The sequence below is a fragment of the Cryptosporangium sp. NPDC051539 genome, assembly GCF_044454545.1.
In the GTDB taxonomy this organism is placed as follows: Bacteria; Actinomycetota; Actinomycetes; order Mycobacteriales; family Cryptosporangiaceae; genus Cryptosporangium.
On sequence record NZ_JBITDV010000004.1, the window covers coordinates 248,850 to 305,286 of the forward strand.

General features: G+C 71.8%; 56 protein-coding genes (1 of these 56 running past the window's edge). 28 read left to right on the top strand and 28 right to left on the bottom strand.

What is annotated here, in order from left to right; genetic code table 11:
- Positions 1–83 precede the first annotated feature (83 nt).
- Positions 84–842 (bottom strand): SDR family oxidoreductase, encoded by a 759-nt coding sequence (locus tag ACIBZJ_RS14785; RefSeq protein ID WP_395929555.1) that lies wholly within the window; start codon positions 840–842, stop codon positions 84–86.
- A 288-nt stretch (positions 843–1,130) separates the two neighbouring features.
- On the opposite strand from ACIBZJ_RS14785, the gene ACIBZJ_RS14790 reads away from it, so the two are divergent.
- Entirely contained in the window at positions 1,131–2,300 is a 1,170-nt protein-coding gene (locus ACIBZJ_RS14790; protein ID WP_395929557.1) for a xylose isomerase, read from the top strand.
- Here ACIBZJ_RS14790 and ACIBZJ_RS14795 read toward each other — a convergent pair.
- Together ACIBZJ_RS14795 and ACIBZJ_RS14800 are read right to left on the bottom strand one after the other, a co-directional pair.
- The gene (locus ACIBZJ_RS14795) at positions 2,297–3,868 is read right to left on the bottom strand and encodes a class I adenylate-forming enzyme family protein (RefSeq protein ID WP_395929559.1); all 1,572 of its coding nucleotides are present in this window, start codon (positions 3,866–3,868) and stop codon (positions 2,297–2,299) included. The genes ACIBZJ_RS14790 and ACIBZJ_RS14795 overlap by 4 nt on opposite strands.
- Before the next feature lie 69 nt (positions 3,869–3,937).
- Positions 3,938–4,333, bottom strand: a complete 396-nt coding sequence (locus ACIBZJ_RS14800; RefSeq protein ID WP_395929561.1) for a DUF3224 domain-containing protein — start codon at positions 4,331–4,333, stop codon at positions 3,938–3,940.
- A gap of 89 nt (positions 4,334–4,422) precedes the next feature.
- On the opposite strand from ACIBZJ_RS14800, the gene ACIBZJ_RS14805 reads away from it, so the two are divergent.
- Entirely contained in the window at positions 4,423–4,902 is a 480-nt protein-coding gene (locus ACIBZJ_RS14805; RefSeq protein ID WP_395929563.1) for a nucleoside deaminase, read from the top strand.
- Between the two features lie 81 nt (positions 4,903–4,983).
- Positions 4,984–5,376, top strand: coding sequence for a hypothetical protein (locus ACIBZJ_RS14810; protein ID WP_395929565.1), 393 nt, complete (start codon positions 4,984–4,986; stop codon positions 5,374–5,376).
- Here ACIBZJ_RS14810 and ACIBZJ_RS14815 read toward each other — a convergent pair.
- From ACIBZJ_RS14815 to ACIBZJ_RS14830, 4 genes are all read right to left on the bottom strand, one after another.
- Positions 5,373–6,338 (bottom strand): hypothetical protein, encoded by a 966-nt coding sequence (locus tag ACIBZJ_RS14815; RefSeq protein ID WP_395929567.1) that lies wholly within the window; start codon positions 6,336–6,338, stop codon positions 5,373–5,375. The genes ACIBZJ_RS14810 and ACIBZJ_RS14815 overlap by 4 nt on opposite strands.
- Positions 6,339–6,372: 34 nt before the next feature.
- Positions 6,373–6,990: a hypothetical protein gene (locus tag ACIBZJ_RS14820; protein WP_395929569.1), complete on the bottom strand. Its 618-nt coding sequence runs from the start codon at positions 6,988–6,990 to the stop codon at positions 6,373–6,375.
- A gap of 126 nt (positions 6,991–7,116) precedes the next feature.
- Positions 7,117–7,392, bottom strand: coding sequence for a hypothetical protein (locus ACIBZJ_RS14825; RefSeq protein WP_395929571.1), 276 nt, complete (start codon positions 7,390–7,392; stop codon positions 7,117–7,119).
- On the bottom strand, positions 7,389–7,532 hold the full coding sequence (locus ACIBZJ_RS14830; RefSeq protein WP_395929573.1) for a hypothetical protein: 144 nt from the start codon (positions 7,530–7,532) through the stop codon (positions 7,389–7,391). Before ACIBZJ_RS14830 ends, ACIBZJ_RS14825 begins: the two co-directional genes overlap by 4 nt.
- Between ACIBZJ_RS14830 and ACIBZJ_RS14835 the strand changes: the two genes are divergently transcribed.
- Together ACIBZJ_RS14835 and ACIBZJ_RS14840 are read left to right on the top strand one after the other, a co-directional pair.
- The gene (locus ACIBZJ_RS14835) at positions 7,500–7,625 is read left to right on the top strand and encodes a hypothetical protein (RefSeq protein ID WP_395930226.1); all 126 of its coding nucleotides are present in this window, start codon (positions 7,500–7,502) and stop codon (positions 7,623–7,625) included. The two genes, ACIBZJ_RS14830 and ACIBZJ_RS14835, sit on opposite strands and share 33 nt — an antisense overlap.
- A gap of 89 nt (positions 7,626–7,714) precedes the next feature.
- The gene (locus ACIBZJ_RS14840; RefSeq protein WP_395929575.1) at positions 7,715–9,334 is read left to right on the top strand and encodes a diguanylate cyclase domain-containing protein; all 1,620 of its coding nucleotides are present in this window, start codon (positions 7,715–7,717) and stop codon (positions 9,332–9,334) included.
- Here ACIBZJ_RS14840 and ACIBZJ_RS14845 read toward each other — a convergent pair.
- The 8 genes from ACIBZJ_RS14845 to ACIBZJ_RS14880 form a co-directional block, all read right to left on the bottom strand.
- Positions 9,229–9,741: a DM13 domain-containing protein gene (locus ACIBZJ_RS14845; protein ID WP_395929577.1), complete on the bottom strand. Its 513-nt coding sequence runs from the start codon at positions 9,739–9,741 to the stop codon at positions 9,229–9,231. The genes ACIBZJ_RS14840 and ACIBZJ_RS14845 overlap by 106 nt on opposite strands.
- 120 nt (positions 9,742–9,861) lie before the next feature.
- Positions 9,862–10,524, bottom strand: coding sequence for a 4'-phosphopantetheinyl transferase family protein (locus ACIBZJ_RS14850; protein ID WP_395929579.1), 663 nt, complete (start codon positions 10,522–10,524; stop codon positions 9,862–9,864).
- Positions 10,518–11,510 (bottom strand): expansin EXLX1 family cellulose-binding protein, encoded by a 993-nt coding sequence (locus tag ACIBZJ_RS14855; RefSeq protein WP_395929581.1) that lies wholly within the window; start codon positions 11,508–11,510, stop codon positions 10,518–10,520. Before ACIBZJ_RS14855 ends, ACIBZJ_RS14850 begins: the two co-directional genes overlap by 7 nt.
- A gap of 244 nt (positions 11,511–11,754) precedes the next feature.
- A complete protein-coding gene (locus ACIBZJ_RS14860; RefSeq protein ID WP_395929583.1) occupies positions 11,755–12,402 on the bottom strand; it encodes a histidine phosphatase family protein in 648 nt (215 codons plus the stop codon).
- The gene (locus ACIBZJ_RS14865; protein ID WP_395929585.1) at positions 12,402–13,463 is read right to left on the bottom strand and encodes a phosphotransferase family protein; all 1,062 of its coding nucleotides are present in this window, start codon (positions 13,461–13,463) and stop codon (positions 12,402–12,404) included. Before ACIBZJ_RS14865 ends, ACIBZJ_RS14860 begins: the two co-directional genes overlap by 1 nt.
- Positions 13,464–13,497: 34 nt before the next feature.
- Entirely contained in the window at positions 13,498–14,394 is an 897-nt protein-coding gene (locus tag ACIBZJ_RS14870; RefSeq protein WP_395929587.1) for a carbohydrate ABC transporter permease, read from the bottom strand.
- Complete coding sequence (locus tag ACIBZJ_RS14875) at positions 14,391–15,338, bottom strand: carbohydrate ABC transporter permease (protein WP_395930228.1); 948 nt, start codon at positions 15,336–15,338, stop codon at positions 14,391–14,393. The genes ACIBZJ_RS14870 and ACIBZJ_RS14875 overlap by 4 nt, the downstream gene beginning before the upstream one ends.
- Positions 15,296–16,684: an ABC transporter substrate-binding protein gene (locus ACIBZJ_RS14880; RefSeq protein WP_395929590.1), complete on the bottom strand. Its 1,389-nt coding sequence runs from the start codon at positions 16,682–16,684 to the stop codon at positions 15,296–15,298. The genes ACIBZJ_RS14875 and ACIBZJ_RS14880 overlap by 43 nt, the downstream gene beginning before the upstream one ends.
- A gap of 332 nt (positions 16,685–17,016) precedes the next feature.
- Here ACIBZJ_RS14880 and ACIBZJ_RS14885 point away from each other — a divergent pair, with 332 nt between their 5' ends.
- From ACIBZJ_RS14885 to ACIBZJ_RS14900, 4 genes are read left to right on the top strand one after another with little or no spacing between them, the layout of a single operon-like run.
- Positions 17,017–20,175, top strand: coding sequence for a nitrate- and nitrite sensing domain-containing protein (locus ACIBZJ_RS14885; protein WP_395929592.1), 3,159 nt, complete (start codon positions 17,017–17,019; stop codon positions 20,173–20,175).
- Positions 20,172–20,603, top strand: a complete 432-nt coding sequence (locus ACIBZJ_RS14890; protein WP_395929594.1) for a roadblock/LC7 domain-containing protein — start codon at positions 20,172–20,174, stop codon at positions 20,601–20,603. The genes ACIBZJ_RS14885 and ACIBZJ_RS14890 overlap by 4 nt, the downstream gene beginning before the upstream one ends.
- Positions 20,600–20,974 carry a DUF742 domain-containing protein gene (locus ACIBZJ_RS14895; RefSeq protein ID WP_395929596.1) on the top strand — a complete coding sequence of 125 codons (375 nt, stop codon included), beginning with the start codon at positions 20,600–20,602 and terminating at the stop codon, positions 20,972–20,974. Before ACIBZJ_RS14890 ends, ACIBZJ_RS14895 begins: the two co-directional genes overlap by 4 nt.
- Positions 20,955–21,548, top strand: coding sequence for a GTP-binding protein (locus ACIBZJ_RS14900; RefSeq protein ID WP_395929598.1), 594 nt, complete (start codon positions 20,955–20,957; stop codon positions 21,546–21,548). The genes ACIBZJ_RS14895 and ACIBZJ_RS14900 overlap by 20 nt, the downstream gene beginning before the upstream one ends.
- On the opposite strand, the gene ACIBZJ_RS14905 is transcribed toward ACIBZJ_RS14900, so the two are convergent.
- Positions 21,541–22,704 (bottom strand): geranylgeranyl reductase family protein, encoded by a 1,164-nt coding sequence (locus ACIBZJ_RS14905; RefSeq protein WP_395929600.1) that lies wholly within the window; start codon positions 22,702–22,704, stop codon positions 21,541–21,543. The genes ACIBZJ_RS14900 and ACIBZJ_RS14905 overlap by 8 nt on opposite strands.
- 202 nt (positions 22,705–22,906) lie before the next feature.
- Between ACIBZJ_RS14905 and ACIBZJ_RS14910 the strand changes: the two genes are divergently transcribed.
- Positions 22,907–23,230 (top strand): DUF3040 domain-containing protein, encoded by a 324-nt coding sequence (locus tag ACIBZJ_RS14910; RefSeq protein ID WP_395929602.1) that lies wholly within the window; start codon positions 22,907–22,909, stop codon positions 23,228–23,230.
- On the opposite strand, the gene ACIBZJ_RS14915 is transcribed toward ACIBZJ_RS14910, so the two are convergent.
- On the bottom strand, positions 23,224–24,276 hold the full coding sequence (locus ACIBZJ_RS14915) for a sugar ABC transporter substrate-binding protein (protein ID WP_395929604.1): 1,053 nt from the start codon (positions 24,274–24,276) through the stop codon (positions 23,224–23,226). The genes ACIBZJ_RS14910 and ACIBZJ_RS14915 overlap by 7 nt on opposite strands.
- Positions 24,277–24,358: 82 nt before the next feature.
- Between ACIBZJ_RS14915 and ACIBZJ_RS14920 the strand changes: the two genes are divergently transcribed.
- Both ACIBZJ_RS14920 and ACIBZJ_RS14925 read left to right on the top strand, forming a co-directional pair.
- A complete protein-coding gene (locus ACIBZJ_RS14920) occupies positions 24,359–25,609 on the top strand; it encodes a diguanylate cyclase domain-containing protein (protein WP_395929606.1) in 1,251 nt (416 codons plus the stop codon).
- A gap of 221 nt (positions 25,610–25,830) precedes the next feature.
- Entirely contained in the window at positions 25,831–26,844 is a 1,014-nt protein-coding gene (locus tag ACIBZJ_RS14925) for a coiled-coil domain-containing protein (protein ID WP_395929608.1), read from the top strand.
- A 45-nt stretch (positions 26,845–26,889) separates the two neighbouring features.
- Here the strand turns inward: ACIBZJ_RS14925 and ACIBZJ_RS14930 are convergent, their stop codons facing one another.
- The 5 genes from ACIBZJ_RS14930 to ACIBZJ_RS14950 form a co-directional block, all read right to left on the bottom strand.
- Positions 26,890–29,004: a putative bifunctional diguanylate cyclase/phosphodiesterase gene (locus tag ACIBZJ_RS14930; protein WP_395929609.1), complete on the bottom strand. Its 2,115-nt coding sequence runs from the start codon at positions 29,002–29,004 to the stop codon at positions 26,890–26,892.
- Positions 29,001–29,783 carry an SAM-dependent methyltransferase gene (locus ACIBZJ_RS14935; RefSeq protein ID WP_395929611.1) on the bottom strand — a complete coding sequence of 261 codons (783 nt, stop codon included), beginning with the start codon at positions 29,781–29,783 and terminating at the stop codon, positions 29,001–29,003. Before ACIBZJ_RS14935 ends, ACIBZJ_RS14930 begins: the two co-directional genes overlap by 4 nt.
- Positions 29,784–29,861: 78 nt before the next feature.
- Complete coding sequence (locus ACIBZJ_RS14940) at positions 29,862–31,037, bottom strand: glutamate--cysteine ligase (RefSeq protein ID WP_395929613.1); 1,176 nt, start codon at positions 31,035–31,037, stop codon at positions 29,862–29,864.
- Positions 31,034–32,710 (bottom strand): alpha-amylase family protein, encoded by a 1,677-nt coding sequence (locus ACIBZJ_RS14945; protein WP_395929615.1) that lies wholly within the window; start codon positions 32,708–32,710, stop codon positions 31,034–31,036. The genes ACIBZJ_RS14940 and ACIBZJ_RS14945 overlap by 4 nt, the downstream gene beginning before the upstream one ends.
- Positions 32,711–32,813: 103 nt before the next feature.
- Positions 32,814–34,022 carry an acyl-CoA dehydrogenase family protein gene (locus ACIBZJ_RS14950; RefSeq protein ID WP_395929617.1) on the bottom strand — a complete coding sequence of 403 codons (1,209 nt, stop codon included), beginning with the start codon at positions 34,020–34,022 and terminating at the stop codon, positions 32,814–32,816.
- Positions 34,023–34,155: 133 nt separating this feature from the next.
- Here ACIBZJ_RS14950 and ACIBZJ_RS14955 point away from each other — a divergent pair, with 133 nt between their 5' ends.
- Positions 34,156–34,758, top strand: coding sequence for a TetR/AcrR family transcriptional regulator (locus ACIBZJ_RS14955; RefSeq protein WP_395930230.1), 603 nt, complete (start codon positions 34,156–34,158; stop codon positions 34,756–34,758).
- On the opposite strand, the gene ACIBZJ_RS14960 is transcribed toward ACIBZJ_RS14955, so the two are convergent.
- Positions 34,730–36,109: a MaoC family dehydratase gene (locus ACIBZJ_RS14960; RefSeq protein WP_395929619.1), complete on the bottom strand. Its 1,380-nt coding sequence runs from the start codon at positions 36,107–36,109 to the stop codon at positions 34,730–34,732. The two genes, ACIBZJ_RS14955 and ACIBZJ_RS14960, sit on opposite strands and share 29 nt — an antisense overlap.
- Positions 36,109–37,521 carry a 3-oxoacyl-ACP reductase gene (locus ACIBZJ_RS14965; RefSeq protein WP_395929621.1) on the bottom strand — a complete coding sequence of 471 codons (1,413 nt, stop codon included), beginning with the start codon at positions 37,519–37,521 and terminating at the stop codon, positions 36,109–36,111. The genes ACIBZJ_RS14960 and ACIBZJ_RS14965 overlap by 1 nt, the downstream gene beginning before the upstream one ends.
- 26 nt (positions 37,522–37,547) lie before the next feature.
- On the opposite strand from ACIBZJ_RS14965, the gene ACIBZJ_RS14970 reads away from it, so the two are divergent.
- The 6 genes from ACIBZJ_RS14970 to alc all read left to right on the top strand — a co-directional run bounded on the left by ACIBZJ_RS14970 (position 37,548) and on the right by alc (position 45,158).
- Positions 37,548–38,855, top strand: coding sequence for an acetyl-CoA C-acetyltransferase (locus tag ACIBZJ_RS14970; RefSeq protein WP_395930232.1), 1,308 nt, complete (start codon positions 37,548–37,550; stop codon positions 38,853–38,855).
- Positions 38,856–39,316: 461 nt separating this feature from the next.
- Positions 39,317–39,862, top strand: coding sequence for a TetR/AcrR family transcriptional regulator (locus ACIBZJ_RS14975; RefSeq protein ID WP_395929623.1), 546 nt, complete (start codon positions 39,317–39,319; stop codon positions 39,860–39,862).
- 78 nt (positions 39,863–39,940) lie between these two features.
- Entirely contained in the window at positions 39,941–41,497 is a 1,557-nt protein-coding gene (aceB, locus tag ACIBZJ_RS14980; protein ID WP_395929625.1) for a malate synthase A, read from the top strand.
- Complete coding sequence (locus tag ACIBZJ_RS14985) at positions 41,498–42,754, top strand: DUF6986 family protein (protein WP_395929627.1); 1,257 nt, start codon at positions 41,498–41,500, stop codon at positions 42,752–42,754.
- 14 nt (positions 42,755–42,768) lie between these two features.
- Positions 42,769–44,094, top strand: a complete 1,326-nt coding sequence (gene allB, locus ACIBZJ_RS14990; protein ID WP_395930234.1) for an allantoinase AllB — start codon at positions 42,769–42,771, stop codon at positions 44,092–44,094.
- Entirely contained in the window at positions 44,091–45,158 is a 1,068-nt protein-coding gene (alc, locus tag ACIBZJ_RS14995) for an allantoicase (RefSeq protein ID WP_395929629.1), read from the top strand. The genes allB and alc overlap by 4 nt, the downstream gene beginning before the upstream one ends.
- Here alc and ACIBZJ_RS15000 read toward each other — a convergent pair.
- Complete coding sequence (locus ACIBZJ_RS15000; RefSeq protein WP_395929631.1) at positions 45,155–46,963, bottom strand: BTAD domain-containing putative transcriptional regulator; 1,809 nt, start codon at positions 46,961–46,963, stop codon at positions 45,155–45,157. The two genes, alc and ACIBZJ_RS15000, sit on opposite strands and share 4 nt — an antisense overlap.
- Positions 46,964–46,975: 12 nt before the next feature.
- Positions 46,976–47,248 carry a DUF4242 domain-containing protein gene (locus ACIBZJ_RS15005; protein ID WP_395929633.1) on the bottom strand — a complete coding sequence of 91 codons (273 nt, stop codon included), beginning with the start codon at positions 47,246–47,248 and terminating at the stop codon, positions 46,976–46,978.
- Between the two features lie 128 nt (positions 47,249–47,376).
- Here ACIBZJ_RS15005 and ACIBZJ_RS15010 point away from each other — a divergent pair, with 128 nt between their 5' ends.
- Entirely contained in the window at positions 47,377–47,862 is a 486-nt protein-coding gene (locus ACIBZJ_RS15010; protein ID WP_395929635.1) for a DinB family protein, read from the top strand.
- An 18-nt stretch (positions 47,863–47,880) separates the two neighbouring features.
- Positions 47,881–50,412, top strand: a complete 2,532-nt coding sequence (locus tag ACIBZJ_RS15015; RefSeq protein WP_395929637.1) for an ATP-binding protein — start codon at positions 47,881–47,883, stop codon at positions 50,410–50,412.
- Here the strand turns inward: ACIBZJ_RS15015 and ACIBZJ_RS15020 are convergent.
- Together ACIBZJ_RS15020 and ACIBZJ_RS15025 are read right to left on the bottom strand one after the other, a co-directional pair.
- A complete protein-coding gene (locus ACIBZJ_RS15020; protein WP_395929639.1) occupies positions 50,399–50,692 on the bottom strand; it encodes a hypothetical protein in 294 nt (97 codons plus the stop codon). The genes ACIBZJ_RS15015 and ACIBZJ_RS15020 overlap by 14 nt on opposite strands.
- A 146-nt stretch (positions 50,693–50,838) precedes the next feature.
- A complete protein-coding gene (locus ACIBZJ_RS15025) occupies positions 50,839–52,338 on the bottom strand; it encodes a helix-turn-helix domain-containing protein (protein ID WP_395929641.1) in 1,500 nt (499 codons plus the stop codon).
- 143 nt (positions 52,339–52,481) lie between these two features.
- Here ACIBZJ_RS15025 and uraD point away from each other — a divergent pair, with 143 nt between their 5' ends.
- The 7 genes from uraD to ACIBZJ_RS15060 form a co-directional block, all read left to right on the top strand.
- Positions 52,482–52,979 (top strand): 2-oxo-4-hydroxy-4-carboxy-5-ureidoimidazoline decarboxylase, encoded by a 498-nt coding sequence (gene uraD / locus ACIBZJ_RS15030; protein WP_395930236.1) that lies wholly within the window; start codon positions 52,482–52,484, stop codon positions 52,977–52,979.
- The gene (gene uraH, locus ACIBZJ_RS15035; RefSeq protein WP_395929643.1) at positions 52,976–53,287 is read left to right on the top strand and encodes a hydroxyisourate hydrolase; all 312 of its coding nucleotides are present in this window, start codon (positions 52,976–52,978) and stop codon (positions 53,285–53,287) included. Before uraD ends, uraH begins: the two co-directional genes overlap by 4 nt.
- A gap of 1 nt (position 53,288) precedes the next feature.
- The gene (pucL, locus tag ACIBZJ_RS15040) at positions 53,289–54,155 is read left to right on the top strand and encodes a factor-independent urate hydroxylase (RefSeq protein WP_395929645.1); all 867 of its coding nucleotides are present in this window, start codon (positions 53,289–53,291) and stop codon (positions 54,153–54,155) included.
- A complete protein-coding gene (locus ACIBZJ_RS15045) occupies positions 54,152–55,504 on the top strand; it encodes an 8-oxoguanine deaminase (protein ID WP_395929647.1) in 1,353 nt (450 codons plus the stop codon). Before pucL ends, ACIBZJ_RS15045 begins: the two co-directional genes overlap by 4 nt.
- 279 nt (positions 55,505–55,783) lie before the next feature.
- The gene (locus ACIBZJ_RS15050; RefSeq protein WP_395929649.1) at positions 55,784–56,086 is read left to right on the top strand and encodes an urease subunit gamma; all 303 of its coding nucleotides are present in this window, start codon (positions 55,784–55,786) and stop codon (positions 56,084–56,086) included.
- Entirely contained in the window at positions 56,083–56,409 is a 327-nt protein-coding gene (locus ACIBZJ_RS15055; protein ID WP_395929651.1) for an urease subunit beta, read from the top strand. Before ACIBZJ_RS15050 ends, ACIBZJ_RS15055 begins: the two co-directional genes overlap by 4 nt.
- Positions 56,406–56,437, top strand: partial view of an urease subunit alpha gene (locus ACIBZJ_RS15060; RefSeq protein WP_395929653.1) — the start only. 1,690 nt of this gene lie beyond the right edge of the window; 32 of the gene's 1,722 nt are visible here — the first part of the coding sequence; its start codon is at positions 56,406–56,408; its stop codon lies beyond the right edge, outside the window. Before ACIBZJ_RS15055 ends, ACIBZJ_RS15060 begins: the two co-directional genes overlap by 4 nt.

A 56,437-nucleotide genomic window follows, 5' to 3' on the forward strand; every position in this document is an offset into this window, starting at 1 on the left:
CGCGGAGCAAGCACGGGGGCGGGCGCTTTGGCGGGCGCCGCGTCGCCCGTAGGCACCGCGCCAGGCCCAATCACTTACCTAACTTAGGTAAACCGACGCAGCAGCGCCGTCGGAGCCACCCGGTACAGCGGGGCGATCAGCCGCCACGGCCGACCCGGCACGTACGCCGACGCGGGCTCGCGCTCGATCGCCCGCGCGAGCGCCCGGCACCCGGTCTCGGCGTCGACGATGAACGGCAGTCCTTCGGCCTTCTCGTTCAGCTCGGTGCGGATGTAGCCGGGCTGGATCGTGGTGACCCGGATCGGGGTGTCGGCGACGTCCATCCGAATACCCTCGGCCAGCGTCGACAGGCCCGCCTTGCTCGCCGCGTAGACGCCCGCGGCTCCGCGCCCTCCGCGCAGACCGGCGATCGACGAGATCGCGACGAGATGACCGGCGTTCTGTTCCCGGAACAGCTCCATCGCGGCCTCGCACTGGGCCAGCGCGGCGACGAAGTTCGTCTCGGCGGTCTCTTTGTTCGCGTCGAACCGGCCGGTGCCGATCGGCGCACCCCGGCCCGACCCGGCGTTGACCACGACCCGGTCGATCTGCCCCAGCCCGCTGGCGAACGACCGGAACGTACGGAACACCGCGGCGTGGTCGTTGACGTCGAGGCTGTGGATCGCGACCCGGACACCCGGGTAGGTCCCGACCAGCTCCTCACGGAGAGTCTCCAGGCGATCGAGCCGGCGGGCGCAGAGCGCGAGGTTGCGCCCGCGGGCGGCGAACTCGCGGGCCAGGCCGGCGCCGAGTCCGGAGCTGGCTCCGGTGATCAGGACGTTGGTGCGCACGGTGCGTGGCATCGGAGGCCTTCCGGACGTGCGGTGGCGGCGGTCTGACGATTCTGACTCCCGCCCCACCAACCCCAACAGGCGCCCTGGCATCGCCCAGGATCACGTTCCGCGCGAGATCCGTCACTGAACCTGGATCCGGAGAACTGGGATCCGATAGGGTGCTGCTCCCGGGTGCCGAAAGATCCTTTATTGACGCTTTGTAAAGGACGATTGATGACGTCGTGGTTAGGCGGCGCGCCGTTGAGTGACGGTGTGAGGCGAGGCGCCCGGACATGAAGACTTGTCGGGGGGCCAGGCATGAGTGACGGTCCACTCTCGTACTCGGCCGATCTGCATCCGGCCGAGAGCCTCTTCGACGTCGTTGAACAGCTCGATCGCTACTCCGAGCCGATCCGGCGGGCGGTCGGCACCGAGCGCCTGGGGCTCGGGCTACGGCTCCCCGCGAACGTCGCGTACAGCCTCGCGCGCGATCGCTCGGCGCGCCGCCGGCTCCGGGTGGAACTCGCCGCCCGGGGCCTGGAAGTCGTCACGTTGAACACGGGCAGTGACGAGCCACGCTGGAACGAACCCGCCCGGCTGCAGTACACGCTCGATTGCGCCGCGGTGCTGGCCGACCTGCTCCCCGACCGCGTCGCCTACGGCACGCTCGGCACGCTGCCGCTCGGCTGGCGCGCCCCGTGGACGCCCGCCGCCGACGCAGCCGCCGAGAGACTCCTGCGGACGCTGGCCGCGACGCTGCGCACGATCGACGCGGTCAACGGCCGGCCGGTCGTGCTGGCCGTCGAACCGGCACCGGGCTACGTGCTCGAGACCGTGCCGGACGCGGTGCACTGGCTGGCCGGTCGGGTCGATCCGCGATACGTCGGGCTCTGTGTCGACACGTCGGCGCTGGCGGTGTCGTTCCTCGACCCGGCGGCGGTGGTGTCGGCCGTCTACCGCGCCGGGCTGCGCGTCCAGAAGGTGCAGGCGGCCACCGCGGTGCAGGCGGACGACCCGCGCGACCCGGCGACGCGCCGCGCGCTGGCGAGCCTGACCGGGGAAGTACCGCAACAGGTACGCGAACTCCTTCCCGACGGGCAGACGCGCGGCGCCGACGATCTGCCGGATGCGCTGGCGCACCTTCCGGGCACCGGCCCGTGGCGGGTGAACCGCCACCTGCCGTTGCATACCCGGCCGGCAGCACCGCTGCGAGCGACGACTGCGGTGCTGCGGCAGACCGTCGACGCCGTGCTGGCCGCGACGGGCCCGGCCGACTTCCCTCAGGTCGAAGTCGACGTGTGCCCGAGGGCCGCGGGGCTGATCGATCAGGCGACGCTGGTCGCCGGGGTGGCGGCCGACATCGCCGGGGTCGCGGCGCTGCTCGACGAACTCGAACTCGACCCGGAGGAGACCGACGGTGGCCTGCGCCTCAGCGCGCAGAGCCTGGCCGGTCCGATGACCCGGGTCGGCAGCGCCTGGGTCGGCTAAACGCCCTTCCGCAGCGCCTTCCGGTCCAGCTTTCCCACCGACGTCAGGGGTACCGCGTCGACGATGCGGACGTCCCGGGGGTACTTCACCGCGGCCAGCCGGGTCTTCCCGTACGCGACGAGGTCCTCCGACGTGGCCGCCGAACCGGGCGTGAGCTGCACGAACGCCACGACTTCCTCGCCGTGCCGCGGGTCCGGCCGTCCGACGACCGCGCACAGCACCACGTCCGGATGCGTGAGCATCGCTTCCTCGACGTCCCGCGGGTAGACGTTGAACCCGTCGCGGATGATGAGGTCCTTGATCCGGTCGACGACGTAGAGGTGCCCGTCGGAGTCCCGGTGGCCGATGTCGCCGGTGTGGAACCAGCCGTCCCGCATCGCGTACGCGGTCTCCTCCGGCGAGTGCCAGTACCCGCCCATCAGCATCGGGCCGCGGGCGCAGATCTCGCCGTCTTCGCCCGGCTCGGCGTCCGACCCGTCCGGTCGCACGATCCGCAGCTCGACGTTCGGCATCGGCACTCCGACGCTGCCCGGTTTCTCGACGCCCGGCTGCGCCCCGGTGGTCGCGCCGCCGAGCTCGGAGCACCCGTAGCCCTCGACGACCTGGACGTCCGGCAGCCGCTTCTTGAAGTCGGCGACGACCTGGGCCGGCAGTGGCGCACCGCCGCTGGCCAGGCGGCGCAGCGCGGACAGATCGTAGTCTTCCATCGGCTGCGCCAGCACCAACTGGAGCATCGACGGCACGACCGCACCGATCTCGGCCCGGTGCTCGCTCGCCAGCGCGAGCCAGCCGGCCGCGTCGAACCACCGCATCAGGACGCTCGTCCGCGGCGTCGCGGCATGCAGCGGCATCACGCTCACGGTCAGCCCGAAGACGTGCGAGAGCGGCAGCGGCAGCAGCGCGACGTCCAGCGAGTCGTCGTCCCCGCCCGCGTGCTCCATCGCCCAGGCGGCGGCCGACATCGCGTCGTGGCTGAGCATGACGCCCTTGGCCCGGCCGGTCGTCCCGCCGGTGTAGAGCAGCCCGGCCAGGTCGCCCGGCGCCCGCGCGACCTGGACCGCCTCGTCGCCCGACTCCAGCTCGCCGAAGTCGAGCACGGCGGGAGTGGCCGCCTCGCCCGGCGCCACCCGGGTCGGTCCGGCGCCGCCGGCGACGATGATCGCGCGGACCGTCGGAATGCCCGCCGCCGCGGTCTGCACCTTCGGCAGGAACTCCGGCGTCGTGACGACGAACGACGCCTCGCTGTCGTCCAGCACGTGCGCGATCTCGGCGTCGCTGAGCAGGAACAGCACCGGCGTCGTCGCACCGCCCGCCCACCAGGTGCCGTGGTACGCGACCCCCACCTCGGGACAGTTCGCCATGCAGACGACGACCCGGTCGCCGGGGCGCAGCCCCGCCGCGATCAGCCCGGCGGCGAACCGGCGCGCCCGGGCGCCGAGCTCGGCGTGGGTCCAGCGCCGGCCCTCGAAGATCAGCACGCTGTCTCCGATCCGATCCCAGGATCGTTCGGCCAGCTGCGGGAGCGTGCTTCCGGTGGGAGCGGTGACGGCGGTGTGGACGTCGGTCATCAGTGACCTCCTCGCGACGGCAACGTCCACGGTAGAGCCGCCCGAGGTCCGCTCACTTGTGAACCGCGATTATTGCGGGAGGTCGTAGTCGAGCGTGAGCGTGTGCGAGCCGTCGTCGTGCCGCCCGATCACGGCCGTGCCGGTCAGCCCGGCCAGTTCACCGGTGCCGGAGTCGTCGACGATCAGCCACCGTGCGTCCTGCTGGGTGGCGGCGTGCAGCAGCACGAAACTGCCCTTCCGGCCGTGCAGGCTGCCGGTGATCCGCTCCAGCGCCACGTAGACGGCCGAGCCCTCGACCGGGGTCTGCGCGGCGAGCATGCGCACGGTGCTGGTGGCGTCCAGGTCACCGGTGAACGTCTTGGCGAGCAGCGCCTCCGACACGACGGTCTCACCGGGCCCGCCGTCGGGCGCGCCGACGGGTTCGAAGCTGTCGACGGTGAACGAGCCGGTGGCGGAACTGGACACGAGGGGTCCTCCAGAAATATTCGACGAAGGGTCGAGGGCAATCGTGGCGGCAATACCTGACATCCCTTGTCAGGAGGGAGGATGAGCACATGGCACTCACCGGTTCCGATGCCGATCACCTGCGGACCGCGATCGAGATCGCGCGGCACGCCCGGAACAACGGAAACCACCCGTTCGGTGCGATTCTGGTCGACGCCACCGGCACCCAGGTCCTGGCGGCCGAGAACAGCGTCGTGACCGGCCGAGACGTCACCGGCCACGCCGAAACCAACCTGGTCCGGCAGGCCGGCGGACGCTACGGAGCCGACGAGCTCGCCGCGTACACGCTCTACACGAGCACCGAGCCGTGCGCGATGTGCGCGGGCGCGATCTACTGGGCGGGCATCGGCCGGGTCGTGTACGCACTCGGTGAGAACGACCTGTACGAGATGACCGGCGCGAACCCGGAGAACCCGACGCTGTCTCTGCCGTGCCGCGAAGTGTTCGCCCGCGGGCAGCGTGCGGTCACCGTCGACGGGCCCGCCGACCTGCCCGAAGCCCGGGCGGTTCACGCCGGCTTCTGGACCTGAGTCACCGTCACGATCAGGTCTCACAGTTCGCGCACATCTGACGTCCAGCGCAGGCTCACTTCCGGAGCCGACAACAGAGGCATGACACTCACGACCGAAAGCCTGTGGGGAGCACTCCCCGACGAGCTGCCCGGGCCTCCGGTCCTGGTGACCGTCGTGGGGGCGCCCGGCAGCCTGAACGCACTGGCCGAACAGTTACCCGCGCACTGGATCGTCCGCAGTGCCGCGCTGGAGGACGTCGGCGACACCGATCTGCTGGTGATCGGCCGGGCCACCGGCCACCGGGTCGCGGCGGCGGTCCGGCAGCACCCGGGCACGCCGGTCGTCGGACTGCTCGACAGCTACGCGCCGGCCGAGCAGGTCGTGGAGGTCCTGGAGGCCGGCGCGGACGCGTGCGTCCGGTCCGGGCAGCCGGCGCTGGTCGGGAGCCATCTGCGGGCGTGCCACCGGCGGCGAGGGCCCGCGTGGCACTAACGGTTGCTCGTGTGTTCCTGGATCAGGTCCAGACCCGCGTCGGACTCCGTCGGTAGCTGGAGCGTGCGCCGGGAGACGGGCAGGAACCGGCGGTCGGCGTAGATCAGCACCAGGTAGAGGAAGAGCAGCGCCACGCCGATCTGCAGGGCGACCGGCACCTGGACCGACCGTCTGGCGGCCGGCGCGGCCCGTGCTGCCTCCGGTGGTCCGGACGCCGGTGGGCCCGCCGTTTCGAGCGCCGGAAAATCGGGCGGCGCCAGCGCGGGCGCGACCAGCGCGGGCGCGAGGGCGTCGGCGACGGAGTCCGGCGCGGCCGGGGCGACCTCGCGCGCGGCGGACTTCCCGGCGGGCTCGGGCAACGCCCGGGGCGGAGCCACCACGGCCGGCGGATCGACCGGCTCCGGACGGGCCACGGCCTCCGGCCCGGCGATCGGCGGACCGAGCGGCCCCGGCGCCGCTCCCGGACGTTGCATCCCGGGCTTCTGCGCGGCCGGACGCTCGAACCGGCGGGACTCGACCGGCTGCTGTGGGGCCGGACGTTCCTGCACCTGAGGCCGCGGGAACTGAGGCCGCTGGGCCTGCGGTTGCCCTCCCTGCGGTTGCTGAGCCCGGGGTCGCTGAGCCCCCGGTTGCTGGGCCCCCGGTTGCTGGGCCCCCGGTTGCTGGCCGCGCGGTTGCTGGGCCCGGCGCGGCGGAACCGAGCGCGGCGGAACCGAGCGCGGCCGCAGCGGGCGCTCCCGAGCCCGGCGGGGCGGGGTCCAGTCGGGTTCCTGCGGCACCGGTGCCAGCCGGTACTCCCGGGGTGGAGCGTCGTCCCAGGTCCAGGTGTCACCCCAGCCACCGGGCGCGCCCTGCCCGTAGGCGCCGGGTACCTCCCACGCGCTCCGGGAGTCCCACAGCGGCCCCCAGTCGTCGTCCGCGACCGCCGGTGACGCCGAGCAGCAGAGGAGCAGCACGCCCACGCACGCAGCCCCCACCACCGACCTTCCCATACGGTCATGAAAGACCCTTTCGTCTTCTTTTGGACGAATCAACACGCGAAATCAGAGCCGTCGCCGCGGTGAGCAGTACCGGCGCGAGCGTCAGCGCCACCGCGATCAGCACCCATCGTTTTGCCGGTTCCGGACGCGGGTCCTGCCAGTCCTGGCGCCAGGAATTTGCCACCACGACCCCGTGGTACACCGCCGCCGCGACCGGGCACCCCAGCGGACGCCCGAGCGCCGCGCACCGCGCGTCCAAGGCCCGTCCGAAGGCCGCGTCGATCGCCTCGCGCGCCCACGGCCCCAGCGGTAACCCGACCTTCGCCGCGTAGCGCAGCAGGTCGTAGCCCAGGTCGTGGCTCCGGCACGGCCCGGAGAAGTCGTACCGCGTGGCCCCGGTCGGTGCCGAGCACGCGCCGCCCGGCGACGCCCAGGTGACGCCGGACCGCACCGGCCGGTACCCCATCACGGCTGCGAAATCGGCCGGCGGCACGAACTGCCTGCCGCTGGTCAGCTCGGACACCGCCGCCCCGGCCGCGGTGTCCCGCCGAGGCTCCGACACCGCCGACGCCGAACTTCCGCCGAGCCCGAGCGCGAGCAGAACCGCGAGCGCCACCGTCCACAGTCGCCGCATCCCGACCACTCCTCCCGGCAGCGGCCGATCGCTGCCGGAACGAAGAGTGCGGCGTCGAACGGGTCCGGATCGTCCGGCTCGGGAGCGATCCGGGGCGTCGCTCCCCCGCATGACGCGAGCCCGATCTCACCCGTCAGGACCAGCCCGGACACCCTGCAGACGGGCTACCGCGACGAAGCCGGAGAGGAACCGGGACACGGCGCTCGCTCTGCTCCGCACGAACCCGGCGCTCGCCTGGTACGCCGGAGTCGTCGCGATCGTGCTGCCCGCCGGTTCCTCGTTCTCGACGCCGACCCGTGGTCGTGGCCCCCTGCTGGGCCTGACGCTGATCGCCGCGTTCGCGAACATCTGCCCGGACGCCGCGCGGCGTCGCAGCCGGGGCCCGGCTCGACGGGCTGTCACCGGAGGCCACCGCGGACGTCACCGCGATCAGCCGGACCGCCCGGGAAGCCCTCGACGAGGTCCGTGGGCTGCTCGGCGTCCTGCGTTGTGACGAGATCTCCGAGGCCCTGGTCGTCGCCGAGCAGACGGTCAAGACCCACGTCGGCCGGATCCTGGCCGAGCTCGACCTCCGTGACCGCGCGCAGACGGTCGTACTCGCGTACGAGTCGGCCCTGATCGAACCGGGCGGGTGAACCTTCAACCCCACGGTGCCGCTGCCGATGGAACACCGACGGGCCGCCTCCGGGGGAGAGCCGGCCTATCCGTGTGCCCAGGAGGTGACGTGGAGAGACGCCGCGCGCTCGCCGTCACGATCGTCGTGTTCGCCGCAACGTACTACGCGATCGCGCTGTTCCTCTCCGGCGGCACCACCGCGTTCAGCATGGTCGCGCCGATCGGCGGCGCGCTGGCGTGTTACGCGGCGGCGGCCGGTGCCGGCTGGGCCGCGCGGAGCGCGACGCTGACCACCCGGCGGGGCTGGACCGGGGTCTCGATCGGCCTCGCGATGTGGGCGTCGGGCAACTCGCTGAGCTTCGCCTGGTACCTCAGCGGCGAGTCCGCGTACACCCACGTCGTCGACGCCCTGTACCTGTCGGCGATTCCCGTGCTGCTCTACGGGTTGACGTCGCTGCTGGCGGCGCAACTCCCCACGATGCCGGTCCGGATGGTTCTCGACGGCCTGATCATCGCCGGTTCGTTGTTCGTCGTCAGCTGGGGCGCGGTGCTCGGGAACGTCGCCGACACCGAGAAGGCCGACATCAACTGGGCGATCGCGATGGCGTACCCGATCAGCGACGTGGTGATGGCCAGCGTCGTGCTGCTCGTGCTGTCGGCGGGCGAGCCCGGGAGCCGGGCGGCGCTCGGCCTGCTCAGCGCGGGCTTCCTGCTCACCGCGGGCGGGGACGTCGGCTACGCGCTGCTCGACCGGCTGGGCAGCTACAGCAGCAACGGCGTCGTCAACCTGGTCTGGTTCGTCTCCTACGAACTGATGCTGCTGGGCGGCGTCTGGGCCGCGACCGGCCGGCAGCGCGCGGCGAAACGGGTCGAGTTCCCGCCCTACACGCTGCTCCCGTACCTCCCGTTCAGCCTCGCGATCGCGACCGCGGTGGTGGTGTCCTTCACCCCCGCAGGGCTCGGGCCGGTGATCGTCGTGACCACGTCGTCGCTGGTGATGCTCGTGATGGGCCGGCAGCTCATGACGACGCGGGAGAACGTCGCGCTGACCGCCCGGCTCGAGGCGACCGTCGCCGAGCTGCGCTTGCGCGAAGAGGAACTCGAGCACCGCGCGTACCACGACGGGCTGACCGACCTCCCCAACCGGACGCTGTTCCACTCGCGGGTGGAGACCGCGATCGCCGAGCACGGCGGCGACGTGATCGTGCTCTACGTCGATCTCGACGGCTTCAAGGGCGTGAACGACCGGCACGGGCACACGATCGGCGACGCGCTGCTGGTGGCCGTCGCCGAGCGGCTGCGCCGATGCGTCGGGCCGGAACACCAGGAATGCGTGGCCCGCCTCGGCGGGGACGAGTTCGCGGTACTGCTGCCGGGCACGACCGATCCGGCGACCGGCACCACGATGGCGTCCCGGATCGTCACGGCGGTCGGCGGGATCAGGGAGGTCGACGGCTACGCGGTGACGATCGGCGCCAGCGTCGGCGTCGCGGTCAACCAGAGCGACGGCCGGGTCGGCGAGCTGCTGCGGGCCGCCGACCTGGCGATGTACGCGGCGAAGATCGAGGGCAAGGGCCGGTACGCGCTGGTCGGCTCGGCGGTCGGGATGCCCGAGGGAACGGATCACACCGCGGTGAGTTCGGCCGCTCCGAACGAGACGTGGAACCGGGCACACCAGATCGAGACGCTGGTCAGCGTCGTCAAGTCGGCGTCTTCGGGCACCGGGTAGTTCTGGCTGCCGAGGTTGCCCTTGAGCGGCCCGAGCTCGACGTGTTTGTCGTCGTCGAACACCCGCCAGCCGGACGTCCCGGCGATCACCGGGGCGTTGGTGAGCCAGACCCGGACGTCCGGGCCGTCGGAGGTCTTCAGGTCCTCGATCCGCAGGATCCGGGAGCCGTCCGGAAGCCGGAGGATCGTCACGGTGCCGCTGGTCTCGTGCTCGTGGCTGATCAGCCGGCCGCGAGCCAGCACCGTGGTCCTGACTTCCACCGCGCCGGCTTTCGGCGACGGGACGGCCGGCGCGGACTCCTCGACCGTGGTGTTCGTGAACGCACGCCAGGGTTCGAACAGCGCCAGCGCCGAGCCCAGACCGAGGCCGACGATGGCGACGAACGTGATCAGCAGCGGCCGACGCACCGGCTCTCCTCAGGACGTGGGCGGCGCGCCCGGCAGCGGCGCCGAAGTTCCCCCGAAACTATCGACGAGGGGCACTGCGGCCCGTCAGCTAGGCGACGTTCGGAACATCAGGGAGCCGACTCAGCCGGCCTGTAACTCGGTCACCGCGAGGCCGGGCGTGTCCAGCGCGGCCAGGCAGGCCCGGTATCCGTCGCCGGGGCTCAACGTCCGCAGGGTGGTTCGTGCGGGCAGATCGGCCCGATGAGCCCGCACCAGCGCGGGTACCGCGTCCGGCGGCGACACCAGGATCTCGGTGAGGCCCACCCGCAGTCCCTCGCCGGTCGCCTTGAGCACGGCTTCCTTCCGTACCCAGTAGGTGACCAGGTCTCCGCTCTCCCCCGGGCCGAGCACCATCGGCGCCAGATCCGGGTGGTCGGAGACCTCCTCGACGTCGACGCCGAGCGGGCCGGTGCGGCCGATCGCCACCGCGACCCGGTCGCCGGAGTGCGAGATCGAGCACTCCCAGCCGTCGGCGGGCAGCGTCGGGCGTCCGTGCGGGCGGTCGCAGTCGGGACAGGCGCGGTTGATCTCCACCGCGCGAGGCTCGACGCCCAGGTGCGCGCCCGCGACGAGCCGGAGCAGCCCCGCCGCGACCGTGAACCGCGCGCGGTCGGCGTCGCGCCGGTAGGACTCGGCGCGGCCTCGCTCGATCGGATCGAGCAGGGCCGCGTCGGGGCCCGCTCCGGTGAGCGGGCGGGCCCACCAGACCTGGCACTCCCCCGGATGGAGGCGGGGGATCAGCACTTAGCGGGTTCGGCGACCGCGGTGGTGGCGTCGGGGCGGCCGTTGGCCGCCGTCGTGGGGGCGTCGGTGGCTCCGACCGCCGGCGGCAGCGTCAGCGTGTGCTTGGGCGACGGCGAGGCCTTCGCCGTCGGCGAGGCCGTCGACTTCTTGGTGGTCGTCCGCTGTTGCCGTCCGCCGCCGGAGCCCGAGTACATGTCGACGCCGGTGCTCTGGGTACCGGACTGCAACTGGACCCCGTTGACCGTGGTGACGTGACCCTGGACGTCGGTGAGCGTGACGGTGAACGGACCGCCGCCGGCCCCGTTGTTCGCGACCCAGTATCCGTCGCCCTGGCGGGAGAGGCTCTCGCCGTTGACCTTGACGCTGGTCAGCTGGTTGCCGTGGTTGATCGGCAGGATCGCCAGGTAGTACTCGTTGACGTCGTTCATCTTGAACTTCAGCGGACCCGGCAGCGCCGGGTTCACCGCCGCGCGGTAGGTGACCGGGACGTCGCCCGCGTCCGGGTCGGCGAGCTGCGAGAACGCCTTCTCGCTCATGTCGATGTGGCCGACCGGGCAAGGCCCGCACGAGTCGACGACCTGCACCCGGACCGTGTTGCCGTTCGGGCCGGTCACGTTGAGGTACATGCCGCAGGCGGCACCGTTGGCGAACTCCTCGAGCCCGAGCGCGACGTACATGCCGTCGGCCGGCGCGCCGTCGTAGGAACAGCCGGAGCCACCGGACGCGGCGAGGTCGAAGAACGTGGTGTGGCCGGAGTGGGACTCACCCGGCTGGGGCACCGCGGGTAACGCCATCGGTGCGATGCGTGGTTCCGCGGCGCAGGCGGCCTCGGACAGGCCTTTCATCGCGCCGACGAGCAGGATCACCGAGGCGAGCACGGCCACGCCGATGAGCGCGGGAGCGCCCCACGCGAGCCAGCCGCGCTTTTTGCGCCGCTTGCCCTTGTGGTGTTCGTGTTGCTGCTGTGGCGGTTCGTCTAAGTCCAACGGTGTCACGTCGAGTGAGCCCTTTCATTCCCCCGGCGGACATCCTGCCTCACGAGGCCAACCCTGACTACCGGCGCCTCCCAGGAAACCTCAACCTTTCACCAACAAATAAGTTGCCCCCTTCAACTGGGCGGCCCGCTGAGGGCTCCAGGTCAGAACGAAGATGCCCCGCCGGGAGGTCGGTGCTGTCCTCGGGGGGCTCCACCTCAGAACGAGATGCCCCGCTGGGAGGCGGAACAGGGGGCTAGCGGTAGGTGACTTGGTTCGGGGGGAGGTGGGTGTGGTCGTTGAAGGAGATCAGGGCGGTTCCGCCGCGACCGGAGACGATCTTGGTGATGCCTCCGTTGATGACCACGCGGTGCATCGCGACGCAGCCGGCGGGCGGTAGCGAGAGCAACCCGGCGCAGATCGCCGTGATCGCGCCGCCGGACGTGAACACCGCGCCCGACCCTCCGCGCCCGAGTTCGGCGAGCAGGTCGTCGAGCCCGGCCCGGGCCCGGGCGGCGAACTCGGCCCAGGTCGGCAGGCCCCCTGGCGTCACCGCCCCGGAGATCCACTGCTCCAGCGCGACGTCCAGCACGGCTTGGAACTCACGGGAGGACGTCGGCACCGGACCGTCACCGAGGGCGGCCGCGAGGCCGAGGTGGTCGTACTCGTCGAAGCGGTCGTCGACCGCGAAGTCCTCCGGCAGGCCGGCCGCCTGCAGACAGAGCTTCGCGGTGTCCCGCTGCCGGCTCAGCGACCCGGAGACCGCTCGATCCGGGCGGACGCCCCGGGCGGCGAGCGCGGTGCCGATCGTGCGGGCCTGGACCCGGCCGAGGTCGGAGAGCGCGTCGTAGTCCGCGGCCCCGAACGAGGCCTGGCCGTGTCGGATCAGCAGGACGACGGCCATCAGCGGGCGGCCTTCCGGGCGCGCCGGATCAGGTAGTTGACGTTGACCCAGAAGTGCCGGAACGCCGGGTTCCTGGTCTGCTTGTGGTGGTAGCGGTAGTAGATCTGCTGGGCGATCGCGGCCAGCCGGAACAGCCCGAACACCTCGTAGAAGGCCCAGTTCTCCGGCGACAGACCGGCCCGGTCGCAGTAGTACTCCACGACTTCGCGCCGGGTCGGCATGCCGGGCAGATGGGTGGGCTGCCGCCGCGCCCGCTGCGACAGATACGGGTCGTCGTGCTCGATCCAGTAGGCGAGCGCACCGCCGAGGTCCATCAGCGGGTCGCCGATCGTCGCCATCTCCCAGTCCAGGACGCCGACCACCCGCATCCCGGCCGTCTCCGGAAGCGCAGCGTCCGGGGCGAGCACGACGTTGTCCAGCCGGTAGTCGTTGTGGATCAGGCACGAGCGGACGTCGTCGGGCTGGTGGTCGGCGAGCCAGGCCATCACCCACCCGGCCTTCGGCACGTTCCACGTGCGGGCTTTGCGGTACCGGTCCGACCAGCCGCGGACCTGCCGCTCCACGTAGCCGGCCCCGCGGCCGAGGTCGGTGAGCCCGGCCGCGCCCGGGTCGACGTCGTGCAGCTCGACGAGCGTGTCGACGACCGTGAACGCCAGCGTCCGGGCGTCGAGCGGGCTGAGTGACACCTCGGGTGGGAAGTCCTTGCGGGGGATGATCCCGTCCAGCTTCTCCATGACGTAGAAGTCCGCGCCCAGGACGCCGGGGTCGTCGCAGAACGCGATCATCTCCGGGACGTACCGGAACACCGGCTTCAGGTGCTTCTGCACCCGGTACTCGCGGCCCATGTCGTGGGCCGACGACGCCTTGCGCCCGGCCGGTGGACGGCGGAGGATCAGCTCCCGGTCGGGGTAGCGCAGCAGGTAGGTGAGGTTCGACGCACCGCCGGAGAACTGGCGCACCTCCGGCTCGGCGCCGAGGCCGTCGACCCGGCCGGCCAACCACTCGTGCACTGCGGCGACGTCGAAGGCGTCCTCGGTGCGTACCGCTCTGTGATCCACCACGGTCCGAGACAGTACCGGCCTCCTGTCTCAGCGCTCAGCCTTTCTCGGCACCTCCGGTCAAGCCTTCGACGAGCAGCCGCTCACCGGCGAAGAACAACGCGACGATCGGGGCCGTGAGCAGCACGGATCCCGCCATCAGCACGGTCGTCGGGATCTCGATCGTGCCGGCCAGCTGGGACAGCCCGAGCGACACGGTCCACCGGTCGCGCCGCTCGACCAGGAACAGCAGCGCGAACAGGTACTCGTTCCACGCGATCATGAAGACGTAGAGCGCGGTCGCGGCCAGAGCCGGACGTGAGAGCGGCAGGCTCACCCGCCAGATGACGCCCAGCCGCCCGCATCCGTCGAGCTGGGCCGCCTCCTCCAGGCTCACCGGGATCGTGGCGAAGTACCCGCGCAGCATGTAGAGCGTCACCGGGACGGTCTGGGCCACGTACACCAGCACCAGCGCGACCAGCGAGCCCCGCAGCCCGAGCCGGCTGAGCACCACGTACAGCGGGATCGCCAGCACGATCGCCGGGAACAGGTAGACGGCCAGGAACAGCGCGTCCACCTGCCGCCGCCCGGCGAACCGCAGCCGGGTCACCGCGTACGCACCCGGGATCGAGACCGCGAGCGTGACGACGACCGTCGCCACCGAGACCACCGCACTGATCCCGATGAACCGGACGAAGCCCTGGCCGCCGTCCGCGACCGACTTCAGCACCTCGCCGTACGCGCTCGGATCGAGTCCGGTGGGAGCGATCGAAGCCGGCGAGAGCTGCACGTCCTGGATCAGCCGGAACGACAGCAGCACCATGTAGTAGAACGGGAAGATGCTGACGAGCGTCAGCACGACGATCGTGACCCAGCGGGCGACGCCGAACACGACGTTCTCGACCCGGTCGCGATCCCACCGCCGGCGGCCGGCCACCGGAGCCGCCGCGCTCATGCCGGCCTCCCCCGCCCGACCAGGCGGAGGTACACACCGATGAACAGCGCCAGCGCCACCGCGAGCACCAACGCCTCGGCCGACGCGGCCCCGATGTCGCCGCGACTCGTCAGGAAGTCGTAGACCCGGACGCTGACCACCTCGGTTCCCGAACCGCCGCCGGTGAGCAGGTAGACGTCGTCGAACTTGGTGAACGTCAGCACGAAGCGCAGCACGGAGAGCACCGCGATCACCGGCAGCAGTTGCGGCAGGACGACGTGCCGGAACCGCTGGCTCGGGGTGGCTCCGTCGACGAGCGCCGCTTCCTCGAGATCGCCGGGCAGCGCCTGCATCCGCGCCAGCAGGAACAGGAACGCGAACGGGAAGTACCGCCAGCCCTCGAACAGGATCACGGTGATCAGCGCGGTCGGCACGCGCATCCCGAGGAACGTGCCGGAGACCTGGTTGAGGAAGTCGACCGGCCGGTCCCAGCCCAGCAGCTTCGTGCCCCAGGCGTTCAGGACGCCGTACTCCGGGTTGAGCATCGTCTGCCAGACGAACGTCGCCCCGACGACCGGCGCGATGTACGGCAGCAGGAACGAGGCGCGGACCAGCGTCCGGCCGCGGAACGGGTGGCGGACCGCGAGCGCGGCCGCGAGCCCGAGCCCGATCGAGAGGCCCACCCCGCCGACCGTGTAGGCGACGGTCGTCCAGAGCGTGTCCCAGAATCCCGGGCTGCCGAAGACCCGCTCGACGTTCTGGGTCGTGAAGCTGCCGAACAGTCCTTTACGGCGCAGGTCGATCACCCTGACCCGCTGGAACGCCAGCAGGATCGTCCAGAAGATCGGGGCGACGACCACTACCAGGACGATGACCAGCGTCGGCGTCAGCAGCCCCCAGCCGGTCCTCGTCTCACCCCGGCTCACTCGATGCTCTTCTTGATGTCGGCGATCTCGTCGTCGCAGCGGGACGCCGCCCCGGACGCGTCGATCTGCCCGCTGGTCAGCGCGTTCACGGCCTTCGCGACCGGTAGCTCGGCGAGCGTGGCCCCGACCAGCTTGCCCTGGCCCTGTTCGATGCCCCACCGGTCGAACGTGCCGATCGACGAGACGAGCTGGTCGACCAGGGCCGCCGGGTACACGGTCGCGAGCGGGGCCTTCTTGTCCACCCCGGCCGGCAGCTTGCGCCAGGCGTCCACATAGACGGTTCTGTTCGACGCGTCACCGGTGCGGACCGGCACCTTGCCCTCGGGCGCCTGCCCCAGCCAGCGGGCGTAGCCGTCGGACATCATGAACTGCACGAACTTCTTCGCGTTGGCGGTCTGCGCGGTAGCGCTGATCGCCCAGGAGACGACCTCGCCGAACTGAGCCGGCTTCGGACCGTCGTGGCCCTTGATCGCGGTGACGACGCCGGTGTTCTTGGCCAGGTAGGACGGATCCGACTGGCACTGCGGACAGTTCGGCAGCGTGTCGGAGCGCAGCCCGGCGAGCTCGTCGAGCAGGAACGAGGACCAGATCACCATCGCGGCGCGGCCGGAGAAGTAGGTGGCGCGGGTCGAGTCGACGCTCTGCGCGCCTTTCACCGAGCTGGTGGAGAGCAGCTTCTGATAGAAGGAGAACGCGTCGACGCACTGCCGGCTACCGATGGTGATCTTCCCGCCGTCGTCGACCATCTCGCAGCCGTTGCCCAGGGCCAGGTGCTCGAACGTCTGCGCGGTGAACGCGTCGTCGGCGACGGTCGCCGACGTGATGCCGACCTGACCGCCCGCGGTCAGCTCGCGTGCCGCGGCGGCGATCTTCTCGTAGGTGTCGGGCGCGGCCAGCCCGGCCTTGGTGAAGAGGTCGGTCCGGTAGAAGAGCAACTGCGCCCACGCGTCGCTGGGGACGCCGAGCGACCGGTCGCCGTCCCTCGTGAGCGTCAGCGCGCGCGGCGTGAACGTCTCCGGGCCCAGCGTGCTGAGAACGTCGTTCGCGGCACCCGTATCGAGCAGCTCGTTCGCGTTCAGCGACCACAACGCGGACAGCGGGATCGCGCCCATCACGTCCGGGAGGTCTCCGCCCGCGACCGCGGCGATCACCAGCTTGCTGAACTGGTTCTCGTCGACGCCGACGTACTTCACCGTGATTCCGGTGCTCTTCGTGAACTCGGCGATGACCTTCTCGGTCGCGGCGACCCGGTCGGCCTGGTTCTCCAGGCTCCAGACGGTCAGCGTCCCGCTGTCGTCGGACGAGTCGTCGCCCGAGCAACCGGCCAGCACGGTCGCGCCCAGCAGCGCGGCGAGCAGGGTGGCGATCCAACCGGGGCGGGTCATCCACGACTCCTTCCGGGAAGTCACAACTCGTCTCAGAATCGCACCGATCAGTGGATTTGGCAGCTACTGCCGCAGATCAAGTCGAAACCGGTTAAGTCGTACGTCCCGGGGTGTCGTTCGACGAGAACACGCGGTGACGGGAACGCGTCTCACCTGTAACGCCGGTCCCACCGGTCCCACCGGTCCTGACAGTCCTGAAAAGAACAGTCCTTGTCGCCTCAACCGTCACTTTGCTAGCGTCCGCCCGCAGGACAATTCCGGGTCGGTCCTGCATCAACGCAACCTCCGGCGCACCTTCAGGTGCCGACCCGGGCCCGTCGGTGCGAGGTGCGATGAAGTTCCGCAGCCGGTCAGTCCTGGCGAAGCTCGTTTCCCTCCTCGCGCTGCCGCTGATCACACTGGTAGTGCTGTGGGCGATCGCGGCCAGCGTCGCGCTGTCCGATGCGGTCACGCTGCTCGCGGTCTCCGGCCGTTCCAACGAGATCGGCTTTCCCGGTGCGACTCTGGCCGAGGCTCTGCAGGTCGAGCGCAAGATCTCGGTCGTCGACGTCGGCGCGGGCCGGCGCAACAGCGCCGAGCTGGCCGCCGCGCGCAAGACCACCGACAGGGCCTACGCCAATTTCAAACGGAAGGCGCTCGACAACCGCTACTCCGACGGTCTGCGCCCGGAGCTCGACGCCCTGGTGGACGCGGCGAGGGAGCTGCCGGAGCAACGCGCCTGGATCGACACCGGCGCGAGCCCGCGGATGACCGTGGCCGACTACTTCAGCGGCCTGATCGCCAAGATCTTCACCACGCTGTACGCACTGGGCGCGGTCCACGAGCCGGGCCGCGGGCACCGCAGCGACGGCCTGCTGGAGTTCGGAGAGGCCGCCGAGATCTTCAGCCAGGAGTCGGCGATCGTGGCCGGCGCGCTGGCCGCCGGAAGCTTCCAGCCCGACGAGTACGACCGCACGGTCGGCCTGATCAACACCCGCCGGTACCTGCTCGTCAACGTGCAGCAGAAGTACCCGCCCGAGGAGCAGGAGGCGCTCGCCGGGCTCGACGATCCGTCCGAGAACCGGCGGCTGTCCGACATGGAGGACTCGATCATCCGGGACGGCAGCCGCACCGGCCGCCCGCCGATCAACGCGGCCGACTGGGACACCACCAGCGCCGCGGTGACCAAGGCCTACGCCGACTTCAGCCGGGGTGCGGCCCTGCGGTTCACCGAGTTCCTGAAGCCCACCGGGTACCGGACGATCGCCCTGCTGGTCATCGCCGGTCTGCTCGGCCTGATCGCGGTCGTCGTGTCGATCCTGGTCTCGATCCGGATCGCCCGCTCGCTCGTCGCCGAGCTGGTCGGCGTCCAGCGGTCGGCGCAGAACCTGGCGTCGGTGGAGCTGCCCGCGGTCGTCCGGCGGCTCCGGGCCGGTGAGAGCGTCGACGTGAACGCCGAAGTGCAGCCGATGAGCGGGTTCACGATCAGAGAGGTCGCCAGCGTCGCGGCGGCGATGGACGCAGCCCGCTCGACCGCGGTCGAGGTCGCGGTCGAGGAGGCCGACCTGCGGCGCGGTGTCCGCGAGGTGTTCCTGAACCTCGCGCGGCGCAGCCAGGCCCTCGTGCACCGGCAGCTGACGCTGCTGGACGCGATGGAGCGCCGGGAGAAAGAGCCCGACGAGCTCGAGGACCTGTTCCAGCTCGACCACCTGGCGACCCGGATGCGGCGGCACGCCGAGGACCTCATCGTCCTCTCCGGATCGACGCCGGGCCGCGGCTGGCGCAACCCGGTGCCGCTGATCGACGTCATGCGCGGCGCGGTGGCGGAGGTCGAGGACTACGCGCGGGTGCGGGTCATCGGCGCGACCCGGACCTCGCTCGCCGGGCGCGGGGTCAGCGACGTCATCCACTTGCTGGCGGAGCTGATCGAGAACGCGACGACGTTCTCGCCGCCGCACACGACCGTGCACGTCTCGGGTGAACTGGTACCGGCCGGGTTCGCGATCGAGATCGAGGACCGTGGGCTCGGGATGCCCGCCGACCAGCTGGAGACGCTGAACGCCCGGCTGGCCGAACCACCGGAGTTCGACCTGCTGCACAGCGAGCGGCTCGGGCTGTTCGTGGTCGGGCAGCTGGCGCGGCGGCACGAGATCAAGGTGGTGCTGCGCGGGTCGCCGTTCGGCGGGACGACCGCGATCGTGCTGCTGCCCGCGGCGATGGTGATCACGCCCGAGCAGGGACGGCACCGCACGCCACCGGTCGTGACGCCGGCGCAGGACGTGCCGCCGACGCTCAGCATCGCGCCGCTGCCGGTCGAGTCCGTGCCGACCGCGGCGCAGTCCGACCGGGCGTCCGGCGGGGCGTTCGGGCCGGACGAGGCCGTCGCGGCACTGGAGGCGCTGAACGTCGCGCCGCCGGTGGAGCCGGGCGAGCAGGAAGCAGCGCCGGCCGGGCCGTACGAGGAGCCCCCGGCCCGGCCATACGAGGAGCCCGCGGCGTGGCCGGCCGAGACGGCGTGGCGGCCCCGGTCGCCGGAGCCGGCCTCCCAGAGCGATCCGATGATCGCGGCCGCGGAGGCGGCCGAGGCGAACTACGCGCTGCGCGCGGACTACGGCCCGTCGGCGTTGTCCACCGGCCCCCGGCACGCGGCCACCCCGTCGCCGGCTCCGAACGGGAGCGGGAACGGGACCCCGCCGCTGGTGCGCCGGGACCCGGGCGCCGGGTGGGAGAACCTGACCAGCAACGGCCCGACCGGGCTCCCCCGCCGGGAGCGCCAGGGCCCGCGTCCGGACGGCCCCGCGGCTCCTCCCGAGCCGGCTCCCGAAGAGCCGCCGGCGCCCGGGCCCGGGTCGCCGATGGCCACCCGGGAGTCGGCCTTCCCGGAAGACCCGGAGCCCACCGCCAACCCGACCCCTCCGGCGTCCTCCGGCGTGTGGGACGTGGACTTCCGTCCGCGCGGAGTGGCCCGTGCACCCCTCGCCAGCCGGGCCGTCCGCGACACACCGGACGACGAACCCGCAGCCGACGCCACTCCGGCCGACGGCGCCCCGGCCGAGCGGAGCCTCCCCGCCGAACGGGGCCTGGCCGAACTGGCCGCCGCCAACGGTCTGGGCGGGCCGAACGGTCCGGGGCTGCCGAACGGGCAGCCGAACGGCCCGGGCCAGCCGAACGGTCTGGGCGGGCCGGTCCGGAGCGCGGAGGCGCCACCGGCGCCGAACGCGCCGGGCGGGCTACCCCGGCGGGTCCGGCAAGCGAACCTGGCCGCTCCCCTCCGCGAGGGAAGTGGAATGCCGCAGGCTCCGATCGAACCGACCACCACCCGCTCCCCCGAGGAAATCCGTGCCGTCATGGGCTCCTACCAGCGCGGCTCCGTGCTGGGACGGGAAAACGCGGCGCGTACCATCTCCGCGGCGGAGGAACCCCCCGACGAAACGACCGGCGAATCGGCGCGTTCGGACGAGGTACCGGCCGGTCGGGGGATGAACAATGGCGCGCTGGAGGGCGAGCGATGACACAGACGGCGAGAGCCACCGGGGAACTCAACTGGCTGCTCGACGACCTGGTTGACCGGGTGCCGCACGCCGCGCAGGCGGTGCTGCTCTCCTCGGACGGATTGTTGATCGGCGGTTCGCGCGGGCTGAGCCGGGAAGACGGCGAGCACCTCGCCGCGGTCGCCTCCGGATTCCAGAGCCTCGCGCGCGGCGCCGGACGCTACTTCGGTGGCGGCGCCGTCCGTCAGACCATCATCGAGATGGAGAACGCGTTCCTGTTCGTGACCGCCGCGGGCCGTGGTGCCTGCCTGGCGGTACTGGGCGACGCGGAGTCCGATGTGGGGCTGATCGCGTACGAGATGGCGATGCTCGTGACGCGGGTCGGCACCTATCTGACCACCTCGCCGCGCTCGACGGCGCAGAGCCAGGTTGAAGGTGACCAGATGTGAGAGCCGGTCCGGGCGGCACGTGGTACGACGACGAAGCGGGGCCGATCGTCCGGCCCTACGCGATGACGCGGGGGCGCACTCGTCCGGCGCAGGAGCTGGACGTCGTCGCCCTGGTCCTCTCGGTCCAGGACACCGTGCCGATCGGCTCGGGGTTCGAACCCGAGCACGGTCACATCCTGGAGGCCGCCCGGCGTCCGATCTCGATCGCCGAACTGGCGGCCCACCTCGACCTTCCGCTCGGGGTGGTCCGGATTCTGATCGATGACCTGGTCGGCGCGGGATGCGTTGTCGTCCGGCCGGCACCGACTACGGCGGAGCTGCAGAGCCGCCGTCTCCTGGAGGCAGTGATCGATGGACTTCGAGCGATCTGAGACCGTGGGTGAGATCGAGGTCCCGCTCGCACTCAAGATCCTGGTGGCCGGAGGGTTCGGCGCCGGCAAGACCACGATGGTGGGGGTGCTGAGCGAGATTCCGCCGCTGTCGACGGAAGAGGTGCTGAGCGACGTCGGCATCGGCGTCGACGACCTGAGCGGCACCGACCGCAAGGAGACGACGACCGTTGCGATGGATTTCGGTCGCATCACGCTCAAGGACGACCTGGTCGTCTATCTGTTCGGGACGCCAGGCCAGGACCGGTTCTGGTTCCTCTGGGACGAACTGTCCAGTGGTGCGCTCGGTGCGGTGGTACTGGCCGACACCCGGCGGCTGACCGACTGCTTCCCGTCGGTCGACTACTTCGAGCGGCAGGGCACGCCGTTCATCGTCGCGGTGAACTGCTTCCACAGCGTGCAGGCGCACACGGTGAGCGACATCGCCGCGGCGCTCGACCTGGATCCCGGCGTACCGGTCGTGCTCTGCGACGCCCGTGAGCGCTCGTCCAGCCGCGACGCCCTCGTCCGTCTCGTCCAGCACGTACTCCGTCTCTCGATGGCCGCCGCTAACTGAGGGCACGCAGGGTGAGGTCCACCGCCCGGTGGGACGCCAGGCGAGACAGCGTGGTTTCACCGGTGACGAAGCGACGGAAGACGTTCCACGCCGGGGGCGCGGTGGCGATCGCGGCGTGGAACCAGGCCGGTCGGCGGCTGAACGCGGTGTGGAACGCGCGCCCGGCCCGCATCTCGGCGCCGAACACCGACTCGACCCCGGCCCGGTAGCCCGCGGTCGCGAACCCGAGCGCGTTCTCCCCGGTAGCCGCGGCGACCCGCACCGCCGCGGAGCCGGCCAGCTTCCCCGACCGCAGTGCGAACGAGATGCCCTCACGCGTCCAGGGCTCGAGCAGGCCGGCGGCGTCCCCGGCGACCAGTACCCGATCGCGGAACACCGGCGAGTCCTCGGCGCGGCACCGGGTCAGGTGGCCCGACGACCGCAGCTCCGGCGTCCCGGTCAGGCCGAGACGATCGACGAAAGCGGCCAGGTACTCCCGGGTCGCGGCGCCGTTCCCGCGGGCGGCGATGACGCCGACGGTCAGCGCGTCGCCCTTCGGGAACACCCAGCCGTAGGAGCCGGGCAGCGGCCCCCAGTCGATCAGGATCCGACCGGCCCAGTCTCCGGCCGCCGGGTCGGGCCGGGCGAACTCGGTCTCGAGCCCCAGGTCGATCTGGTCGAGCGTCACGCCGACGTACGTGCCCGACCGCCCGGACGTGCCGTCGGCCCCCACCACCGCCCGGGCCGACACCTCACCGGCCGACGTGCGGAGCCGCATCGTCGCCCCGTCGGGCGCCCGCTCCAGCCCGTTGACCGTGACGCCCTCTTCGAGCTTCGCTCCGGCGTCCACCGCGAGCGCGGTCAGGCCCGCGTCCAGCTCGTCGCGGTAGACCAGGTCGATGACCGGCGAGCCGGTCTGCCAGGTCCGGCTCAGCCGGCCGCCCAGCGTGAACGTGAAGCGGTCGATCGAGTCGCGGACCGGGACGTCGAATCCCACCGGCAACGCCGCCCGGGACAGGCCGATCAGCCCGCCGCCGCAGGTCTTGTACCGCGGCAGGACCGCTCGCTCGAGCAGCAGCACCCGGCAACCGGCGTCCGCGGCGACCCGGGCAGCGGTCGCACCCGCCGGACCGGCGCCGATGACGGCAACGTCGTAGTCGGATGCCCCGATTGTCATGCGCGCCACCGTATCCATAAGGCAGAGTTCTCCGAACAACCGATCTAAAGATCTAGTGAGGACCGCCCTAAGAGCGCCTCGAGACGGTCCTGTTCGGCAGGTTTCGACAGGGATGATCCGGGCCATCTTGTGGGCAACGCGTCGGCCGACTCGGCAGCCAGTCCGGGGCGGTGGCGATGCGGGCCGGGGAAGGAGCGCCACCGTGCTGAGCAAAGAAGAACGTCGGCAGTTGTCGGCGATCGAAGCGTGGATCGCCGCGGACGACCCGGCCTTCGCGGCCGGTCTCGCGAACGGACGGCCGCGGTCGCCCCGGCGGGATCGGCGCTGGCCGCTCCAGGCGGTGGTGGCGCTGGCGACCGGGTTCGCCTTGTTCTCGCTGGTGGCCGGTCAGCCGATCGGGCTGGTGGTCGGCAGTGTCCTGGCCTGCGCGGCGGCGGTCGCCGACCAGCTCCGGGCCCGGCGACGGCACGGCTCGGCTCCGGCCGTTCTCCGGCTGCGCCGCCGCGACGGCTTCCAGCCTTACTGACGCGCGTCCGACAGCGGACGCGTGTGGGCCCCGAGGTCCTTCAGGAACGCGTCCGCCCGCGGCTGCGCCCAGGCCTTCTTCGATGCGGCGGACGCCTGCCGCTCCTCGTACTCGGCCACGTTCGCCGTGGTCACGACGTCGCCGGGCGTCACGATCCAGCCGGTCGGCAGCGGCGTGGTGTGGCGGGCGGCCCTGGCCTGGAGTTGGCCCGCGATCATGCCCGTGAGGTAGTGCTCGGGCGAGACCAGCGCGACCAGCTCGCCCTGACGCAGCGCGGTGAGCGACTCCGGGTTGAGATCGTAGGCACCGGCCAGCCAGAGGCCGTGGGTGCGGCGGCGGATCGCGGCCAGGTTGATTCCGTCGTTCTCGCCGGTGCCCAGGAACGCGAGCGCGGCCGGATGCGCGGCCACCAGGGCCTCCCACGCTTTCCGGTTCGCCCCGGCGTTCCGGCCGGTGCGGTAGGGCCCGAGCACGGTGAGTCCGGGGTGCTCTGCGGCGAGACGGGCGCGGAGGCCCCGTGCCCGCGCGTCGAGTGCCCGCGCTCCCGGCTCCGACGTCCCGAGCACCACGGTCGCGCTCGATCCGTCGGGAATCCGCTGGACGATCCGGTCGGCGAGCATCGTCCCGAGCGCGTAGTCGTCGTTGCCGACGTAGAGCCGCACCCGCGCGGAGTGGTCCGGCACGGTGTCGACGGACATCACCGGCACACCGTCGTCGACCGCGGCGGCCATCGGGCGGGCGAACAGCCCGGGCGAGAGCGTCTCGACCGCCATTCCGGCACGGGCCCGTTTGCGCAGTGCGGCGAACATCTTGACCTGCCGGCGACCGTCCGCGGCCGGTGGACCGGTGACGATCGAGTCGACGCCACCCACCCGGTCGACGCCCGCCGCGTAGCCGAGCCCCAGATCGTCGGGGGTCCCGGCCTGATCGGTGACGACGAGCCCGACCGAGGGGGTCCCCCGGCGGGGTGCGTCGCCGCCGCAGGCCGTGGTGCCGGCGGTCAGCGTGAGGAGCAGAGCAACCAGTGTGGCCGCGACCCGGTACATATCACTTAAAATAGGGTATAAGCCGGGATTTACCCGCTAAGGCTGACGTCCGGCCTGCCGACAGAGAACTATGCGGGCCCCCATGCTCGAACGGCGTGCCGTCGCACGGCTCGCGGTGATCGGGTCGGTGCTCGGGCTCGTGACGCTCGCCGGGCTGGCCTCCTGGGGCACGGTCACCACGAATCAGGCCACCACCCACATCCGCACGCTGAACCAGCACGCCGACCACTGGGCCCGGGTCTTCGCCCGCCTCAACCTGGAGCAGGACGCGGCCGAGGACTTCGTCCGGATCAGCGACGACCGGTCCCGCGGCGCGCTGACGTCGATGCTCGGATCGGCCGATACGCCCCTCGCCTGGCTGCGATCACACGGCGACGCGATCGAACAGACGTACGCCGGGCAGATCCAGACCGACTATCGCGCCTACACGTCCGTTCTCACCACTCTTGTCACCGCGCAGAGCCAGGGTGTCTCGCTCACCCGGCTCCACGTGCTGGCGAACGAGGCAGACCTGCGTATCAGCTCGCTCCGGGACCAGTCGTCGGAGGCCCTCGAACGCGAGCGGTTCCAGCTCACCCGCTACCTCGATCGGGTCGATCGGCGCAACAACCGGTTGATGTTCGTATCGGCGCTGACGTTCGGAGTCGCGTTCGCTCTGTCCAGCCTCTGCGGCACGGTGCTGTTCCGGTACCAGCGCCGGATCGAGCGTCAGGCCGACGACAGCCGGCACGCGTCCCTGCACGACCCGCTGACCGGGCTGGCGAACCGGGTGCTGTTCAGCGAACGGATCGAGCGCGCGCTGGCGAGCGCGGAGCGACGGCAGCGGCACGTGGGCGTGTTGCTGCTCGACCTCAACCGGTTCAAACAGGTGAACGACACGCTGGGGCACCACGTCGGCGACGCGCTGCTGACCGAGGTCGCGGCCCGGATCGGGGCCGCGATCCGGGACGCCGACACCGCCGCCCGCCTCGGCGGCGACGAGTTCGGCGTCCTGCTCCCGGACGTCGCGCCGGTCGAGATTTCCGCCGGCGCTTCGGTCGCCGTTTCCGGGGACGCTTTCGTGGACCCGTCGGCGATCGAGGAGGCCACCGACGTCGCCAGGCGGATCAAGGCGGCGATCGAGGCTCCGCTCGAGCTCGAAGGGTCGCCGATCGACATCGGTGCGAGCGTCGGCGTCGCGGTCTACCCGACGCACGGGCTGGCCGCGACCGACCTGATCCGGCACGCCGACTCGGCGATGTACGTCGCGAAACGCAGCGGCCGGGGGGTGGTCGTGCACGTGGCCGACTATCCCGGCGTGCTGGCTCTTAACCCGGCCGGGGAGTCATCTTAAGACTACGTCAACTCACTCTGCGTGAAGTAAGCAGCACGTTTCGCTCCGGGGGTGCCCGTTCACCGTCGATATCTCCGTTGACCTGGCTTTTTACCTTGTCCGCTCGACGGTGAAGGCCGGGGATCGGTTGTCCACAGCCTGATCCGCGCCCGCCGGTTGCCCAGGCGCCTTCGGTACAGTTCCGGCGGATCCGCGGTTGGCGACGACGGAGGACACGCACAGTGACGTACGCGGCTCGACGACGGTTTCCGCTGGTCGTCGTAACGGTCTTCGCTGTGCTGCTCAGCGTCGTCGCGTTCTTACCCCGGGCCGCGCTGGCCGCGGACGACGACGAAGGCGGCACCGGCACGCTCCGCCAGAAGCTGGACGCCGCGGCGACCGGCTACAACAACGCCAAGGCCAAGGTCGCCGCCTCGCAGAAGCGTCAGAAGGCGCTGATCGGCGAGATCGCCGAGACCGAGAAACGCCTCACGACGCTCACCGAGGACGCTCAGCGCCTCGGTGCCGAGGCCTACAAGGGCGGCATGCCCGACCCGCTGACCGTGCTCGCGAACTCGGGCTCGGCCGGCGAACTCGTCGCGAAAGCCTCGTACGTCGACACGATCGCGCGCCAGACGAGCGAGACGCTGAAGGAACTGCGCAGCACCCAGACCAAGCTGACGAACCAGCGCCAGCAGGTCGAGCAGGAGCTCAAGGTCCAGAAGGCGCAGGAGAAGACGATGGCCACGCGCCGCACGGAAGCCGAACGGGCGCTCGTGCAGGCCGGCGGCGGCGACTCGTCGGCCGGGTTCCTCAGCGGCACGTCGGCCGCCGCACAGCCCGCGCCACGCAACTCCGACGGCAGCTGGCCCTCGGAGAGCTGCAGCATCGACGATCCGACGTCCGACGGCTGCGTGACGCCCCGGATGCTGCACACCTACAACGAGGCCCGCGCCGACGGCTTCACGCACTTCACGCACTGCTTCCGGCAGGCGTCGTTCGGCGAGCACCCGAAGGGCCGCGCGTGCGACTTCGCCGCCGACGTGGGTGGGTTCGGCGGGGTCGCCACCGGTGACTCGAAGGCCTACGGCGACCGGCTCGCGGCCTGGGGCGTCGACAACGCCGACCGGCTCGGCGTGCTGTACGTGATCTGGTTCCGGCAGATCTGGCTACCCGGGTCGGGCTGGAAGTCCTACAGCGGAGACGGCACCCCGTCGGGCAACCACGAGAACCACGTCCACATCTCCGTGCAGTAGTCCGTGGGGGCCGCGGTAGCTGGCCGGGTCAGTAGCCGGCCGAGTTCAGTGCAGTAGGGCCCGGACCGCGGCCGGGGCCATCGGGGTGCCGAACAAGTATCCCTGACCGAGGTGACAGCCGAGCGCCTGCAGTCGCTCGGCCTGGGTCTCGGTCTCGATGCCCTCGGCGGTCACGGTCAGGCGCAGCGTGCGGGCCAGCGACACGAGCGTGGCCACGATCTCGGCGTCGACGTCGTCGATGCCCGGGCACTCCGGCTCCGGTTGCAGGCCGGCGACGAACAGCGAGGCGAGTTTCAGGCTGTGCACCGGCAGCGACCGCAGGTACGCGAGGTTCGAGTAGCCGGTGCCGAAGTCGTCGATCGCGATCCGGCAGCCGAGCGCGACCAGCTCGTGCAGCGTCTCGATCGGCGCCGGGCCCATCAGCGCGCTCTCGGTGAGCTCGAGCTGCAGGCGCTCCGGGGGCAGCCCGGTCTGCGCGAGCACCGCCCGCACGTCGTCGACGAGCTGCGGGTCGGCGGCCTGCCGGGCGGCGACGTTGACGCTGATGAACGGCGGGTCGGGCGTGAGCTCGGCCCAGGACCGCGCCTCGCGGCAAGCCTCCTCCAGTACCCAGCGGCCGAGCGGGACGATCAGCCCGGTGTCTTCGGCGATGCCGATGAAGTCGTCCGGGCGCATCTTCCCGAACTTCGGGTGACGCCAGCGGACCAGCGCCTCCAGACCGTTCATCCGGCTGTCGGACAGCGCGTTGATCGGCTGGTACTCCAGATAGAACTCACCCCGCGCGAGCCCGCCCGGCATCGACGCCGAGACCAGGTGCCGCACGGTCTCGGCCTCGCTGCGGGCCGAGTCGTACAGCGCCCAGCGGTTCCGCCCGTCGCCCTTGGCCCAGTAGAGCGTGACGTCGGCGGCGCGCATCAGTTCGGCCCGGTCGGTCTCGGCGACCGGGCCCTCGACGACGCCGATGCTCGCCGACACCGTCAGCACGTGTTCGCCGATGTGGCAGGGCGCGGCCAGCTCGATCAGCAGTTTCTCGGCCAGCGCGGTCATCTCGCCCTCGCCGCCGGAGCGCTCGACCAGCACGACGAACTCGTCGCCGCCGAGCCGGGCCACCAGGTGATCGTTGTGGTCGACCCCCCGGTCGAGCCGTTCGGCGACCGACATCAACAGCCGGTCGCCGATGTCGTGGCCGAGCGTGTCGTTGACGACCTTGAAGCCGTCCAGGTCGATGAAGAGCAGGCCGAGCCGGGCGTCCTCCGGGGAGTCGGCGAACGCCTCCTCCATCCGCTCGGAGAACATCACCCGGTTCGGCAGCCCGGTCAGCGGGTCGTGCATGGCCTGGTAGCGCAGCGTCGTCTGCAGCCGGTGCAGGTCGGTGACGTCCTCCCCCACCGCGACGACGTAGCCGGGGGTGCCGTCCTCGCCGGGGACCATCGAGACCGTCAGCAGGCCCCAGATCGACTCGCCGTCCCGGCGCAGGAACCGCTTCTCGACCCGGACGTGCTCCCGGCCGCCCTCGGCCAGCGCGCGGTAGACCTCGGCGGCCACGTCCGCGACGTCGTCCGGGTGGACCAGGCTGAGCACCGAGCGGCCGCGCAGCTCGTCGGCGGAGTAGCCGAGCATCTCCGACAGCGCCGGGTTGACGTCGAGCAGCGCACCCTGCACGTCGCCGATGCCGATCGCCACCGCGGCCCCGCTGAACACCGCCCGGAAGCGCGCGTCGCTCGCGCGGAGCGCCTGCTCGGTGCGGGTGCGGGCGATCAGGTCGGCGCGGCGGATCGACTCCTGCTCGTCGAGCGTCACCTCGCGCAGGGCACGGGTGTAGCCGGCCGCGAACGCCCCGATGACCGCCCAGACGGCGGTCGGGTCGAGCGACTCCCGATCGAGCTCGGTGGCCAGCATCGCGATCGAGCGCTGCAGCGCGTCCACACCAGTGAAGTGGGCCCCCACCAGGGCCGCACCCGCGCGCTCGGCGGTCGCGATGTCGGGCGGTGCGGCGCGGACCGCGGTGCGGAGGCGGTCGACCAGGTCCTGCAGGAGCTGAGCGAGCTGAGCGTCGCCGACCGTCACGTAGCTGGTGTCGCCGATGGCGGCTGCCCAGCGCCTCGCGACGGCGACGTTGGGATCCGGCTGGGGCGGACCGGGATCCCGGAGGGCGGTCACCGCACGCGCCCCAGTCCGGCGTAGGTCGCGGTTCTCTCCGGTGGCAGCGTGGCCGGAAGCGCGTCCGGGTCGGGACGCCAGCGCGGAACGAACACGACGCCGGGCTCGATCAGCTCGAACCCGGCGAAGAAGCCCTCGATCGTGGCGCGGTCACGGGAAACCAGCGGGCTGGCGCTGCGGGAGTACAGCGCCTCCATCTTCGCGCCGCGCTCACCCTGCTGGTCAGCCGTGCCGTGGGAGATCGCGAGGTAGCTGCCGGGCACCACCGCGTCGCGGTAGCGCACGATCAGGCCGCGCGGATCGTCCGGCACGAAGTGCAGCAATGCCACCATCAGGACGCCGATCGGCCGGTCGAAATCGAGCCGGCTCGCGGCCTGCGCGAGCACGGTGTCGGGCTCGGTGACGTCGGCCTGGACGATCGTCGCCTCCGGAACGTGCTCCAGAATGGACTGACTGTGCGCGACGGCCACGGAATCGACGTCGACGTAGACCACCCGGGCGTCCCGGGACTCGCCCAACGCGACTTCGTGGACGTTACCCACGGTAGGAATTCCCGACCCTAAGTCGAGAAATTGCCGCACTCCGGCGGCGGTCATGTACCGCACCGCACGCCGGAGAAAAGCCCGGTTGGCACGCATGTTCGCCGGCAATTCCGGGAGAATGCGAATGGCCTGCTCAGCCATCGCACGATCAACCGCGAAATTGTGCGATCCGCCGAGGTAGTAGTCGTAGACCCGTGCTGCGCTGGGCCGTTCCGGCTCGACGTCCTGCTGTTCCACGGCTCACACCTTACCGACCACTTCGGTCAGTTGACCGGGGAATTGGCACGCGCCGCACAAACCCCAGGTGTTTCTCTCCTACGATTCGTCGACGCCGCTCCGGGTCTCTTCGATGAGCAGAGTGGCGACATCGCTCAGCGTTCCTCGTTTTCCGAGCGCCTCGCGTTGACGATCCGCCGAGGTTCCCCGTTGTACCAGGTCGGCCAGGAGGGTTTCCACTTCCGCGGCGTCGCCGTTGCTCTCCAGCGCCGGGCCGACGTGATCCAGCAGCTTCCGGATCGCGTCCGCGGCCGGGATCGCCTCGGTGCCGGTCGGGTCCAGCAGTTCCCCGGCGAGGCCGGAGCGCGCCGCGCGCCAGTTCGCCGCCCGCAGCAGCTCCGGACGCCTGGGCGCCTTCGCCGCTCCGCGTTCGAGCTCGTCGGCGGCGGTGACCACCAGCGCCCGGCCGAGACCGGTCAGCATCACGACGTCGTCGACCCGCGGGCAGCCGTCGGTGATCCGCAGCTCGACGGTCGGGTATCGCGCCGACGGGCGGGCGTCGAAGTAGACCATCCCGGCGTCGACGATGATCCCGGACTCGATCAGTGTCCGGACCGTCTCGTCGTACTCGGCGGCGGAGCCGAAGCCGTGCACCGGACCGGCGGTGGGCCACCGGGACCAGACGATCGTCCGATAGGACGCGTACCCGGTGTCGGTGTCGTCGAAGAACGGCGAGCTCGCCGACAGCGCGAGCAGGATCGGCAGCCACGGCTGGATCTGTCCGACGATCGCGACCGCCAGGTCGCGATCGGGCACCCCGACCTGCACCTGGAACGCGCAGACGGCCTGCTCGCGGACGAGCTGGCCGTACTCGGCGGCCATCAGCTGGTACCGCTCCTTCGGGTACACGCCCATGGACTTCGTCCCGGAGGCGGGCACCGTGCCGGCGGTGGCGACCGCGAGATCGTGCTCGGACGCGGCCTTCAGCAGCGCCCGGCGGCTCGCGATCACCTCGGACCGCACCTCGGCCAGGCTGGTGCAGACCGGCGTCGCGGTCTCGATCGCCGACCGCAGCAGCTCGGCCTCGGGGTCGTACTCGCCGTCGTGCGGACCGCCGCGCAGCAGCGCCAGCGCCTCCGGCACCAGCTCGCCGCTGCGGGGGTTCAGGACGTGGAACTCCTCTTCGACGCCGATCGTGGCGCCGACCTTGCTCTCGAACTGCTCGGGGGACGCCGTGGACGCGGCGGACGTGACCCGCGCGGTGTCGCCCATCATGCGAGGCCCCCACGGGTGGTCTGGCCGCCGGTGTGCCGTCCGTGGCTGTCGCGCAGCCGGATCCAGCGGTAGCCGTAGCCCGCGAGCGAGATCGTGCTCAATGAGTCATCCACGGGTGGATAGTCCTTGTCTGCCAACAGTTCGTAGGGATATTCCGCGTATTTCCCCAGAGAAGACAGATCAACCGTGACGTCCTCGTCTGCGAGGTTGTGCAGGAACACCATCGCGCCGCGGTCGGGCTGGTCGGCCTGGTGCGCGAGGACGTGCCGCGGCATCGGCACGTCGACGACGCTGCAGGCGCCGAGGCCGACCTCCGGGCACTGCCGGAGCGTCCGGATCATGCGCTCGAACCAGCTGAGCAGCGACCGCGGGTTCTGCTGCTGAGAAACGACGTTGACGTGCGGGTAGCCGTACTCGCCCTGCTCGATCACCGGCCGGACCAGGTCTTTCCCACCGGAGAACCCAGCATTCGCGCCCGGCGACCACTGCATCGGGGTCCGGATCGCGTCCCGGCCGGTGAGCGAGAGGTCCTCACCCATGCCGAGCTCCTCGCCGTACCGGATCACCGGTGAGCCGCGCAGCGAGAACTGCATCGCGTAGGCGAGTTCGATGCGCCGCCGGTCGCCACCCAGCATCGGTGCCATCCGGCGGCGGATACCCCGGTCGTAGAGCTGCATCTCCTTCTCCGGGCCGAACTCCGCGAAGACGTCCGCGCGCTGCTCGGCGGTGAGCTTGGAGAGGTCGACCTCGTCGTGGTTACGCAGGAACGTGGCCCACTGCGCGCCCTCGGGGAGCTTCGGGGTGTCACGCAGCGCGTCGATGACCGGTTCGGCGTCACCCCGGGCCAGCGCCAGCATCAGGCGGGCGTTGAGCGCGAAGTCGAACAGCATGTGCAGGCGGTTCGCGGAGCCGCCCGCGTCACCGAAGTACTCGCCGACCTCGTCGGCGCCGACGTTCGCCTCGGCCAGGATCACCGAGTCGCCCTGACGCCACTGCAGGTGCGAGCGGAGGTCGGTGAGGAACGTGAAGTCCTTGGGCTGCTGCGGGGACGCTTCGATGACGAACGGAGCCGCGTCCATCCGGAACCCCGCGACACCGAGCTGGACCCAGAACGCGGCTATCCGCTTGATCTCGTCCTTGACCTCGGGATTTGCCGTGTTGAGGTCGGGCATGAAGTTGTAGAAGCGGTGGTAGTACCAGGCCTTCGCGGTGCGGTCGTAGGTCCAGGTCTCGTTCTGCTCACCGGGGAAGACCATGCCTTCGTACCGGTCCTCGGGCTCCTTGTCGGACCAGAGGTACCAGTCGCGGTACGGGGAGTCCGGGCTCTTGCGGGCGCTCTGGAACCACGGGTGCTGGTCGGAGGTGTGGTTCACGACCAGGTCGATGATCACCCGGATGCCGCGGTTGCCGGCCTCGTGGAGCAGCTCGGCGAAGTCACCGAGCGTGCCCAGCCGGGGGTCGACCGCGTAGAAGTCGGCGACGTCGTAGCCGTCGTCGCGGTTGGGGGTGGGGTGGATCGGGTTGAGCCAGAGGCAGGTGATGCCGAGACGGGCCAGGTAGTCCAGGCGGCTGGTCAGCCCCGGGAAGTCTCCGACCCCGTCTCCATTGGAGTCTTGGAACGTCTCGACGTCACAGCAGTAGACGACCGCTTCGCGATACCAGTGCTCAGGCATGCCGGATCCCTTCCCCGGCACCGCGCGGCCCAACCGGAGCAACGCGGCCGCGCCGCCCAGGTCGGGTTCCGGGTCAGGGTTCGGGTCGGCGGGTCCGGGGTGCTCAGCGGATGCGGGCTCCCGAGATGGCCCGGGCTATGACCAGGCGCTGGATCTCGCTGGTGCCCTCGAAGATCGTGTAGATCTTCGAGTCGCGGTACATGCGCTCGACCGGGTGCTCCCGGCTGTAGCCGGCGCCCCCGAGAATCTGCACCGCACGCTCGGTCGCCCAGACCGCGACCTCGCCGGCCTTGAGCTTCGACATCGACCCCTCGCCGGCGCCGAACTCCTTGCCGGTGCGCCCCATCCACGCGGCCCGCCAGACCAGCAGCCGCGCCGCGTCGATCTCCATTTTCATGTCGGCCAGCGCGAACGCGACCGCCTGGTTCTCGATGATCGGCCGGCCCCAGGTCTCGCGTCCCTTGGCGTAGTCGAGGGAGTACTCGTAGGCGGCCCTGGCGATACCGATCGCCTGCGCGCCGACGGTCGGGCGGCTCACCTCGAACGTCCGCAGCGCGGCCTGCCCCTTGCTGCTCCGGCCCTCCCGGGCCCGGGCGAGCCTCTCGTCGAACTTCTCCTTCTCGCCCAGCAGGCAGCTGCCCGGGATCCGGACGTCGTCGAGGAACAAATCCGCGGTGTGTGACGCCTTGAGCCCGAGCTTCTTCACCTTGCGCGCGGTGGTGAGGCCCTTCGTGCCCGGCGGGATGACGAAACCGGCCTGCCCGCGCGTCCCGAGCGCCGGGTCGACCGACGCGACGACGACGTGGACGTTCGCGATGCCGCCGTTCGTGATCCAGGCCTTCGAGCCGTTCAGCACCCACTCGTCGGTGGCCTCGTCGTACCGGGCGCGGGTCTTCATCCCGGAGACGTCGGACCCGGCCTCGGCCTCGGAGACCGCGAACGCGCCGAGCTTGGGGTCGGACTCGTCACCGAAGCACTGCGGCACCCACTCGGCCAGCTGGTCGGGCGTCCCGGACGCGAAGATGCCGGCCACGCAGAGCGTCGTGCCGAAGATCGACATCGCGATGCCCGCGTCGCCCCAGAACAGCTCCTCGTTGACGATCGGCAGCGAGAGCCCGGACTCGTCGGCCCACCAGGTCGCCAGCGACTCGAAGCCGTAGAGGCCGATCTTGGCCGCCTCCTGGATCACCGGCCACGGCGTTTCCTCACGCTCGTCCCACTCGTGACCGGCCGGTCGCACGACGTCCTTCGCGAACCCGTGCACCCATTCCCGGAGATCTTCTTGCTCTTCATCAAGGTCAAGGCTGAACATCGCGTCCTCGTTCGCAGGATCCGCCACTACTGAGCAGTAAACTTACTCGCGAGTAGATTACTGATGAGATAGGTAGGCTGCAAGCGTGAGCGGCCCATCCAGACGCCTTCCGCGGCGCGTGCGAGAACAGCAGATGCTGGATGCCGCCACCTCTGTGTTCTCCGAGCGCGGCTTCCACGCCGCCTCGATGGACGAGATCGCGGTGCGCGCCGGGATCTCGAAGCCGATGGTCTATCTGTACCTCGGTTCGAAGGGCGAGTTGTTCAGCGCGTGCATCCGGCGGGCGGGTGATCAGCTCACCGAGGCGATCAGCGCGGCCGCCGATCCGTCGTTGCCGCCGGAGCAGCAGCTGTGGTCGGCGGTGCAGGCGTTCTTCCGGTTCGTCGCCGAGCACCGGGACGCCTGGGCCGTGATGTTCCGGCAGGCCCGGGGCGAGGGTGAGTTCGCCGGTGAGGTCGCGTCCATCCGTCGCCTGGTCATCGACAACGTCGCCGAGCTGTTCGCACGTGCGTGCCGGTCGAGCGGGTCGCCCGATCCCGGCCCGGACGAGTTGCGGGCGCTGGCCCACGCACTCGTCGGCACCGGCGAGTCGATGGCGGAGTGGCTGCTCGACCACCCGGACGAGAAGCCCGAGACCGCGGCCACCCGGCTGATGAACGTTCTGTGGATGGGGCTCGGGAGCCTCGTCCGGGGTGAGGTGTGGCGCACTACGTCGTCGGTGCCGCCCGTCCGGTGAGGATCGGGCGCTCGCCGGAGGCGACCGAGAGGTCCCAGCCGCCGTCGCGGGCGTGCGCGCCGAAGTCCACGGTCGAGGGCAGGAGCAGTGGTTTCCCGAAGCGGACGGTGACCGTGTAGGCGTCGGGGAGGCGCCCGTCGAGGGCGGCCAGGCAGCGCGCCTTCACCCACAGGCCGTGCGCGATCGCGCGGGGGAAGCCGAAGAGCTTCGCGGTGAGCGGATGCAGGTGGATCGGGTTCCGATCGCCGGAGGCCCTCGCGTACGCCCGCCCGATTCCGGCCGGCACGCGCCAGACGGCCGTAGGCGGCAGCACGCGGTCGTCGGCGCCACCATCGGACGCGCCACCATCGGACGCGGCGCCACCGGACGCGGCGCCGTCGCGGGCCGAGGCGCTATCTCCTGCGCCGCCACCGGACGCGCCACCACCGCCGGACGCGCCACCACCGCCGGACGCGCCACCACCGGACGCGCCGCCTGCCACGCCCGCACGGGCCGCGCCACCACGGGACGCGCCGCCACCCGGCGCGTCACCACCGGACGCGCCGCCTGCAACGCCGGAATGGGCCGCGCCACCAACCGCCGCGCCGCGTGCCGCGCTGCTACCGGCCGCGTCGCCACGGGCCGCGTCGCCATCTGCCGCGCCGCCATCTGCCACGCCACCACCCCGCGCATCACCGGCCGCGCTGCCACGGGCGGCGCCGCCATCTGCCACGCCATCGCGGGACGCGCCGCCACCGGGTGGGCCGGCGCTGGACGGGCCCGCGCTGGAAGGACCGCCGCTGGGCGGGCCGGCGCTGGACGGGCCGGCGCTGGAAGGACCGCCGCTGGACGAGCCGCCGTTGGGCGGGCCTCCCCCATGCATACCTAAGTTAGGTATCCGCCCCTTGGGAGCCGGGCCTCGGCGGAGGTAGGTGGCCGTGCTGCTCCAGACCGGTTCCTCGCCGACGGAAGCCTCCGTCACCACGTCGAACTGGTGCCCGCGGTGGTGGCGGCGGAGGTTGCCGGTCCACACCTCGAACGTGAGTTCTTCGGTCAGGGCGACCGGCCTGCGCTGGGTGATCGTGTTACCGATGTGGACGATGCCGGGCAGCCCGAACGGGAACGCCCGCTCCGACATCAGCGCGATGGCCAGCGGAAACGCGAGCACCTGCGGGTACGTGCCGGGGAGGGCCGAGCCCAGCCCGAACCCGCACACCCGGGAGTAGTCCGCGAGTCGCCCGGGATCGATCGCGAGATCGCGCAGGACCAGCCGGGTGGCCGGCAACTCGTCTCCTCCCCCGCGCTTGAGCAGGGCCCTCGGATACAGGGTCGCGAGGCTGGGCACGCGCTCGAGGACGCGGATCGCGTCCATCAGGCGCCCAGCAGGGACTGGCCGCAGACACGGACGACGTTGCCGTTGAGGCCGGCCGAGGCGGGGGCCGCGAACCAGGCGATGGTCTCGGCGACGTCGACCGGGAGACCACCCTGGGTCATGCTGTTCATCCGGCGCCCGGCCTCCCGGATCACCAGCGGGATCGCCGCGGTCATCTGCGTCTCGATGAAGCCCGGTGCCACCGCGTTGATCGTGCCGCCCCGCGCCGCCAGCACCGGCGCCAGCGACTGCACCATTCCGATCACCCCGGCCTTGCTCGTCGCGTAGTTCGTCTGCCCCGGGTTTCCGGCGATCCCCGCCATCGACGACGTCGCGACGATCCGCCCGCCGGCCCGGAGCAGACCCCCGTCGAGCAGCACGTCGTTGATCCGCTCCTCACTGCTGAGGTTGACGTCGAGCACGAGGTCCCAGCGGGCGGCGTCCATCCGGCCGAGCGTGCGGTCCCGGGTGACGCCGGCGTTGTGCACGAACACGTCGACGCCGTCCGGGAGGTGCTCGGCGAGCGTCCGCCCGGCGTCCTCGGCGGTGACGTCGAGCGTCAGCGTCGAACCGTTCGCCCGGCCCGCGACTTCGGCCAGCGACGAGCCCGCGGACGGGACGTCGACGCAGACGACGTGGGCACCGTCGCGGGCGAGCACGTCCACGATGGCCTCACCGATGCCGCGCGCGGCGCCCGTGACGACCGCGATCTTCCCCGCGAGCGGGCGCTGCCAATCGTCCGGACGAGACCCGGCGGACGCACCGACGCGGATCACCTGACCCGAAACGTAGGCCGACCGGCCGGAGAGGACGAACCGGAGCGTGGATTCGACGCCGTCCTCAGCCCCCCGCGACACGTAGACGAGCTGGGTCGTGACGCCGCGCTTGATCTCCTTGCCGGCCGAGCGGGTGAAACCCTCCAACGCACGCTGAGCCGTCGCCTCGCGGGAATCGGCGCACTCCTCCGGCGGGGTGCCGAGGACGACGATCCGGCCGCCGGGGGCGATCGAGCGCACCTGCGGGCCGAAGAAGTCGAACAGCGCGTGAAGTTGATCGCTGCGGGTGAGGCCGGTGGCGTCGAAGACGAGCGCGTGCGGGCGGGGGTCGTTCGGGCGCGCCTCCGCGCGGGGCTCGCGGACGACGACTCCGGCCGCGGTGAGCATCGGCCGGATCACCTTCACCAGCCGGCCGCCGGCCCCGCCGCCGACGGACGCACCGGCGACGGGCGTGCCGGGGACGGGCGTGCCGGGGACGTCCACAACGGCGGGCGTGGGGCCGAGCACTACCGGGCCGGCGGCTACCGGGTCTCCGGCCTGGTGGCGGCGGAGCGTCGGCGGCTCGGGGAGACCGACCCGGCGGGCCACGAACCGGCCCGGTGCGGACGAGACGAGCTGCTGGTAGCGATCGCGCATGTGGCGGACCTTACTCGCAGGTAAGAATACTCGTCAGTAAGATCGGGCCAGGTAGCGAGAGGAGCTCCACGATGGTGGTCCAGCGGGTAGGCGTGATCGGCGGCAACCGGATCCCGTTCGCGCGTCAGTTCGGGCCGTACGCCCGCGCGTCCAACCAGGACATGCTGTCCGCGGCGCTGTCGGGACTGATCTCCCGCTACGACCTGACCGGCCAGGTGCTCGGCGAGGTCGTGGCGGGCGCGGTGGTCAAGCACTCGCGCGACTTCAACCTGACCAGGGAGACGGTGCTGGGGTCGGCGCTGGATCCGCGCACGCCCGCGTACGACGTCCAGCAGGCCTGCGGCACCGGGCTGGAAACGGCGATCCTGGTCGCGAACAAGATCGCGCTCGGGCAGATCGAGGTGGGGGTCGCGGGCGGCGTCGACACCGCGAGCGACGCGCCACTGGTGCTGAACGAGGGACTGCGCCAGACGCTGCTGGCGTTCAACCGGGCGCGGTCGCTGCCGGAGCGGCTGGCTCTGCTGACGCGGTTGCGGCCGGGGTTCCTGGTGCCGGAGGTCCCCCGGAACGCGGAGCCGCGCACCGGGCTCTCGATGGGGGAACATGCGGCGCTGACGGCGGCGGCCTGGGACGTCTCGCGCGGCGACCAGGACGTGCTGGCGGCGGCGAGTCATCGGAACCTCGCCGCGGCGTACGAGCGCGGGTTCTTCGACGACCTGCTCACGCCGTATCTCGGGGTCGAGCGCGATCAGAACCTGCGGCCCGGGTCGTCGGTCGAGAAGCTCTCGACGCTGAAGCCGGTGTTCGGCGACACGATGACGGCCGGGAACTCGACGCCGCTGACCGACGGGGCGTCCACCGTGCTGCTGGCGTCGGAGGGGATGGCGGCGTCCCGGGGCTGGGACGTGCAGGCTTGGTTCGCGCACTGCGAGACGGCGGCGGTCGACTTCGTCCACGGGGACGAGGGGATGCTGATGGCGCCGGCGTACGCGGTGCCGAGGATGCTCGCGCGGGCGGGGCTCACGCTGCAGGACTTCGATTTCTACGAGATCCACGAGGCGTTCGCGTCGCAGGTGCTGGCCACGCTGGCGGCGTGGGAAGACCCGGCGTTCGCCAAGGAGAAGCTCGGGCTGGACGCGCCGTTGGGGCCGATCGACCGGTCGAAGCTGAACGTGAACGGCTCGTCGCTGGCCGCGGGCCACCCGTTCGCGGCGACCGGAGGCCGGATCGTCGCCACCGCCGCGAAGCTCCTGGCCGAACGAGGCTCCGGCCGAGCCCTGATCTCCCTCTGCGCCGCCGGCGGCCTAGGAGTAACCGCAATCCTAGAACGCTGACCCCGGCCCCCCGGCCCGCGGCAGCGCCGCCCGAACCCAGAACCCGCTCAGGACGACGCCGACAGGCGAGCAGTCCGACACCGCGACCCTAGGGCATGCCGCATCCCCACGCGCGCCACCGCCGCCCGAACCTGGAGCCCGCTCAGGACGACGCCGACAGGCGAGCAGTCCGACACCGCGACCCTAGGGCATGCCGCATCCCCACGCGCGCCACCGCCGCCCGAACCTGGAGCCCGCTCAGGACGACGCCGACAGGCGAGCAGTCCGACACCGCGACCCTAGGGCATGCCGCATCCCAAGGCGCGCCACCGCCGCCCGAACCTGGAGCCCGCTCAGGGCGACGCTGACAGTCGACCGGGCCGACGCCGCGACCCTGGGCATGCCGTCTCAAGGAGGCCCGGTCGCCTGTCAGCGTCGTCCTGAGCGGGCCGCCCCCAAAGAGAGTGTGGTTGACTGCTCATATGTCCCGCACCCTCTCCACCGCCGGGATCCGGCGGGAAACCGTGCTCTCGACCGCCATCGGGGCGTTCGCGGCCAAGGGGTACTTCGGGACGACGACGGTCGAGGTCGCCAAAGCCGCCGGAATCTCGCAGGCATACCTCTACCGGCTCTTCCCCGACAAGCAGACGCTCTTCGCCGCCGTCGTCGGGCGCTGTTTCGAGCGCATCCTGGAGAGCTTCCGCAGCGGCACCACCGGCGACTCCCCCGACGCGATCCTGTTCGCGATCGGCGGCGCCTACGCCGAACTCATCGCCGACCAGGACCTCCTGCTGCTCCAGATGCACGCCCAGTGCGCCGCGGTCTCGGTGCCGGAGATCAAGGAGGCCGTCCGCACCGGCTACGCGACGCTCGTCGAGTACGCCCGTACCGCTTCCGGCGCCGACGAGAAAGCCGTACAAGCGTTCTTCGCCAACGGCGCCCTCTGCGCGATCGTCGTCACGATGGGCGCACCCGAGGTCGACGCCCCCTGGGCCCGCACGCTCGACGATGGTTTGCGTCACCTGTAGATATATCCGCTTCCACCTTGTCAGGCGGGGGTACACGCCACTTACGGTGGTACGAAGGCGAACCCTAGGAGGCACCGCGTGTCTGGCGTGAACACCACTCCCACGAAGATAGAAGGCGCCGACACCATCCTCACGCCCGAAGCGCTCGAGTTCCTCGCCGATCTGCACCGCACGTTCGGCGCCCGGCGCACCGAGCTGCTGGCCCGCCGCCGAGAGCGCCGGGCCGAGATCGCCCGTACCGGCAAGCTCGACTTCCTCGCCGAGACGGCGAGCGTCCGCGACGACCCTTCCTGGACGGTGGCGGCGGCGCCGGAAGACCTGCGGGACCGGCGGGTCGAGATCACCGGCCCCACCGACCCGAAGATGACGATCAACGCGCTGAACTCCGGTGCGAAGGTTTGGCTGGCCGACCTCGAGGACGCGAACACCCCGCACTGGGACAACGTGGTCGGCGGCCAGGTCTCGCTCTACCGCGCGACCCGGCGGGAGCTGAGCTTCGAGAGCGGCGGCAAGAGCTACGCGCTCGGAGACGACCTCGCGGTCGTCGTCACCCGCCCCCGGGGCTGGCACCTCGACGAGGAGCACATCACGGTCGGCGGCGAGCCGATCGCCGGTGGCCTGGCCGACTTCGGGCTCTACTTCTTCCACAACGCGGCCGAGCTGCTGGCTCGCGGCAGCGGCCCGTACTTCTACCTGCCGAAGACCGAGAGCCACCTCGAGGCCCGGCTCTGGAACGACGTGTTCACCCACGCCGAGAACGCGCTGGGCCTGGGCCGGGTCATCCGGGCCACCGTCCTCATCGAGACGATCACCGCCGCGTTCGAGATGGAAGAGATCCTCTACGAACTGCGCGAACACGCGTCCGGGCTGAACGCGGGCCGGTGGGACTACCTGTTCAGCGTCATCAAGAACTTCCGCGACGCGGGCCCGGAGTTCGTCCTGCCGGATCGGGCGTCCGTGACGATGACCGCCCCGTTCATGCGGGCCTACACCGAGCTGCTGGTCGCCACCTGTCACAAGCGGGGCGCGTTCGCGATGGGCGGCATGGCCGCGTTCATCCCCAGCCGACGCGACGCGGACGTCAACGCGAAGGCGCTCGCGCAGGTCAAGGCCGACAAGGAGCGCGAGGCCGGTGACGGCTTCGACGGTTCCTGGGTCGCCCACCCCGATCTCGTCCCGGTGTGCAAGGACGCGTTCGACGCGGTGCTCGGCGACAAGCCGAACCAGGTCGACCGGCTGCGGCCCGACGTCCACGTGGCGGCCAGCGACCTGCTCGACGTCGCCAACACCCCGGGAAGCGTCACCGAGGCCGGCGTGCGGGCGAACGTCTCGGTCGCGCTGCAGTACCTGAAGGCCTGGCTCGGCGGCCTCGGCGCGGTCGCGATCAACAACCTGATGGAGGACGCGGCGACCGCGGAGATCTCGCGCTCGCAGGTCTGGCAGTGGATCCACCAGGGCACGATCCTCGACACCGGGGAGCCGGTCACCGAGGCACTGGTCCGGCGTCTGCTGGACGAGGAGGTCGCGAAGCTCGGCGATGGCTACGACCAGGCCCGGACGTTGTTCGAGCAGGTCGCGCTGGCCGACGACTTCGTCGAATTCCTCACGCTCCCGGCGTACGCGCTGGTGCGCTGAATGGCAGCTCTGGACGATCTGCTCAACGACCTCGACGAACGGCTGGCCGAGACCGACGCGGCACTGAAAGCGCAGCACGAGCGCCCCGCGCCGGGCCGGCAGCCGGTGCACACGGTGTACGTGCCGGCCGATCAGTTCTCGGCCGGCCTACCGGCCCGCTGGGGTACCGAGGCACTGGCGCTGCTGGACCGGCACGGGTCGAGCCCGGAGGCGTTCGGCCTTCCGGCCGAGGCGGTCCGGGCCGCGCTGCCGCGTGTCCGGGTCAAGCTCGCCACCGAGCCGATCGAGGATCTGCGGATCGACTTCGAGGACGGTTACGGCTACCGCTCCGACGCCGACGAGGACGCCGACGCCCAGAAGGCCGGGCAGGCGGTGGCCGCGCTGATCGGCCGGGAGCGCTCACCGTTCACGCTCGGTCTCCGGGTCAAGTCGATGGAGGCGCGAGACCGGCGCCGGGGCGTCCGGACGCTCGACCTGCTGGTGAAGACGCTGTGCCAGAACCTCCCGGACGGCCCGGACCTGCCGCCGGTGCTCACGAACACCTTCGTCGTGACGCTGCCGAAGGTCTCGTCGGTCGCGCAGGTCGAGGCGATGCTGAGCGTCGTCGACGCGATCGAGGACGCCAACCGTCTCACGGCCGGAACGATCGGTGTCGAGTTGCAGATCGAGTTGCCGGGCGCGATCCAGTCGCCCACCGGTGTGGCCACCGTGGCGAATCTGGTCGCCGCGGCCGGAGACCGCTGCGCGGGCGTCCACTACGGCACCTACGACTACAGCGCGGCCTGCGGGGTGGCGGCGGCGTTCCAGGCGCTCGACCACCCGGTCGCCGACCACGCGAAGGCCGTGATGCTGCTGGCCGCGGTGCAGGCCGGGGTGCCCGCGGTCGACGGCTCGACGAACGTGATGCCGGCCGGGAGCACGGCCGAGGTGCGCGCGGCCTGGGCGAACCACGCCCGGCTGGTGCGCCGCTCGCTGGAGCGGGCCTATTACCAGGGCTGGGACATGCACCCGGGACACCTGGTCACCCGGTACCTGGCCACGTACGTGTTCTTCCGCGACGCGCTGCCCGCCGCCGCGGCCCGCCTGACCACGTATCTGGCCCGGTCGTCCGGCCAGGCCGGGGTCGTCGACGAGCCGGCCACCGCCCGGGCGCTGGCCACGGTCGTCCTCCGCGGCCTCGACTGCGGCGCGCTCACCGAAGACGAAGTACCGCTCGACGTCGTCCAGCTACGGCGGCTCTCCCGCCCGAGATCGTGAAGGTGGCCCCGGTGTTGGATGTGGTGATCCGCGCGCGGCGGGTGGTGACCGCGACCGGCGAGGTCGACCGGGCGATCGGTGTCGCCGACGGCCGGATCGTGGCGATCGAGCCGTTCGACGCCGACCTGCCGGCCGCCGACGACCGGACCCTCCCCGACGAGCACGTCCTGATGTCCGGCGTCGTCGACACGCACGTGCACGTCAACGAGCCCGGCCGCACCGAGTGGGAGGGCTTCGCGACCGCGACCAGAGCCGCGATCGCCGGTGGCGTCACGACGATCATCGACATGCCGCTCAACAGCATTCCGCCCACCACCGACGTGCCCGCGCTGGACGTCAAGCGCAAGACCGCGGCCGGTCAGGTGCATTGCGACGTCGGGTTCTGGGGCGGTGTGGTGCCCGGCAACCTCGGCGAGCTCCGCGGCCTGCACGACCACGGCGTCTTCGGCTTCAAGTGCTTCCTGCTGCACTCCGGAGTCGACGAGTTCCCGCCGGTGGACCCGGCCGAGCTGGAGCAGGCGCTGCAGGCCCTGCACAGCTACGACGCTCTGCTGATCGTCCACGCCGAGGACTCGCAGGCCATCGACCGGGCCCCGACGGCCCACGGCGAGCGCTACGAGGACTTCCTCAAGAGCCGGCCCCGCGGGGCCGAGAACGTGGCGATCGCGCAGGTGATCGAGCTCGCCCGCTGGACCGGGGCACGCGTCCACATTCTGCATCTGTCCAGCTCGGACGCGCTGCCAATGATCGCGTCGGCCCGCCGGGACGGCGTCCGGATCACGGCGGAAACCTGTCCGCACTACCTCAGCTTCACCGCGGAGGCGGTGCCGGACGGGGCGACGCAGTACAAGTGCTGCCCGCCGATCCGGGAGGCGAGCAACCGGGAGCTGCTCTGGCAGGGCCTCAAAGAGGGCGTCATCGACTGCATCGTCTCCGACCACTCGCCCTGCACCCCGGACCTGAAGCGGTTCGACATCGGTGACTTCGGCGTCGCCTGGGGTGGGATCGCGTCGGTCGAGGTCGGTCTGTCGGCGATCTGGTCGGAGGCGCGGACCCGCGGGTTCACGCTGGCGGACGTCTCCCGGTGGATGTCGCGCCGGCCGGCCGAGATCGCCGGCCTGCGGCGCAAAGGCCGGATCGCGCTCGGGTACGACGCCGACTTCGCAGTTTTCGAGCCGGACGCCGGACGAGTGGTCGATCCGGCGCGGCTGCACCACCGCCACCCGGTGACGCCGTACGCGTTCCGCCCGCTGGCCGGGCTGGTGCGCGAGACCTGGCTGCGCGGGCACCTGGTGTCGGACGAACCCACCGGCCAGCTACTGACCAGGGGAAACGCGTGATCGACCTGGCGGCGCGGGCACTCGGCGGCGCTGTAGTCGCGGCGAACGACGAGACGTTCGCGGAGAAGGAGAACCTGATCCGGCCGGGCCGGCCGCTGTTCCAGCCGCACACGTTCGGCCACAAAGGACAGATTTACGACGGCTGGGAGACGCGCCGACGGCGGACACCCGGCCACGACTGGGCGATCGTCCGGCTCGGTGCTCCCGGGTTCGTGCGGCAGGCCGTCGTCGACACCGCGCACTTCACCGGCAACTACCCCGAGGAGTGCTGGCTGGAGGGCCTGTACGTCGACGGCTACCCGGACGTCACGACGGTGGCCGGATGGACCCCGCTGACCGGCCGGGTGCAGCTCTCCGGGGACACCGAGAACACGTTCGACGTCGCCGACGGGCCGCTCGTGACGCACGTCCGGCTGAACATCTCACCGGACGGCGGGGTGGCGCGGCTGCGGGTACTCGGCGACGTGGCGCCGGATCCCCGGCGGCTGGCCGGGGTGCCGCTCGACCTGGCCGCGCTGGAGAACGGCGGCCGCGTCGACGACTGCAGCAACCGTTTCTACTCACCGGCCGACCACGTGCTGCTGCCCGGCCAGGCGCAGACGATGGGGCAGGGGTGGGAGACGCGGCGGCGGCGCGGCGAGGGCAACGACTGGCTGCTGATCCGGCTGGCCGGGCCGGGGCACGTGCGTCAGCTGATCGTCGACACCACACACTTCGTCGGCAACGCGCCGGGAGCGGTGCGGGTCCGGGCGCGGGACGGGGACACCGCCGACTGGTTCGAGCTGCTGGAGCGGCGTCCGTTGCTGCCCGACACCCCGCACTGGTTCGCGACCGATCCGGCGCAGCGGGTGACCCACCTGCGGGTGGACGTGTTCCCGGACGGCGGGCTGGCCCGCGTACGGGCGTTCGGACGCCTGGCCGACGACGGCTGGGACGCCCTGGTGTCGCGCTGGTGGGCCGGCCTACCGGCGGACGCGGCCGCGAGCGTGCTGACCGGCGCCGGGCTGCCGGCGGAGGAGCCCGGCGGGCCGATCCCGGCGGCACTGCGGGCGAGCCTGAGCTAAACCAGCCCGGCCAGAGCCGGACTGTCCACTCCGGCCAGCAACGCGACGGCGGCGCCCCGGGCGGCCGGGTCGCCGTGGTGCCAGCGGTGCACGGCGGCGCGGACGCTGAGCTCGGTCATGCCGCTGTGTTCGGCCAGGGCAGCCAGCTCGTCGATCCAGGCCCCGGTGCCCGGGTGGTTCGTTCGCAGGCCGACGCCGGCCAGGGCGTCGAGGGTGCGGGCGACGACCCAGACGTAACCGTCGGGGAGGCGGCCGGCGCGGCGCCGGGCGTCCTGGAGCGTGTCGAGCGCGCCGTCCTCGTCGCCTTCCGCGGCGCGGACCAGGCCGAGGACCCGGGCGGCCAAGCCTTCCCAGCACGGGTCGCCGATCTGGCAGCCGAGCGCGAAGGCGTGTTCGGCCCGGGTGCGGGCGTTGCGCAGGTCGCCGACGGCCAGGTCGACCTCGGCTCGTAACGCTTCCGGCCAGGGGACGAACGTCGTCCAGCCGGCGGTTTTCGCGCGCTCGAGGGCTTCGTCGAGCGCGGGGGCGGCCTGGTCGAAGTCGCCGCGGAGGAGGTGGACCCGGCCGAGCATCGAGAGCAGGTACGAGCGGCGGCGGTCACTGCCGGCGTGGCGCAGGCCCTCGTGCAGAGCGGTGCAGGCCTCGGCGTAGCGACCGACGTCGGAGAGCGTGCTGCCACGCACGGAGAGCGCGAACGCCCGCTGCTCGGGGTCGGTGAGGAGGTTCCCGGCCCGGGCCAGCCAGGGCTCGACGCGCTGGTAGCGGGCGCGGAGAAACTCCACGTAGGCCAGTTCGACGTACGCGGCGGCCCGGGTTTCCGGCGCCACGCCGGGGCAGGCGAGCGCGCGGTGCAGTGCCGCCGCGCCCTCCTCGTCGCTGCCGCGGGCCGCGTGCACGAGCGCGGTCCCCAGCGCTGTGTACGCGGCCGCGGTCAACGCGCCGCCACCGGGCGTGCCGGTTTCGAGGGTCTCGGCGTCCACGACGGCTCGCCGCAGGCATTCCAGACCCGCGTCCAGGGCGCCGGCGCTGATGGCGGCCTCTCCGGCGTCCAGCAACGCGCGGACGGCCGGGCGGCCCGACGCGGGAGCCGTCGCCGTGGTGGCGGTGCGCGTCACCATCGCCGCGTCCAACGCCGGCCCCGGCTCCACCCCGAGCTCGGTCCGGAACAGCGTCCGGCACGCCGCCGCCCGCCGGGCGGCGTCCATCCCGTGCCCACCCGCGGCCAGCGCCCGCACCAGCAGCACGTGGTAGTTCTCGTCGTACGGCGCCAGCGCCACCAGCCGCCCGGCCAGCTCGGCGCTCTCGGTGGCGGCGCCGCGGGCCAGCAGGAACAGCGCCTCCTCGTGCCACAGCGACTCCACCGCACCCCGGACCCGTCGCCGCTGCGCTTCCAGCCACAGCTCGAACGCCGGGCACCCCGAGAACCGCAACCCGTCGAGCAGCTCCCCCTCGAGATGCTTCCCCGCCAGCCGGTCCCCCTCGAGACGGCCTCCTTCGAGTGGGCTTCCGAGCGCCACGACGTCCACGACCGGCGGTGCCGACCAGCCCGCCACGACCGGGTCACCCCGGAACGCGCCAGGGTCACCGACCAGGCGCCGCAACGCCGACAGGTTCCAGCGCAACGCCGCCATCGGATCGTCCGCCGTCGGGAACAGCAGCTCGGCGACGTGCGCCCGCCCGGCCGGCGTCTCGCGCAGCACCAGATACGCGAGCAGGCCCCAGACCTTGTGCCCGCGCGGGACGGGCCGCACCACCCCGTCGCGGACCACGCGCGGGGAGCCGAGAAGGTGGATCTCGAACGTCACGACACTCCAGGGCTACTCGGCCGTCGTCGGATCGATCGTCGTCCGGACGGCGGTCACCCGGTCGGCCGGGAACCCGCCCCGGCGCGCGTGCTCCCGCACGAGCTCGGCGTCGTCGGCGACGTACACGCAGTACATCTTGTCGTCCGTGACGTAGCTCTGCACCCACTGCACGTGTGGACTCAGCTCGTCCAGCACCGCGCGCGACTTCTGCGAGACCGCCCGCAGCTCCTCCGGCGACGACGCGCCGAGCCCCGGGATCTCCCGCTCGATGACGAATTTGGGCATCGTTCCTCCTGACGATCGGGTCAGTGACCCGGACACCGTCCAACGGAACCGTGTGACGCCACGTGTGACGACGAGACACCTGTGGGAAACACACCATTCACCCGGCAGTTGCCCCCCACAATGTTCCCATGACGGACCGCAGGGCTCCCTTCATCGTCGGTGACGAACGTACGACCCTCCTGTCGTTCCTCACCTATCTCCGGCAATCGATCATCCGGAAAGTCGAGGACCTCACCGAGGAAGAAGCCCGGCGCCCGATCACGCCGTCCGGGTGGACGCTCGCGGGGCTGCTCAAGCACCTCACGGTGTCCGAGCGCTACTGGTTCCGGCACGTCTGGGCGGGCGAGCCCGGCATCGGGTGGGACCGCCACAGCTGGGACGTCCCCGGCCACGTGACCGTCGATCAGCTGATCGACGACTACCGGGAGTCGTGGAAGGAGTCCGACCGGCTGGTCGAGGCCGCTCCGAACTTCGACGCGTCCTGCGCCGAGGAGCACCGCAACCACCGGATGTCGCTGCGCTGGGTCATCGTCCACATGATCGAGGAAACGGCCCGGCACGCCGGGCACGCCGACATCAACCGCGAGCTGATCGACGGTTCGACCGGTCGCTGACCCCGTAGGTTTCCAGGGGTGACCTCGATCGCCCTGCGGCTGCTGGGGCCGGCCCGGCTGGTCGGCGCAACGGGCGCCGAGGTGGTGATCGGTGGTGCGAAGGCCCGGGCGGTGCTGGCCGCGCTGGGCTTACGGCTCAACCAGGTCGTCCCGGTCGAGTCGCTGATCGACGATCTCTGGCCGGGGACGCCACCGGCGACCGCGCGGAACGCCGTGCAGGTGTACGTCTCGGCGGTCCGGCGCGGGCTGGAGTCGGCCGGCGGTCCGTTGCGGCTCGACCGGCTGCCCGGTGGCTACCGGTTGTCCGGGCGTCCGGAGCAGGTCGACTGGCTGCGGTTCGAGACGCTGGCCGCGCAGGCGCGCTCGTCGGCCCGGGCCGGCGACCCTCGCACCGCCGTGGAGCTGCTCGTCCGGGCGCTGGACCTGTGGAGCGGCCCGCCGCTCGCCGACACCGGGGGCACGCCGCTCGGTGCGGCGTTCCGGGCCCGGATGGAGACCGCGCGACGGCTGGCGATCGGGGATCGGATCGCGGCCGAGCTCGTGCTGGGAGGGGTCGAGCGTCCCGCCGGCGAGCAGGCCGGCGAGCCGCCGGGGCCGGGTGCGGTTTGCGACGAGTTCGTCGGCCGCCGCGACGAGCTGGCCGCCGTCGCCGAATCCGTACGTTCGGGCGGGCTGGTCACGATCACCGGCCCACCGGGGGTGGGAAAGTCCCGTCTGGCCGCCGAGGTCGCCCGCCGGCTGGAGGGACTGCGCCCGATCTTTCCCCGCGCCGCCGAGGATCTTCCGCCGCTGGGGAGCAGCACGCTGGTGGTGCTGGAGCAGTCCGACGCGGTCGCCGCGCTGCTCGAGGACAACCCGGGCGCGCGGGTGCTGGTCACGACCACCCGGCCACTCGGTCTGCCCGGCGAGACCGTGCACCGGCTCGGCCCGCTGCCGCCCGAGGACGCCGCCGCGCTCTTCACCGCCCGCGCCAGGGCGGTCAATCCCGGCGTCGACACCACCGATCTCGGCCCGGTCCTCGACGCGCTCGGCGGCCTCCCTCTCTCGCTCGAGCTCGCGGCCGCGCGCTGCGCGGTCCTCAGACCGGCCGAGCTGGCCGAACGCCTCTCCGATCAACTGGCGCTGCTCCGCCCGCGGCACAACGAGGGCCGGTCGCTCGCGGTCGCGCTCGCCGCCGCGACCGACCGGCTCTCCCCGGACGAGCGCGCGTTGTTCGGGCGGCTCGCACTGTTCGCCGAGACGTTTCCCGCCGAGGCCGCCGAGGCCATGGCGCCCGACCGGCGAGACGCCCTCGACCTCCTCCGAGGCCTGGTGGACGCTTCGCTGGTGACCGCGCGGGACGGGCGGTTCCGGATGCTCGCGCCGGTCCGCCAGCACGGCCGCACGCTGCTCACCGACCGCCGGCGCCGTGCGGCACTCGATCGCCGGGCCGACTACCTCGCCGATCTGGCCCGCACGGCGGCCGCGGCTCAGCGCGGCCCCGACCGCACCCGCTGGCGCGAGCGTCTCGACGCCGCCCGCGCCGATCTCGACGAAGAGCTCGACCGCGCGCTCCGGCAGGGCCGCTTCGGCTTCGCGCTGCCGGTGGCGGCCGACCTCTGGTGGTGGTGGGCGAACCGGCCCCGGACCGGCCTCGACCGGTACCGCCGGGTGCTCCGTGCCGCCGCCCAGGCCGCTCCCCCGGACGACCTGCTGCTCCGCACGCAGCTCGCGGCCGCGGTCATCGCGTCCTACGTCTCGCTGCCCGAGGCGATGGACTACGCCGACGACGCCCGTGCGACCGCGTTACGCCTCGGGAGCCGGAGCGGCATGGTCCGCGCCTGTCAGCACGCGTCCGACATCGCGTACGAGCTCGGCGACCTCGACCGGGCCCGCTCCGCGGGCGACCGGGCCTGGCAACTCGCGGTCGACCTCAAGGACCCGTACGCGATCGGCCGCTGCGCCCTCTCGGTCGCCTACAACCACTTCGCGGACGACGACCTGCCGAACACCCGCCGGTGGGCCCGGGACGCGGCCCGGTCGTTCGCGAAGGCGGGTGACGAGGAGGGCCGCGCCGACGCCCGGTTGCTCGTCGCCGAGCTCCTCGTCGAGGAGAACAAGAACGACGAGGCGGACGCTCTGCTGCTCGCGCTCGTCAGCACGTTCCGCGACCACGGCACGGACGAGCAGGTCGCGCGCTCGGCGACCCTGCTGGCCGTGGTCGCCGACCGCACCGGACGCCGCGCCGACGCCGCCGAGCTGGTCACCGAGGCGTTCGACCTGCACCGGGACGTCGGGCACGCGTGGGCCGTCGCGCACGATCTCGAGGTGCTGGCGGCCCGCTGCGCCGAGCGCCGGGACACCGTTCCCGCGGCGGCGTTGCTCGGCGCCGCGAACGTGGTGCGGGCCGACGCCGAACTGGCCCCGATGCCGCGCGACGTGCGGGTTCGCGCGGCGATCGAGGCCAGTTGCGGTGCCTTACCAGGATTTCGGTACGCCGAACGGACCGGTGCGGTCCACGGCGTGCCGGGCGCGGCCGGGCTGGCCCGGGCGGCGTTTACAGAAGGCTGACCGAAGGAGCCGTGCCGTCGGACCCGATCGGGACCAGACCGTAGATCGGAGCGCCGGTGATCGGCACGAAGTCGGCCGAGCCGTCACCCGCGATCGGCACCAAGCCGGACGGGACGCTCACGCCGCCCCAGGTGGTGTCGGCGATCGGCACCAGCTCGGACGGGTCGGTCCACTTGTTCGGGGCGGGAACCGCGGCGAGCGCCGGTGCGGCCGAGATCCCGAGTAATCCGGCGATGGCGGCGGCCACGACGGCCGCCCGGACGGTGTTCCGGTGAGACATGGTCATCACTCCTGGTCCGCGCTCCCCGCTACGGCGCCGACCTGGCGGACGAAAGGCCCACGCACTCGGAACGTACGGTCGTCGGTGGACAGTGGGGAAGGTTCCGCGGCCTTCAGCCTTCCTTCAGGATTTGAGACGCCGTGCCGTCAGGATCTGAGGCGCAGGGCCAGGAACAGGTCGACCCGGTCGTCGAGGCGGCCGAGGTTGCGGCCGGTCAGCTGCTCGACCTTGGCGATGCGGTACCGGACCGTGTTGACGTGCAGGTGCAGCTCCTCGGCGCAGCGGCTCCAGGAACCGGCGTGGTCGAGGAACGCGATCAGCGTCGCGACGAGTTCGGCGTCGTGGGCCTCGTCGTAGGCGAGCACCGGCCCGAGCACGCGGTTGCGGTAGGCCCGGCGCACCTCGTCCGGGACGCTGCCGAGCAGCAGCAGGTGCGAGTCGATCTCGTCGGCGGTGACCACCGCGGTCGCCTCGGTGCGGGCCGCCGCGAGCCGTCCGGCGTGCCGGGCCTCCTCCAGCGCCGCGACCAGCGCCGGCCCGGCCGGCACCGGGCCGCTGAGCCCGACCGGCACCCGGGCCCGGCCCAGCCCCGCGGCCACGCCCGCCAGCGTGCGCCGCACGACGTCGGCCAGGCCGGGGACGTCCGCGCGGGTCGGGACGACGGCGATGGCCTCGCTGCCGCGCAGACCCACCACCGGGTCCGGCACCGCGGTGCGCAGCACCTCGGACAGCAGCGCCGCGCCCAGTTCTCCCTCGGTCACCAGCACGGTGGTCGGCGTCCCCGGGGCGATTCCGGCGATCCGCAGGGCCGGTCCGAGCTCTGCCGTGGCGTCCGACGCGGTGGTGAGGGCCCGCAGGACCTGATCGGCGAGCCGGCGCTCGGCGCGGTGCCCGGCGTCGACCCGGGCGCGCTCCAGCGCGACCAGACCGGCCAGTTCCTCGGCGAGCGCGGTCGCGTCCGGGTCGGCCGGCTGTTCCTTCGACCTGGGCATCGGGCAGACGACGAACCAGCTGACGGCCCGGTGCCGATCCGGCGCGTCAGCCGACAGCAGACGGATCCGCCGCCCCTCGACCGTCACCGACGCGGGCAGCCTGGGCGCGGTCAGGAAGGCCCGGACCAGCGCGTCCGCGCCGGGCGGAGGCGGGCCGGCGATCACGCCGCCGACCGGGCTCAGCACCGAGCAGGGCGCCCCCAGCTCCGCACCCGCGACGTCGAGCAGCCGGTTCAGCCCGGCCCGCCCGGCCAGCACCGCGAGCAACCGCCGCCCCACCGGCCGGGCCGGGCGGTTCTCGGCCAGCACTTTCCGGGTGATGTCGGCGAACGACACCGACGCCGGGACCCCGAACAGCGGCAGCCCGCGCCGCTCGCACACGTCGACGAGCTCGGCCGGGATCGCGCCGAGGGCCGCCTCCCCCGCTCCCAGCGCGGACGCACCCGCACCCACGACCGCGTCGACGAACGCGTCCGCGGTGCCGTCCCACCAGACCAGCCCGGTGAGCACGAGCTCGCCGCCCGAGAGGTACCGGCCCGGATCGGGCAGGTCGGTCGTGAACACGTCGACGATCGGACGGCTGTCGGCGCCCGGCGGCAGCACCAGCGGACGCAACCGCAGGGCTCCCGCGTCGAGCAGCTCGCCGAGCAGCACGGTTCCACCTCCTTGGAGGAACGTACAAGCCGATGGTCACGGCTTTCACCCAGGTTGGAGTGAGCCCGTCTGTCGCGTGGAAGGCACGGATGGCAAAGTTCGCCACACGCGCACGAAATACCAAGGGGGCACCGTTGACCAGCGTGGACGCGCTCAATGCGGTCGAGGCCGACGCCGCCGCCGCGATGATCCATCCGTGCTGCGCCTCCACGGCCTGGGCACGAGCGGTCGTTGCCGGACGTCCGTACAAGGACCTGGACGAGGTGATCGCGGCATCCGACCCGGTCTTCAAGGACCTGAGCTGGGCAGACGTGGAAGAGGCCCTGGCCGCGCACCCCCGGATCGGCGATCGGCCGAAGATCGCGGTCTCGACCGAGAAGCGGTGGTCGCGGGGCGAGCAGGCCGGGATCGCGGACGCGGACCAGGAGGTCCTGACCGCGCTGGCCGACGGGAACGCGGTCTACGAGGCGCGGTTCGGGCACGTGTACCTGGTGTGCGCGTCCGGGAGGTCGGCCGAGGAGTTGCTCGGCATCCTGCAGGACCGTCTCGACAACGATCCCGCGCACGAGCGGGACATGGTGCGCGACGAGTTGGCCGCGATCACCCGGCTGCGGCTCACGAAGCTGCTGGGGACGCCGTGACGCTGTCGACCCACGTCCTCGACGCGGTGAACGGGACGCCGGCCACCGACCTGCGGGTGAGCTGGTACTCCGGGCCGTCGCTGGTCGCCACCCGGCGGACCGACGCCGACGGACGGATCCGTGAGTGGGGAGCCGTGCTGGAGCCCGGAATCCACCGCCTGGTGTTCGCGACCGGCGAGTGGTTCGCCGACCGGCCCGCCTTCTACCCCGAGGTGACCGTGACGTTCGAGGTCACCGACGCCTCGGCGCACCATCACGTGCCGCTGCTGCTCTCCCCGTTCGCCTACTCCACCTACCGCGGGAGCTGATGTGACCTTCAGTCTCGGTCCGAACCAGTACGGCAAGGCCGGTGTACGGCTGGTGACCGTCGACGGCGGTGTGGTCACCGATCTGACGATCGCCAGCGCGCTCTCGGGTGATCTGGAGGCGACGCACTACACCGGCGACAACAGCGCGGTGCTGGCCACCGACACGCAGAAGAACACGATGTACGCGTTCGCGCGGGAGTTCGGGGTGGGCTCGCCGGAGGAGTTCGGCCTGCGGCTGGGGCGGCATTTCGTGACGTCGCAGAAGGCGATTTCGACCGCGCGGCTGACCGTCGAACAGCACCGGTGGGAACGGATCCCGGTCGACGGGGAGCCGGCGCCGCACTCGTTCGTGCGCTCCGGAACGGAGACACGGCGGGCGCGGGTGGTGGTCTCCGAGGATTCGGCGGCGGTCTCCTCCGGGCTCGGCGGTCTGACCGTGATGAACACGACCGACTCGGAGTTCCACGGCTTCCCCCGCGACCGGTACACGACGCTCCCGGAGACGTCCGACCGGATCCTGGCGACCTCGGTGGACGCCTGGTGGGACCACACGGGCACCGACCTCGACTGGGAGGCGGTCTACGACCAGGCCCGCGGCGCGCTCCTGACCGCGTTCGCCTCGACGTACAGCTACTCGTTGCAGCAGACGCTGCTCTCGATGGGGTCGTTGCTGCTGTCGGCGTGCCCTTCGGTCGGCGAGGTGCGGCTCTCGCTGCCGAACAAGCACCACAATCTGGTCGACCTCTCGCCGTTCGGGCTCGACAACCCGAATCGGGTCTACGTGGCGCCGACCGAGCCGTTCGGGCTGATCCAGGGCACCGTGCGCCGCGACGGCGCGACCTACTCCGAGGGGCCTGCGCTGTGGTGACGGTTCTCGACGGCTGCGCCGTCCACACGGTGGACGCCGCGGACACGTCGTACCCGGTAGGGCACGTCGTGGTGGCCGACGGCGTGATCACCGCCGTCGGCCCGGGCCCCGCCCCGGTCTATCCGGACGCCGTGGTGGTGAACGCTTCGGGGTGCCTGGCGACGCCCGGGCTGGTGAACACGCACCACCACCTGTACCAGTGGGCGACGCGTGCGGTGTCGGTGGACGACGGGCTGTTCAGCTGGCTGAAGACGCTGTATCCGATCTGGGCGGGGATCTCGTCCGAGGTGGTGGGGGCGGCCGCGCGGGCCGGGCTGGCGCGGCTGGCGCTGACCGGCTGCACGACGTCGACGGATCACCACTACGTGTTCCCGGCTTCGGGGGACGACGTCCTCGGGGCCACGATTCTGGCCGCCCGGGACGTCGGGCTGCGGTTCCATCCGACCCGGGGATCGATGGATCTGGGGGAATCCTCGGGTGGGCTGCCGCCGGACTCGGTGGTGGAGTCGCTGGATTCGATCCTGGCCGCGGTGGACTCGGCCGTGGCGAAGTGGCACGACCCGTCGCCGGGGTCCCTGCTGCGGATCGCGGCGGCGCCGTGTTCGCCGTTCTCGGTGACCCGGGAGTTGATGCGGGAGTCCGCCGCGCAGGCGCGGCAACTGGGGATCCGGCTGCACACGCACCTGGCCGAGACGCTCGACGAAGACGAGTTCTGCCGCGAGCAGTTCGGGATGACGCCGGTGGAGTACCTCGAGTCGGTGGACTGGCTGGGGCCGGACGTGTGGCTGGCCCACGGGGTGCACCTGTCGGACGCGGACGCCGCGGTGCTCGGGCGGGCCGGGACCGGGGTGGCGCACTGTCCGAGTTCGAACGCGCGGCTGGGGTCGGGGATCGCGCCCGTGCCGGCATTGCTGGGAGCGGACGTGCCGGTCGGGCTCGGGGTGGACGGGGCGGCCTCGCAGGAGAACGGCGGTCTCTCGGACGAGTTGCGGCAGACGGTGTTCGCGGCCCGGTTGCGGCACGGGATGCCCGGCCTGACCGCGCGGGACGTGCTGCGGATCGCGACGATGGGCGGGGCGCGGTGTCTGGGACGGGCCGACGAGATCGGGTCGCTGGAGGTCGGGAAGCGGGCGGACGTCGCGCTGTGGCGGGTGGACGGACCGTTCCACGCGGACATCGTCGACCCGGTGGACGCGCTGGTCTATGCGTCGCCGCCACCGCTGGCCCGGTTGTACGTCGAGGGTCGTCCGCTCGTGATCGAGGACGAGTTGCAGACGGTGGACGTCGAGGCCGCGGGCCGGGATCTGCGCCACGCGGCCCGGGTGCTGGCGGCGCGGGCCGCGGGGTGAGCGCACCCGCCGGTGTCCGCGTCTTCGGCGCCTACCGGAGAGCGTCGAGATCGATCGTCACCGGGAACGGCACGTCCGTGGTGAACGTGCCGCCCTCGGAATCCGATAGAGCGGCTCCGCGCTCATGGTGACCTCCTCGAGCAGCCGGCCGCGCGCGGAGGTTGCGCCGCGCAACGTTGAACGGTGATCGGCCCGGTGCGGCGAGGCGAGATCTGCTGGTAACACGGCGCGGTTACGCTGCCGGGCGGACTGCCGCCCGACCGATGGGGGACGAACGCTGTGCACCTGACCCCGCACGAGCAGGAGCGGCTGCTCATCTCGTACGCAGCCGACCTGGCGCGCCGCCGTCGCGAGCGCGGCCTGCGTCTCAACTACCCCGAGGCGGTCGCGATCCTCACGTCGTTCGTGCTCGAAGCAGCACGGGACGGCCGCACCGTGTCCGACCTGATGGACGCCGGGCGGCACGTGCTCGGCCGGGACGACGTGCTGGACGGCGTCCCCGAGATGATCGAGGAGGTGCAGGTGGAAGCGACTTTCCCGGACGGGACCAAGCTGGTGACGGTGCACCACCCCATACCGTGATCCCCGGCGAGATCATCGTCGCGGCCGACCCGGTCCCCCTCCTGGCGAACCGCGAACGACGAACCCTCGAGGTCACGAACACCGCCGACCGGCCGATCCAGGTCGGCAGCCACTACCACTTCGCCGCCGTCAACACCGGCCTGGACTTCGACCGGCGGGCCGCCTGGGGTTACCGCCTGGCGATCCCGTCCGGCACCGCGGTGCGGTTCGAGCCGGGCATCGTGCGCGAGGTCGACCTGGTCGCGATCGTCGGCACGCGTGACGTCCCCGGCCTCCGCCCCGAATTCGCCGGCCTCCTGGACGAACGGGGTCCCGAAGCGTGATCGATCGCAGCCGCTACGCACTCCTGTA

Bases quoted from the DNA above. Each gene is read 5' to 3' on its own strand.
- ACIBZJ_RS14820 (WP_395929569.1), bottom strand. From the start codon at position 6,990: ATGCGGCGACTGTGGACGGTGGCGCTCGCGGTTCTGCTCGCGCTCGGG.
- ACIBZJ_RS14920 (WP_395929606.1), top strand. From the start codon at position 24,359: ATGCTCGAACGGCGTGCCGTCGCACGGCTCGCGGTGATCGGGTCGGTG.
- ACIBZJ_RS14915 (WP_395929604.1), bottom strand. From the start codon at position 24,276: ATGTACCGGGTCGCGGCCACACTGGTTGCTCTGCTCCTCACGCTGACC.
- ACIBZJ_RS14810 (WP_395929565.1), top strand. From the start codon at position 4,984: ATGACACTCACGACCGAAAGCCTGTGGGGAGCACTCCCCGACGAGCTG.
- ACIBZJ_RS15020 (WP_395929639.1), bottom strand. From the start codon at position 50,692: ATGTCTCACCGGAACACCGTCCGGGCGGCCGTCGTGGCCGCCGCCATC.
- ACIBZJ_RS14985 (WP_395929627.1), top strand. From the start codon at position 41,498: ATGGCAGCTCTGGACGATCTGCTCAACGACCTCGACGAACGGCTGGCC.
- ACIBZJ_RS14940 (WP_395929613.1), bottom strand. From the start codon at position 31,037: ATGATGGGCGACACCGCGCGGGTCACGTCCGCCGCGTCCACGGCGTCC.
- ACIBZJ_RS14785 (WP_395929555.1), bottom strand. From the start codon at position 842: ATGCCACGCACCGTGCGCACCAACGTCCTGATCACCGGAGCCAGCTCC.
- ACIBZJ_RS14905 (WP_395929600.1), bottom strand. From the start codon at position 22,704: ATGACAATCGGGGCATCCGACTACGACGTTGCCGTCATCGGCGCCGGT.
- ACIBZJ_RS14870 (WP_395929587.1), bottom strand. From the start codon at position 14,394: ATGAGCGCGGCGGCTCCGGTGGCCGGCCGCCGGCGGTGGGATCGCGAC.
- ACIBZJ_RS14885 (WP_395929592.1), top strand. From the start codon at position 17,017: ATGAAGTTCCGCAGCCGGTCAGTCCTGGCGAAGCTCGTTTCCCTCCTC.
- ACIBZJ_RS14790 (WP_395929557.1), top strand. From the start codon at position 1,131: ATGAGTGACGGTCCACTCTCGTACTCGGCCGATCTGCATCCGGCCGAG.
- ACIBZJ_RS14795 (WP_395929559.1), bottom strand. From the start codon at position 3,868: ATGACCGACGTCCACACCGCCGTCACCGCTCCCACCGGAAGCACGCTC.
- ACIBZJ_RS15005 (WP_395929633.1), bottom strand. From the start codon at position 47,248: ATGCCCAAATTCGTCATCGAGCGGGAGATCCCGGGGCTCGGCGCGTCG.
- ACIBZJ_RS14945 (WP_395929615.1), bottom strand. From the start codon at position 32,710: ATGCCTGAGCACTGGTATCGCGAAGCGGTCGTCTACTGCTGTGACGTC.
- ACIBZJ_RS14950 (WP_395929617.1), bottom strand. From the start codon at position 34,022: ATGTTCAGCCTTGACCTTGATGAAGAGCAAGAAGATCTCCGGGAATGG.
- ACIBZJ_RS14965 (WP_395929621.1), bottom strand. From the start codon at position 37,521: ATGCGCGATCGCTACCAGCAGCTCGTCTCGTCCGCACCGGGCCGGTTC.
- ACIBZJ_RS14960 (WP_395929619.1), bottom strand. From the start codon at position 36,109: ATGGACGCGATCCGCGTCCTCGAGCGCGTGCCCAGCCTCGCGACCCTG.
- ACIBZJ_RS14890 (WP_395929594.1), top strand. From the start codon at position 20,172: ATGACACAGACGGCGAGAGCCACCGGGGAACTCAACTGGCTGCTCGAC.
- ACIBZJ_RS14880 (WP_395929590.1), bottom strand. From the start codon at position 16,684: ATGACCCGCCCCGGTTGGATCGCCACCCTGCTCGCCGCGCTGCTGGGC.
- ACIBZJ_RS14900 (WP_395929598.1), top strand. From the start codon at position 20,955: ATGGACTTCGAGCGATCTGAGACCGTGGGTGAGATCGAGGTCCCGCTC.
- ACIBZJ_RS15010 (WP_395929635.1), top strand. From the start codon at position 47,377: ATGACGGACCGCAGGGCTCCCTTCATCGTCGGTGACGAACGTACGACC.
- ACIBZJ_RS14860 (WP_395929583.1), bottom strand. From the start codon at position 12,402: ATGGCCGTCGTCCTGCTGATCCGACACGGCCAGGCCTCGTTCGGGGCC.
- ACIBZJ_RS14975 (WP_395929623.1), top strand. From the start codon at position 39,317: ATGTCCCGCACCCTCTCCACCGCCGGGATCCGGCGGGAAACCGTGCTC.
- ACIBZJ_RS14805 (WP_395929563.1), top strand. From the start codon at position 4,423: ATGGCACTCACCGGTTCCGATGCCGATCACCTGCGGACCGCGATCGAG.
- ACIBZJ_RS14955 (WP_395930230.1), top strand. From the start codon at position 34,156: ATGCTGGATGCCGCCACCTCTGTGTTCTCCGAGCGCGGCTTCCACGCC.